Source organism: Rossellomorea aquimaris, assembly GCF_003315075.1.
Lineage (GTDB): Bacteria > Bacillota > Bacilli > Bacillales > Bacillaceae_B > Rossellomorea > Rossellomorea aquimaris_C.
On sequence record NZ_QNRJ01000007.1, the window covers coordinates 1 to 57,671 of the forward strand.

Genomic DNA, 57,671 nt, shown 5'->3' on the forward strand with positions numbered 1-57,671 from the left:
CCAACGTTGCATAATCAGCCAGTTCATTCGTTTTTTTAAGAAATTACCTATTTTGGGCCCGTCCATGATTTTTTAAAAGTACGCATTATGAAATTAATTCAATTAGTAATAAAATGTTTTTGTAAGAGCACGATCATCAACTGTTCTCGAGCCAGAAAAAGTGACGTTAACTCCTTTAAAATCAAGTCCAATCGATCCGAATGAGTCAATCACATGAGCATAATATGCATGAACTTGAGAGCTACCACCACTAGGTAAACTTACACCGTCTTTAGTTTCTAAGATTAAACTACCAAAGCCAGAGTTCGCAGTTGCCAAAGTTGCGTGTCCTTTTAAGTCTGCGTTCCAACCTAGTCCACCGTCCCCACTATATGGATAAATTTCAGAGGTTTCAGTATACCAGTCATTACATGTTTGCAAAGAGCCGCCATAACAATAGTCTATTTTATTGAATGAACTATTGTCTTGATATCTGAATTTAGAATCATCCCATTTTACACCAAATGGATCTTGTAGTTTCCACACAGGTTCCTGTAACCAAGTATAGCCAACTACTACCATGTACATATCTCTTCCATCAGATGTATAACCATTACTAAATACATCTACTCTAAATTCCATATCATCCGCAGGAATTAAACCCATAGTTGAAATACCCCCATCCTGTTGGGACTCTCCACTAGTAGATAAAATTCCTTTTTCGCCACCAAGATATTTTTTAGGATTAGAATTAACAATATGTTCCTTTTTTGAAAAAGACATATCGTTTATCAATTCTTCAGGAACGCCTAACTCCTCTAATTTTAAATCGTATGTACCCTCAATGGTCGGCGCAGCTGACGCCTCTTTATCTGTAAGCATAACCATTGATACTGAGAGTAATAAAGCTGCAATTACAAACTTTACGTTTCTCAAATTAACCACCCTTTCCAATATTTATTAAAAACAACAAAAAGTAGATTATCATATTAATAATGGAAATTTGACATTTTCTCTATTTTTGATTATTTAATCACCGTTAATCCCCAAATTTAGTATGGATAAAGGTGAATATTTTACTGGTGTTTTTTAACTATCTTTACACAATTTAAGAAACGAGATAATATTCTAATATATTTAAATAGGAGCTGATTTTTTTTGCGAATCTTAATTCCCTTACTTGGGTTCATTTTATCAGGTGTTTTATCAGTATTTACTTATCCTCATTCAATTTCTGCATTATTAGGAGCAATCTTGTTTTTCATTATACTCAACTCCTTTTATACCACCGATAAAACCTCAAAAGATGTATTTCTAAAAAAAGACAATAACTCAAATCGCTGAACATAAGCGTAAACACATGAATTAATACGAAATTAAATTACCTTGAAGTATTTTATTGTTATTGTTTTTAAAGATTAGAAAAGAGGAGCATTGAAATAATGCTCCTCTCAGACTGTAGACAAATCCCACCTTCACTTTAACCGAAGGTGGGGTTTTCTGATATTTTAAAAGATTTTTCTCCTGTTTCTAGGCTGGACATGGCCCTCGCCATGTCCAGTTTGCCAACTTCTTAAGATTCATGGCAGCGAATGTAAGCATCGCCTGCATTGAAACTTTTTTAAGACCTCTTAAGGTCGTCCAACGCATGCCATGCTTTTCTTTTGCGTCCGCAAAGACCCGTTCGATCGTTTCTTTGCGTTTCGCATATAGAGTTTTATTAAGTTCTGTATGTCTCAAATGATCTACTTCATCTATGTAATCCTGCCACACATGTCGATGAATCATCTTGGTGTGATTCTTACTTTGTGTACAACGTTCTAACAGAGGACAGTCTTTACATTCCAAAGGATTTGAAGCGTATTGTTTGTACCCGTCTCTTGTGGTAGTACGGTAAGGTAAAATTTGTCCTTCGGGACAAAGATAGGAGTCAAAATATTCATCGTAAACGTATTCGTATTTCCTAAGATATCCGTCTTTCGTTCTCGGCCGTGTATAAGGCATAACGGGTCTGATTTCTTGGTCCATGAGGAATTTAGCGATGTGGGGTGTTTTATATCCTGCATCAACAGCGACAGAACTGGGTTAAATGGGGACGGATCCCATTCGACTTTTCTTCATTAATCTGGAAAATCCCACTTTCAACCTAATGACCTTATCAATTTTCCGGTCAGACCCCCAGCTCATTAATGCTTTACCGTACCGAGTGTCTGGCCCCAAGACCCTAAAGGGTATCCCTTTGTGGCGATCCATTATAAAGAACAAGCCAACATGGGGAAAATATTAAAAGACAAATTACTAATTACTATTTCCTAATAGACTCCTCCCCGTTACACATGCGTAACGGAGAGGAGTCTATTTATTCCTATTAATTAATTTAGAATAATATCATTATTATCTGATTGTTAAAGCGGTTAGTTGGAAGAAGACTCTATCCTCTTCGCAATCAATACTAATTGCCATTTTGCGACAGGGGATGGACCTTAAACTTATAAATTAGGCAAGTTTATATAAAACCCGTACATTAATAAACGAATGATATTTAACCCAAATGATCTGATCTTAAATTAGGTTAACAAGTTTGCTATAGTTTCCATTTATATTGTGGAAAAGAAATTAAAATTCCGTTAATTCATATAACGTTAATTACAGCAATAAGCCATCTACATATATCACACTCAAAATTGACACCCTATTTTCTCTTATTCTTTATTCAACAGGTCTTTATTTAAAAAGGGGATTTATTATCTCTAGATGATTGTCAACCAAACCATTATTTCGACAATCACGGGAATCTCATCTATTAGCTCGTTTAATTGAAGATCGCGCTGGATATCAATTAGCTGATCTTCCGTTATTGCTCCCGTCAATGGGATAAAATTCACTCAATATACTCAATTATCTTTGCTGGAACTTTTTCAAATATATAAAGTTCAGGGTTATTAAAAGGTTTATTTTTCAAAAACTCATCAACAGTTCTCATACTTCCCCAAAATTGTTTGATGAGATCCTCTTTTGAAGGTAATCCCTGAACAAAGCGTCCCTTGCCACCATCATATCTATCTTCGACATAAGCGAATAAATCACTTGCTATATCCAGGTTAAAGACCAAAATCTTATCACTAAAGATATGAAATCGATAGTATGGCTTTTCATACGCTTCCAATTCTGCTTTAAAAGCAACCTTTAAATCAATCCATTTTGGTAAATTTGCTGGTCTGAATCGTTCTGTTAGTTCCGGAAAAAAATCACCGCTATTTGAATACCATTTGGTTGCTGTCTTATGATCTAACCCTTCATTTAAAACCCTTTGAGGACTTATATTTTCTCCATCATTATTATGAACGACCATATGATATAGATACAATTGAGTGCCTCCTTAACCGAAAAATCTGCTCATATAATTTTCAATCCAATACCGGAATAATAAACAGTTATCCATAAACCTCAATGGCGATAACTCGATTATCATTTTCATTTACCATCAGAATTATTTGCTTTGCAAAGGTACTAAGCGATTGTAAAGTCACTGACTCTCTCAAGGAATCTTCTAGGAACCAGCCTGAAGGCATAAGGAAGAGTGATCCATTACTTTCAAAGAATGAAGACCTAAGGAATTCACTAATTTCATCCGTTCCATCAAGTGCTTTTTGATTAATCTTTTCTTTATTCACTATATAATACTTTAACTTTCTAGGGTATGGTGAAATATCATATTCCATACTTCTATATAAATCGGGTACAATGGGGTGAATATTAGATGAAACTGAATTGGTTAACAATTTTCGAGATTCTTCTTTCAAAAATCTCACATTAATCTCAATCAATTTCCCATCAATGAAGACCTGCCTAACTTCAGAGTAATGAGGCACTATCTCATTATGAATTATGTTTAAAGCTTTACTATTTGGAGTAGGAAATGATGATAAGAAATCTTGATTGAAAATAACGTTTACTGAAGCAAATAGTTGAAATATTGGGCTCATTTTATCTAAAGACGTATTCGATTGAAAACTTTGTATTCGTAACTCCCCGGATTCTTCCTTATAAGGATGGATGGGCTCTTCTATTTCTCTAATCCATTCATACACAGCAATTCACCTCATTGGTCCATTTCTCTCAATACCAATTATTTCAAATCACTATAATTTTCACAAGACCTTGTTCTATTAAATGGCCCTTTAATGGAAGAATGCCATATAAGATTATGCAAGGTAATAAAATGCCCGTTACTAATAAAAGAGCTCGCTACTTCTATCACTAAACGAAAATCCGAACTAATTTTACTCCCTTAGGATAAATTAGTTCGGATTTCAATTAGAAAACTATCGAATGCTCTTTTAATGGTGTGGAACCATTACTCACTCATATCTTCTTCCATATCCTTCTCGTTCAGATGATCCTCGACTTCCTGCATGGTTTTGAAGCTTGAAACGTCTGTGACTTCAAGTCCATCGGTTTCAACTGCGACAAATCCGTCTGACGATTGAAGGATTTGTGCTTTAATTTCTTCATTCCCGGTTAAGTTGTATTTCTTCACAAGGGTCGTTTCTCCTTTTTCCTCCATCGCTGTTAGTTCAGCAGAATAGGAATCGAGATCCATTCCCTTTTGGATTCGTTCCTGCAGCTTTTCACTGTCGAGGAGTTCGGCTGCCGGCTCGTCCATTTCCTTCGAATCCTGTTGGTCACTCATTTCTGCCGTATCGCCTGTTGTATTTTCTTCGGGTTCGGCGTCTTCAGAACCGCATGCTCCCAGTATCGAGAGTGCGAAAAAAAGGTTTCCTGCTATCAGTAGTTTTTTCATGTCGTTCTCCTTTCGTTGGTTACTACGATACAATCACTCATTTATTCATTATCCTTTTCGTGTTTCTGTTAAACATTGGAACGCTCTCATACAAAAAAAGACAGCCCTGATTTGGCTGTCTCCTCGTTTTTATTTACTTGAACCGAACTCTTTCCATATTTCTTCTAAAAGCCCCTTATCCGTCAGCAGTTCATACCCCGTCAGCGCAAGTGCCTTTACCCCGATCACAAGGGCACGGTCACCCTCCGTGGATTTAGCCGCTTCCTTGAATTCATTCGTGTGGACGACGAGGGATTCGGGGCCGATTTTTATATAGGGATGGATGGTCGGGACCACCCGGCTGACGTTTCCCGCGTCGGAGGATCCGAGTCCCTTTCGTTCCGTATCGTCGAAATATTCCCCCAGTGACTCGATGGAGCGCTGGAATACTTGATCGAAACGGCGGTTGAGCTGAAAGTGATCGACTTCATTTTGGATTTTGATGATATTCAGTTTCGTCCCGGTCGCAATTGCCACCCCTTCAGCGATCGCTTTCACTTTGTTCGTGACTTCATTGCACGCTTCCCTCGTAGCAGCCCGTATATAGAAGCGGGCTTTTGCATAGTCAGGGACGATGTTTGGCGCGTCCCCGCCGTGGGTAATGATGCCGTGGATCCGTACGTCATCGGTCACGTGCTGGCGAAGGGCGTTAATGCCGTTGAACAGCTGGATCACACCGTCGAGGGCATTGATTCCATCTTCAGGGGAAGCTGCCGCATGGGCAGACCTTCCTTTAAATTCGAAATCAAGAGGGTCCACCGCAAGGGTTTTCCCTGTCTGCGTTGTACGGTTGAACGGATGGACCATCATGCAGGCATCCACTCCTTCGAACAAGCCTGCCTTTACGAAACTGCCCTTCGCACTTCCGTTCGGACCGCCTTCCTCGGCAGGAGTCCCGAACACGACCACTTCCCCTCCTGTTTCATCGAGTACGGACGACAGGGCGATGGCTGCCCCGCAGCTTGCCGTCCCGATGATATTGTGACCGCAGGCGTGACCGAGTCCAGGCAGGGCGTCATATTCAGCCAGGTAGCCGATGACCGGCCCTTCTTTCCCGGAATGTTTGCGTGCGACAAAGGAAGTCTCATGGCCCGCCACTCCCCTTTCAATGGAGAACCCATTAGCTGCAAGGAGGGTGGTCAAGGTCTCTGAAGCAAAGAACTCTTCGTTTCCGATTTCAGGTTTGTCGTGGATCTGATGGCTGGTCGATACGAGTTTCACAGCCAATTGATCCACTGCTGAGAGGATGTTGTTTTTACGATCGGCAATCGCTGCTGGTTGACTCATCTCTTTTCCCTCCTAATGCAATTCACTGACCGGCACGAATGTCGGGATCAGGGAATCTTTGTATGTTTTCTTGATATGTTCCGCTACGTCATCTTCCTGATAGAGCTCAACGATCTTTTTATAGGTCTTATTGTCTTTCTCTTTTTCCTGGGCTGCGATGATATTGATGAACGGCTTGGATTCCGCCCCTTCGATATAGATACTGTCATCAACCGGAATGAACCCTGCTTCAACCGCCACACCATTATTGATGATCGATGCTGCAACATCCGGCAGTACCCTCGGTGTCTGGGCAGCGACGACCGGTGTGAATTCAAGGTTTTTCGGGTTTTCTTTTATGGCTTCTAGACCTTGTGACTGATCAAATCCTTCTTTTAGTTGTATCAAGCCTGCTTCCTCGAGTAGGAGAAGGGCACGGCCAAGGTTCGTCGCCTCTTGAGGAACGGCTACTTTACTGCCTTTCGGTAAATCTTCTACCGATTGATATTTTTCCGAATAGATTCCCATCGGCGCGATGATCGTCGAGCCGATCGGTACAAGATCCAGATTATGTTCTTCCACGAAAGAATCAAAATACGAAATCGTCTGGAAGGCGTTCAGGTCGATATCCCCATCGGCCAGTGCCTGGTTCGGTCTCACGTAATCGGCAAACTCCACAATCTCGATTTCAATCCCTTCCTTCGCTGCTTTCTCCTTCATATACTCCCAAATCGGCACACCGGATCCATTCACTCCGACTTTCACGACTTCTTTTTCACCTGAGCCGGATGCACTGTCTCCTGAGCAACCGCTCAGTATAAGGGTGAATAATAGAATGGCGATACTTGCCAAGCTGATTGATTTTTTCATTTTCCTCTCTCCTAACGTCTTCTGATGATTTTTGATAATCTATTACCAGCTGTCTGCAGTCCCTGAACCATCACGATTAAAATGATGACGGTCACGATCATGACGGATGTTTCAAATCGCTGATATCCGTAAGCGATGGCCAGATCTCCGAGGCCACCGCCTCCGACTGCCCCGGCCATGGCCGATGCACCTACAAGGCCGATGGTCGCAATTGTGATATTCAGGACCAGCGTACTCAATGCTTCCGGAATGAGGATCCCGAAGATGATCTGCCACGGCCCGGCCCCCATTGACTCCGCCGCTTCAATGACACCCGGTTCCACTTCAAGGAGGGCACTCTCTATCAGTCTTGCAATATACGGTGCCGCAAATACGACAAGCGGCACGACCGCTGCCGCCGTTCCGATCGATGTACCCACTACCAATCTTGTAAAAGGGATGATGGCCACCATCAAGATGATGAACGGGACCGAGCGGAACACGTTGATGATGCTGCTCAATATGGAAAAGACGACTTTATTTTCAAGTAAGTGCCCCTTCCGCGTGACCACGACGATGATGCCGAGGGGAAGCCCGATCAACGTGGCAAACAGGAGGGAGAATGACACCATCGCCACGGTATCCCATGTCGCTTCTATAATTCTTGGCCAGAATAATTCCCAGTTAACTTGCACGCTTCTCCACCTCGCTTACGAATAATCTGTTCTTCCAATAATCCAGGATCTCTTCCGTTTCTTTCTTGCTGCCGATGATCTGTACGATGAGATTCCCGAACGGCTTGCCCTGGAGTTCCGTGATCTGGCCGAATAACACATTGATGTGGGCATCGAATTTCTTTGCCGTTTCGGAAAGGATCGGCGTGCCCGTCGAATCCCCCTTGAAAATGAGGCGGCAGATGCGCCCTTCTTTGCTGTCATTCAATTTGTCAAGAACCGATGCCGGCAGCTGATCATTCATGACACTCTTCACAAAGTTTTTCGTCGTCGGGGTCTGCGGGTTGGAGAAGATATCGAAGACGCTTCCCTCTTCAACGATTTCTCCATTTTCCATGACAGCGACCTTATCACAGATTTCCCGGATGACCCCCATTTCGTGGGTGATCATCACAATCGTAATGCCATACTCCGCGTTGATTCTCTTTAATAAGTTCAGAATCGATTCCGTCGTCTGAGGATCAAGTGCAGATGTTGCTTCATCGCAGAGTAGAATCGAAGGCGACGTCGCCAGGGCTCTTGCTATCCCCACCCTTTGCTTCTGCCCTCCTGACAGTTGATCCGGGTAATGCTTCGCTTTATCTTCAAGTCCGACAAACGCGAGCAATTCCTGTACTCTTTCGTTGATTTTATCTTTCGGCCATTTTGCCAGTTTCAGAGGATAGGCGATATTGCCTGCCACCGTCCGGGATTGAAACAGATTGAAGTGCTGAAAAATCATCCCGATGCGGTGCCGCTCTTTCCTCAGATCGATTGCTGACTGATCCTTCAAACTGCGCCCCTCTATGAAAATATCACCCGATGATGGTTTCTCTAAAAAATTGAGACAGCGGACAAGCGTGCTCTTTCCCGCTCCGCTGAATCCGATCACGCCATAAATCTCTCCCTTCTTTACTTCGAAGGAAACATTCTTCAAAGCGGTGAATGGGCCATCCTTCGTCTCGAATACTTTCGTAACATTCTGAACTCTAATCATACAGGACTTGCTCCTTTCGCTATGTATTCTTCTTGTTGACGATCATGGCTCAAATAAAAAAGTGCCTCCCTTCATAAGAAGAGAGGCACAAAAATATGTATATGTCCCGCTCTTCTCATCTTTCAAGTCACATGACTTGATGGAATTGGCACGGTATTCATAAGAACCCGTTGCCGAGGTATCGCAGGGCCAGTCCCTCCACCTCTCTGGATAAGAAGATATCGCTTTATTAAGTTAAAGTTATAATGCGTTTTAGCATTAGGGTAATGGTAAAGGATTTCTGTTGGGTTGTCAATCCTGATTTTAGATAATTTTCAATATATATCAAACTGGATAATTCACCCAATATTAAACTGAAAAGCATGCAAACCGGGGACGTTTTCTACTCTACTTTTTGACTTTAACAGAGATTGAGATTAGTCGAAAGGAGAAGGTATAAACGGAATCGTTCCCACTCTACGCAATTATTTGTTACCTAAAGTGAGGGACGGACCTCTACTTTTTCAAACAGAAGGTCCGTCCCTGATGAGAGCTGGGGCAGGTCCCAGTCTATTAGGCTGAAAGAACATAAGCGGAGATTTTCCGGTTATATTCAGGATGGAACTAGTTTTGAAGAGAAATAGGCGGAGGATTTCCGATTATGCAGAGAAAAATCGCCCATTATCGTATCTCTGGAGGCAATAGGCGGAATCTTTCCCCTTATTTCAGCCTTTTTTAATGGTAGTGACCATTTAAGCGGAATCTTTCCGTCTATTGATTAGCTCTGATACTTAACCTGCCCTTCCCAATTTAAGCGCGTTTCCTCTTAAACAAAGACTGTCAGAAGCGTCAAATCCCCTTCAAAGCATCCTTATACCGCTGATAATAAGCTTCCACATTATTCAACAACAACAACTCCGTATACAAATACACCTTCATATTAAAATCATTAAAATCAATCGCAGTCAGTTCCTGAATCTTCTTGATTCGATAATTCAACGTATTCGGATGGATGAACAGTTCGTTCGCCGTCTGTTTACCCTTCCCATCATTCGCCAAGTACACTTCAAGTGTCTTAAGGAGATCTGTTTGTTTCTTCACATCATTCTTAATCAATACCAGCAGATCATCACTGTAATAATCCTTTGAAGTGTTTTTCTCATAGAGCGTAGGCAAGTACCGGTAAATGCCCAGATGAGCAAATTCCCGGGGCATCGATTCAGGACGCGGGCTGATGAAGTTAGCCGTTTCAATGACCTCTGACGCTTCCAAGAAGCTCTTTCTCATTTGGTATAACGTCGTGTATTCCTTCCCGATCCCGATGAGGAAGTTGTAGAATTCTTCTTCGCCTGTTTGTTCTTTTACCTTTTCTACGAGGTCTCTCGCTAGTTCGAGGGAAGAAGACGGTGTGTCTGCTTTACCGTAGAGAACGAGGATCACCTGGTATTCCGTCCGTAGTGAATAAACCTTTGTGTTGAAGCTGGATTCCTGGACGAGCTTCTCCAATTGGTCGAGCATAGGCTTATAGTCCGACGAAGCGATTGAGTACACCGCCACCGTGAATCGTTCCGGCAGGGTCAGCTTGACGAGGGATGCATCATGGCGGAGCTGGCTTTCACTTCCGTACTCATGCTGCAGGAGATGCCACAGTACTTCTTCTTTTCTGTCCTTTTTGATATTGACCTTTGCGTACATATCATTGATCAGGTTTCCAAGGTGTGAGGAGATTTCTTCAAGAAAAGCGAGCTCTTCATTTTCGAGAAGACGGTTGGATTCCTGAACCCAGATGTATCCCATCGTGTTTCCAAGATATTTTGCGGAAATGACGACGCGCTGGTGAAATCCTAACTCTTCCATCGCCTGCACCCGGATCGGATCGGAATGTTTTTCTAGCTGGTGTACGATTCCTTCTTTCTTCAATCGATCGATGATGAAGACCGGACATTTTTTCGTGAGGATCGTCTTGAGCTGTGTTTGATCGAATTTATTAGAAGAGGAACTGTATGAAATCAGTTCGAAATTTTTATTTTCAATGATGACGGGATTGCCTAATTTTGAGCTGATCAATTCCGTCGCTTTATGAATGTCTTCTGTTTGGAGGATGATATCAATGGCTTCCATAGGAATCTTACCTTTCCACGAATATTTGTGATTCCTATTATAGCGTTAAATCCCCCAATAAAAAATGAAAAGCTCCCCCGTGTCGGGAGAGCTTGTCGTGTTCGATTTATTCCTCGTCCATAAATGGATAGGAAATGTCTGTCGTTGGCGCAAAGTTTTCTTTGATGATACGAGGACTGGTCCAGCGAATCATGTTGAAAATAGAGCCGGCTTTATCGTTTGTACCTGATCCGCGTGAACCGCCGAATGGTTGTTGGTTGATCACGGCACCGGTTGGTTTATCGTTGATGTAGAAGTTACCCGCTGCACCGGATAGACGTCGTTCCAAGTGCATGATCGCTTCACGGTCCTGTGCAAAGATCGCACCCGTTAAGGCATACATGGAAGCTGTATCCACTGAAGTCAGTGTTTCTTCTAATTGTTCATTTTCATATACATAAATCGTTAAGACCGGTCCGAAAATTTCTTCGGTCATCGTTTTGAAGTTTGGATTTGTTGTCACGATGACGGTCGGTTGAACGAAGTATCCAACAGAATCATCATACGTACCGCCGGCAATGATTTCAGCTTCTTCAGAATCAGCCGCATAGTCGATGTAGCTTGTGATGGATTCAAAGGCAGCTTTGTCGATGACCGCACCCATGAAGTTCCTGAAGTCTCTGACATCCCCTACTTTAAGCTTCGCCGTTTCTTCCACAACACCATTTTTCACTTCTTCCCACATGCTTGCTGGGATGTAGGCACGGGAAGCTGCTGAACATTTTTGACCTTGGTATTCGAATGCACCACGAACTAGTGCAGCGACTACTTTGTCTGCTTGTGCTGTTTCATGAGCGAAGACAAAGTCCTTACCGCCTGTTTCCCCAACTAAACGAGGATACGATTTGTAGTTTGTGATGTTTTCCCCTACTGTCTTCCAGATCGTCTGGAACACGCTTGTAGATCCAGTGAAGTGGAATCCTGACATGCGTGGATCTGTTAATACCACTTCTGATACTTGTGAACCGCGTGAAGGAACAAAGTTGATAACGCCTTTAGGCAGTCCAGCTTCTTCCAGGATACGCATGAAATAATAGTTTGATAGGATAGCCGTTGTTGCCGGTTTCCACACCACTACGTTCCCCATGATCGCAGGAGCTGATGGCAGGTTACCACCGATTGCTGTGAAGTTGAATGGTGAGATCGCTAGTACGAAACCGTCTAATGCACGGTATTCTAAACGATTCCAGATGTTTTTCATGCTGTCCGGCTGCATTTGATAGATTTGGTTTGCATAATCAACGCCAAAGCGTAAGAAATCAGCTAATTCTTGTGCTGCATCGATTTCCGTTTGGTATGCTGTTTTAGATTGGCCCAACATTGTAGCCGCATTGATGACGTCACGGTATGGACCTGAGATTAAGTCAGCCGCTTTCAGGAAGATGGATGCTCTGTGCTGCCATGGCATATTGGACCAAGAATCCTTCGCAGCCATTGCCGCTTCTACTGCATCGCGAAGTTCTTTTTCTCCTGCTTGTGAATAGGTAGCCAACACATGTTTGTGATCGTGTGGCATCACCACTTGCTTCACTGTATCTGTCTTGATTTCCTCACCATTGATGATGACCGGGATCTCAACCTCTAGACCAGCTTGGCGCTCTAATTCAGCTTTTAGCGTTTCTCTTTCTTTCGTACCTGGGGCATATGTATTACCAGGCTCATTAGTAGGTGTTGGGATGTTGTAAATTCCGTTACTCATTCTCTTCACATTCCTTTCTGATTACATACTGTCTGGATGTTTTTATAAAAAGTTTACTTGCTGAAAATTCCCTTCAATGCAAATGCGATGTTCGCCGGCCGTTCCGCCAGACGTCGCATGAAATACCCGAACCAGTCCTCGCCATAAGGCAGATAAATACGGACGGTATATCCTTTTTTCAATAAGTCGGACTGCAGCTGGTTCCGCATGCCGTAAAGCATTTGAAACTCGAATCTGTCATTCGGGATATTGTGTTCATTCACTAATCCGATCGTGTAATCGATGATTGCATCATCATGGCTTGCGACCGCGGTATAATGGCCGTTCAAGAGCTGCTTCTTGATAAGATGCTTGAGATTCTCATCCACCTTTTTCTTCTCCTGGAACGCCACTTTACCCGATTCATTATATGCACCCTTCACAAGCCTCAAATAAGGGGAGAACTGATTGAGATCATCCACATCCTTGTCTGATACATAAAGATAGGATTGGATCACCGTCCCCACATTGTCGTACTTTTCACGGAGCTTCTTGTAAACGTCAAGGATGGCATGACACCTCGAGGAATCCTCCATATCGAGAGTGACCGTGATTCCGCTTTCATTTGCCTTCGAGAGAATCAACTCCATGCTTTCCATGACAAGATCTTGACTGATATCCAATCCCAGGGAAGTCAGTTTAACAGAGATTTCAGTGTCCAGCCCATGATACGCGATGGCACTGATACTCTGAATACATCCTTGGACATTCTCCCGCACCACATCTGTGGAATCGACGAACTCACCAAGATGATCAACCGTTACCTGGAATCCCTCCTCGTTCAATTGAGTAATCAATGGAATCGCTTGTGCAAAGGTTTCTCCCCCTACAAGCTTGTTAGCGCCAAATATAGATCCCCACCGTTTAGCCATTCGATCCAACGCCTTATTGTGGGAAAGATACAGGAAAAATCGCTTACTTATCGCTTCCAAGATTACAACACCTCCTTATACTTCTTATAGTGACTCTTACCTCAAGCACGGGGTGATTAAACGAAGAAATGTAAATCTTAAGAAAATTATAACGGGAATAGTGGCTTTGAAACAACGTGCTCGGGACACAAATATTTGTGGGTTGAGTTATGGTGGAAGCACAAAAGGGGGTGTGAATAGGTAATAACATGAAGAGGCTGGGACAAAACTAAAAAAACATAAAATAAAGACAAACATATTTGCCTACTAGAAAGCAGATTTGTTCGGGTGAAGAAGAAAAAGAAAGGAAAAGATTGAAGAAGAAAGCTCGTAAACTAGAAGATTCCTTCGATTCGGATGAAACGTTGGCCTTCATTGCAGGCTATACAGATGGTGGCTTTCCTTTTGGAATTACCCATGAAGAGATGGAAGACATTGAGAAAGAGGGAAAAATGGAGACAAAATAGGGAGAGTACGTTCGAAAATCCGGGTAAGACCCCCAATAAGTACCGTCCCCATCAATTAGAAAATTGAGCTTTCGTTCCAACCTTCATTTATCATCTTTTTCCTCGTTTTTCTTCTGCAGCTTTGGCAAGCTCACGGACTTAATCTCCCGTTCTTCAAAAAAGTTTCCGATCCTCGACATGATGAAAGTGACGAAGGTGGCGAAGATGACAATGGAATAAAACCCTGCTCCAATGCCGATTCCAATACCCCCTACGTAGAAGATCATTGCAGCGGAAGTGAGCCCTTTCACCCGCAGTCCATCTTTCAGGATCACTCCTGCACCTAAGAACCCCAGCCCTGATACAATCTGGGCAGCGAGACGAAGAGGATCCATCATTTTTCCGCTATCCGGTTCACTTAGCATATCGGCGCCTTCGATGGAGACGATCGTGATCAACGTACATGCCACCGATACGTATGTATATGTTTTTAAACCGGCTGGCTTATTCTTTGCTGACCGGTCCCATCCGATGATGAATCCTAATATCGCACTCACCACTATTCGGAAATAGATGTCATGTTGCCAGAAGAAGTCTGTAAATTCATTTATGTAGTGCGTCATGTTGGCATCCCCCTTAAACAAAAAGAAACCCCTGCTAAAACGAATCTGCCTATTATGAAAAAATCATACCGTTCGTTTTGTGGGTGTCCCTTTTATACTTTCCATTATAATTCGTTCGTTAAAATTTCTTTTTATGGTACACTAATTATTTTATGATCGCAATGGGGTATTTAGTGGGGATGATGTTCGTGGAACCTTTCACTCCCGTCTTGCCTCAAACCCAAATATATTTAAAGTAGAAACAGCCGTAGTAAATTGGCCGAGCTTATTAGCGGAGATTTTCCGGTTATAAGCAGCTCGGAACTTGTTTTTGGGATAAATAGGCGGAGGATTTCCGCTTATGCACAGAAAAATCCAACTATTTTTGTATTTTTAGGTGAATAGGCGGAATTATTCCGTCTATTTCGGCCGTTTTTAATAGTAATAACTAATTAAGCGGAATTATTCCGTCTATTTTTCTCTGGTGCTTAGCCTGATCTCTAAATCGACAATTGATATATCAAAGTTAATAGAAACCTTAATATATAAAGAACATATGCCCATCACACGTCAATAATTTGAAACAACTATTGATTTGTTATCTCCACAAACGACTTCCCATTCCCCAATAAAAATTCAATCGTATACTCATCATCACGAATTTGCTCTTTCGTTTCAGGTAATGCCAAATAGTCTTGTATTGCTTTTTTGATTTCTTCAATCTGCTCCTGGGGAAGTGGTTTATCCAGATCTGTTTTGATCCACACATAAGAGTGTCCATCCTTCACTTGATACGAAAGTCCGGCCAATTGATACGTCGATTTCCCTGCCATGCCATCATAGATATCAGAAGAGATCATGGACCAACGATTATCCTGCTGACGATGCTTTAAGTTGAAAGAATCCACCTGGACATCTTTCACATCTAGGTTCTGTCGTTCTATTTCTTTTTCAATGTCTGCAATGATTTCCTTTGATTCATCAATATGGTCCGGCATATCGATGGTGACGATTGTTGAATCGCCGGTCCCCTTCAACCCTGCTAACTCATATTCAGCTTCTTCGGCATATCCATAGAAGGCGAATACTCCCTTCACAACCTCTCGTACTTGATCATATTTCTTGTTTAAGTCATCGCTTCCCTCATGACTCGGGACTTCAGGAGCCTTGATAATCTTTAATTCGTAATCGTCATACCCATTTTCATATAAATAATTGGTGATCTTGGATTCAAGATCTTCCTTGGCTTGCTTTAATGTGGAATCCCCCAAATGAAGTGACACTTGAATTGTGAAGGGAGACGGTGTTGTCCCTACTGAACTAACTCTGTATCCTTCCTTTTTGACTAGTTTAAAAAGGTCAGAAGTCAAATTAGGGTTGGGTTCTCCGTCTGAAATTTGTGGAGTGATTGTGATTGGTAATACTTTCGCCACAATACTCGCCATCGTGGTTGAATAGAACGGAGATATGACAAGAAAGAGTATACATGCTATGGCAATCCAGACATATTTTTTGAAATAGATTTTCTTCTTTTCATTTGTGCTCTTCATAATTTTACTTCGAAGCTGCTCTGTTGATCCGTCTGTTACCTTTAGCTGTTCTTCCAATTCTTTAAATGGATCTGTTGATTTCATTGATTACGCCTCCCCTCGTCAAAACCTTTTCCAGTTCAACCAACGCCCTTCTTAACGTCATTTTCACTTTACTTTCTGACCAGTTCAACACATGGGCTGTTTCGGTTGTTGAGAATTCTTTCAATTTCCTTAGGATGATGACATGTTTGTATGTTGGCTTTAATTGTTGGATCGCTTTGTATAACTCTTCCGATTCCTCATTCATCTCGACGATTTGTTCAGGTAACGGCATGCCGTCTTCCTCCTCCATCGTCAAACCAAGATAGTGTTTCAGCGGATGCTTCTTTCTGAAGTGGTCGATCGTCACATTATGAGCAATGGAAAATAGCCATGTTTTCACAGAGGATCTCTCTTTAAATTGTTGTTTACTTCTGTAGGCTTTTAGAAAGGTCTCCTGTGTTAATCCCGTACCATTAATAGTATGTATGTGAGGATTGATTCTCCGTATTGTGTAAACCATTTATTTAATTCTTGTTGGTCCAAAACTGTTCCCCCTTTCCATATACACTTAGACGTAAATGGAAGGAAATCGGTCACGTATAAAGTGAATTTTTCAAAATAAAAAGCACGAGACGGTTCCTACTCTACCATTCTCACAAAAAGTAGGGTATTAACCGGCCCGAGTCTTTGCAAAAAAGAGAGGTCACCTCGGATGATAACTCACCGGTAGGCAACCTCTCTCCTTCTATTATTTCCCTTTCACCAGCCTAAGAGCATTCAAAATCACAATAATCGCTGCTCCCGTGTCGCTTAGGACTGCCAGCCAGAGCGTCAGGATCCCAGGAAAAATCAGGACCAGTGCTGCAAACTTCACAATCAACGAGAACCAGATGTTCTGTTTGATGATCGCCAGTGCTCTTCGGCTTAACTTGATGGTGTGCGGCAACTGATCCAGATTATCGGCCATCAACACAATATCAGCCGTTTCCATGGCCGTATCGGTCCCTGCCCCTCCCATTGCAATTCCGAGATCCGCAGTGGCTAAGGCCGGCGCATCGTTGATCCCGTCACCGACCATGGCTACTTTATGTCCTTCACTCTGTAAGGTCTTCACCACGTTCACTTTATCTTCTGGTAAAAGTTCGGCAAAATAGCGATTCACATTGGCTTCCTTCGCAATCATCTCTGCCGTTCCTTCATTATCACCTGTCAGCATGACCACATCCCGAACCCCTGCAGCCTTTAACCCCTCAAGGGAGCGGACAGTCGTCTTCCGGATCGAGTCTGCGACGGAGATGACTCCCATGGCACCCTGGTCCGAGCCGATGATCACGACGGTTTTCCCTTTTGTTTGAAGCCCCTTGACCAGCTGTCCGGCAACTTCACCCAGGGATATACCCTTTTCTTCAAACAGTTTGGTGTTTCCTGCATAATGGGTGACTCCATTAATCGTTGCCTGAACACCTTTCCCCACAATGTTCTTGAACGATTCACCACTTCTTGCTTGTATTCCTTTTTCGCGTGCAAACAGCACAATGGTCTGTGCGATAGGGTGAGTGGAATACTCTTCTAGCGTAAGAGCAGTGGATAACAGTTCTTCCTTTGTTGAGTGGAAGGTCCTAATATCCGCCACACGCGGTTTCCCTTCCGTCAGGGTGCCCGTTTTATCAAACGCAACGGCGGTGATGCTTCCCGCTTTTTCAAGGAAGGTGCCGCCTTTAATCAAGATCCCGTTCTTTGCCGCATTTCCAATCGCCGAAACGATCGCGACCGGAGTGGAGATGACGAGTGCACACGGACAGGCAACCACTAACAGTTCAAGACCTTTGTAGAACCATTCTCCCCAGGTGCCGAATCCAACAAGTGGAGGAAGTACCATCATCACGAGGGCCAATACAAAGACAATCGGTGTATAAATCGCCGCAAAGCGATCAATGAACGCCTGGGTCGGGGCTTTCTGTTCCTGTGCTTCTTCCACAAGGTGAATGATCTTGGAAATCGTCGTATCATCAACAAGCTTTGTCACCCGTACTTCAAGAGATCCATTTTCATTGATGGTCCCTGCGTACACCGCATCGCCCGGTTCCTTATCAACAGGGATGGATTCACCTGTGATCGGTGCCTGATTGATACTTGATTCACCCGATAGTATTTCCCCGTCCAACGGGATTCTGTCTCCCGGTTTAACCACGAGGACTTCACCAACCGCCACTTCTTCCACCGGCTTTTTCATTAATTGAGTCCCGGCTTTAATCCACGCCTCCGATGGTGCGAGATTCATCAGGTTCCGGATGGAGCTTCTCGTTTTCTCGATGGACATCGTCTGAAGCGTCGTTCCGAGGGCAAACAACCAGACAACCGTAGCCCCTTCCAGCCATTCCCCGATCAATGCCGCCCCGATGGCTGCCGCTGACATCAGTACATTCATGTCGAGGGAACGGCTTTTAACGGAGTAAAACGCGCTTATCACCGGCTTGTAGCCGCTTATGATCATGGCAGCTGCGTACAGAAGCGTGACCACTAAAGGGGAAATGCCCATAAATGAGCCTGAGAATCCCAGTGCGATCAAGACTCCTGAGGTGATGATGCTCCCATATCCTTCTTTGTTAGAGGAAACGTCTTGGTCACCTTTAGCTGGCAGCGATGCACGAAATCCGATCTTGGACACTTCTGAGATAATCTCTTCCACACTATTCTCATGATCCACTTTCATTTTTCCCGTTGAAAAATGGACATTTACCTGCCGGACGCCTGGAATGGTGTGGAGGTGGTTTTCAATGCTCTTTGCGCAGCTGCTGCAATCCATCCCTTCGACCACATAGGTTCTGATGTCTTTATTTTCGTTGAGCGGTTCGATTTTAAATCCAAGCTTCTGTACTTCCGTTTCTACCCGATCAAGTGAGCTCCCGGTTACGTGAAGCTTCGCTGTGTTATAGTTGACTTTTGCCTCGCCGACCCCCTCTAACTTGACGAGAGATTTCTCGATGGAGAGTGCACAGGAAGGGCAATCCATGCCATAGATCCGGTACTGAGCTTTTTCAGATGCGAGGGCATCTCCGGAACAGCATGCTCCTTTATCCATCTCGTCAGCTTCGCTGGTGCAACATGAGTTCGTCTTCAGACCCTGTTCAGCAGAAGGTTCATCGGCGCTACAGCAGCTTTTGGTGTTCTCCGTTTTATGTTGAGCACTTCCGTATTCGTTGTCTTTCGAGTTGCAACATGACTCTCCCATTTCCTTCACCCTTTATCCAATATGATGTCTACAGCACGCCACATCGTTATCTACTTCATCCAGTACCACATCGAACATCGTCAGTAAATCACGCACATGCTGGTTGCTAAGGCTATAGTACGTATACTTTCCTTCCTGTCGGCCAACAATCAGTCCGCATCCCCTCAAGCAGGCCAGATGCTGGGATACACTCGACTGACTCCCGTCCAGTTCCCTGACAATCTGAGAAACTGTCTTCTCTTCCGTCTTGATACTTTCCAATATCTGAATCCTGATCCTGTGCGCAAATCCCTGCAGGAACTTCACTTTTGTCTCTAAATCAATTTTCTTATCCATTTAAAGTGCCACCCTTCATATTAGATTTTTCTAATATGTATCTCCATCATATTAGCAATCTCTAATATGTGTGTCAATAAATTTTTAAAATTTAATGGCAGTCTACTGAAGTATGGGAAACTGGCATTGTGTGTGGTAAGTAAGATAAGCGGAGATTTTCCCGTTAATATCAACTCGGACCTTGTTTCTGGGATAAATAGGCGGAGGATTTCCGCTTATGCAAAGAAAAATCCAACCATCTTTGAATTTTCAGGTGAATAGGCGGAATCTTTCCGTGTATTTCAGCCTTTTTTAATAGAAATAAGTAATTAAGCGGAATCTTTCCGTCTATTTATCAGCTCTGATGCTTAACCAGATCTCCAACCTACATCCACAAAAAGAAGCAGTCTCATTCAGCTAAGAATAGGACTGCCAATCGGTGAGTTTATCCATATTTTTCACATCAAAACGGGACACCTTTATTTAAAAGTTCTCTTCACATACAACACCCTATACCCACCATCATCATCTTCCTCCAGGGAAATGCCGCGCCAACCTTCCTCCAATAAAGCCTGCTGGCCTTCGACATCCCCCATCGGAACTCTGGCAATCTCGGAAATTTCTTCCCCTCTTCCCTCTCCATCAAGGCGCTTAATAAAGATATAGCGCAATTGATCGACGTACTTGATCTTAAGGGCAGCAATCTCCATCCCCTGCTTAAACTTATCTTTTAAACTGGGAATATTAAAGGGAGCGACGGTGCACGCCACATAGGTGAACCTTTGATCCAGCAGCTTTCCCTGTTCTTCCATGATCAAATGAGCCAATGTTTGCTGAAGCCGGTTGCCTCTATAATCCGGGTGTACATTCGAAATTTCCTGATAGATGACCCGTGGCAGTTCCTCTGCCTCGAGTCCAACATCCAACCCCAGATGCTCTTCATCAATCGGGGGGATCAATAAGGCGCGGAAGGCGATTAATCCCTTCTCTGTAAAGGCTCCAATCATCAGTCCGTTTCCGGTTAATATATAGTCCAATTCCTCATACGTCAGGGGCTGTAAATTCTTTTTTTCCGTCAATGTATCAACCACAAGCTCCTGCAGCTGCTGTAATTGGCTCATATGCTCTTTATTTAACAAACGGACATTGTATGATTCATTGTTTTTGTCAAGAAATCCTTCAAATAGATGATCCATGATCCCATGCTCCTTACTCTACGATACTCTTAAACTCAGTCAACTCTTCCAATATATCTTTATTTACGTTAACACCAAGGCCCGCTTTGTCCGACAGTCGGATAAATGGGACGTCATAATGCAAGTCTCCGATGTCCTGTGAAAATTTAATCGGGCCCGTCAATTCTACACTAGTGATGACCTTTTTGGAAAAAGCCACATGGAATCCGGCTGCTGACGCAATGGATGACTCGACCATCGAACCGACCTGGCATTCCATCCCGGCCATCTCAGCCATGTGGGCAAGTTTCACTGCCGGGTATATCCCTCCGCTTTTCATCAATTTGATATTCACTTTATCCGCTGCCTGCTTCTGGATGATCTCACGCATGTCACGTAAGCCTTTCAACCCTTCATCAATCATGAGGGGGATATCCGTCCTCGCTTTGATCCGGACCATCCCATCTATATCATCTGCCAAGACGGGCTGCTCCAGCCAATCGATGTTCAACTCTTGAAGATGACGCAGTGCCTTCAGTGTCTGACTGCTGTTCTTCCAGCCCTGATTCACGTCCACCCGGATCGGCACGTCCCACCCGACACGTTCCCTGACCTTCCGTATTCGTTCAATGTCCTGGTCGATATTGGTTCCCACCTTCATTTTAAAGGATTGAAATCCTTTCTCGATCATACTGGCCGCTTCGTCTGCCATCGTGTCCGGTTCTGTTATGCTGAGGACATGGGTAAGCTGGAATTCTTCATGATACCGGCCGCCAAGCAGCTGATAGACAGGCTGATTCACTTTTTTCCCAATGGCATCATAGCAAGCGATATCGATGGCCGCCTTTGCTGTCGGGGCATTGTAAATGGTTTTATCCATCAGCTCATGAATTCGTTCAATATGAAAAGGATTCTCCCCGATCAGCTTCGGGGCGAGGGTGTGCTGAAGCACCTGAAATGTGCTTTCCCACGTTTCGCCTGTTACATGTTCATCCGCCACTGCTTCACCATATCCAATGATTCCCACGTCCGTCTCCATTTCCAAAATGATAGAAGGCATATCCTCATAGGTATGGTAACTTATGATAAAAGGCTGTTTCAGTGGTAATCGAATGGCATACAGATTTATTTTTTTTATGATCATAAGATAAACACTCCTTAAACTAACAAATTTTATTTCCTCTTGGTATAATGTCGTTATATAGTCGTTAATTCAGAAAGGAGATTGTCATGAAAACAAAAATCGCCCTGATCGGGTCGAGAGAATTCATCGAACACGTCCAGACGTCCATTGCACTGGATTTGAACACTATCGAACTGATCCCCTATATTTACGGTGAGCCCCAGGAAGCAAGCTTACATATTAAAAACCTGACACCCTGTGATGCCGTTTTGTTTTCCGGAGCACTGCCTTACTTTTTTTCAAAGGAAGAATGCCGCACATTGTCTGTCCCGGTCCTTTACCTGGAACAGGATGAAACGGCCCTTGTGACATCACTGCTTTATATCCTGCACCATCGTTGGATCGAACCAGACCGTGTTTCCATCGATTTGATGGAACGTTCTCTCATCGATCACGCCCAGTCAGACTTACACCTCAAGAACCCGCCCCTATATGTAAAGGATTATAAAGAGAGCCTGCCCCACAACTTTAACATCAACGACTATACAGAATTCCACCAGCAGTTATTTCAGGAAGGTCAAACAGATATGGCCTTAACGAGCATCCATGCGGTTTATGACCGCCTTGTCGAGTTGCACATCCCTTGCATGAGAATGATTGACCCTGCCAAGTCCCTCATTCGTGCCATTGATGAAGCTCATTCCCAATCCCTTCTTTCTAAACGAAAAGCTGCCACGATTGCCGCAGCCCGTCTTTCACTTCAAGAATGGGATGGAGAACATGAACATCTTCATGAGCTTGCCCGCTTGATGAAGGGGACCCTTCAAAAAAATGAGGACAATGCTTCTTACACGATTTACAGCAATAGGGGCAGTATCGAACATTTCCTGGACAGCACCGACTTCCATGAACGCCCCGTGCTTGCAGGGTTCGGATACGGTCATACGGCAGCGGAGGCAGAGGCAAACGCAGAGACCGCGTTGTCATTTGCCAGAAAGGTTGATCCTGATGGCTGCGCCTTTATTCTTAATGAGGAAAAGGAAATGTCAGGACCTTACCCTGATAAAAGCAAGAAACAGCATCTGAAAAATGATCATCCAGAAATGCTGTCTCTTGCCAAACAATTAAAATTAAGTCCATCGAATTTATCCAAAATCATTCAATTCTACAAATCCCGCTCGTCCCGTGATTTCACTGCGGCAGAGCTATCTGATTATTTGCAAATCACACGGCGCTCCACGGAACGGATTTTGAAGAAGCTGGTCGACAATGGTTCGGCCAAGATCATCGGAGAAGAAATGACCTATGCAAAAGGAAGGCCGCGGGCCATTTATGAACTGACCTTCCCCATTTATTGACCGGTTCAGGAGGAAAGTGTGGCATCCTCCTGCTCCATTGCCTTCATTTCGGTTTCTGTCAGTTTGGTAATGCTGAAGCCCGTGAAGGCATAGATGATGGAAATAATCGGCACGACAAAATTCAACACCGCATATGGAGCATAGTCAAATGCATGGACCCCGAGCGTTCCTAAAATAAAGACCCCGCATGTATTCCATGGGATGAAGACAGATGTCAACGTCCCCCCGTCCTCAAGGGCACGTGACAGATTCTTTGAATGAAGCCCTTTTTCCTTATAGGCATTCGCATACATCCTTGAAGGCACCACGACAGAAATATACTGTTCAGAGCATGATGCATTCGTGGCAAAACAAGAAACCACAGTGGAAGCCACCAGGCCTTTCGCTGTCTTTGTCACCTTAAGGATCTGGTTGACGATGGCACGAAGCATACCTGTGTGTTCCAAGATCCCCCCGAAGGTCATCGCGACAATCGTCATCGAGACCGTGTACATCATGGAATCGAGACCTCCGCGTGAAAACAGATCATCGACCATCGTATTTCCCGTCTCGATGACGTATCCGCTTTGAAGAGCCGAAACAGCATCCGCAAACGAATCATGCTGAATGAAGACCTGTGCTCCAAATCCAAGAATGATCCCCACGATCAGAGCCGGGATGGCCGGAACCTTTCGTGCGACGAGCACAATGACAAGCAGTGGTACAATCAATAAAAATGGTGAAACAACAAAGCTGTCCTGCAGAACCCCGATCGTTTTTTCAATGTCCTCGGTATTGACGCCGCTTTTTCCAAAGTTCCTTCCTAAATAAGCATATACAGCCAGGGCAATCACAAAGCCCGGTATAGTTGTGTAAAGCATATGGCGGATATGTACAAAAAGATCCGTGTTGGTCAGTCCCGAAGCCAGGTTCGTTGTATCTGACAGCGGCGACATCTTATCACCGAAATAAGCACCGGAGATAATGGCACCTGCAATCATCGGAGCCGGAATCCCCATACTGATGCCGATTCCCATGCCCGCAACACCGATGGTCCCCATTGTTGACCAGGAACTTCCGATCGCAAGCGACACAACGGCGCAGATGACCGCAATCGATAATAGGAAAAGCGAAGGTGTGATCATCTTCAAACCATAATAGATCATCGTCGCCACGACTCCGCCGCCGATCCACGCACCGATCGTCAATCCCACAAGCATGATGATGACGACGGCAGGTAAAGCAAGACGAATCCCCTTATACATCGCTTCCTCTATATCCTTCCACTTGAACCCTGAAAGCCAGGCGACAAGTGCAGCCGTGACTGTCCCGATGATCAGAGGAATGTGCGGCCCCTGCTCCAAAACTACGATTGTAATGGCCATTACGGTGATCATGACGAGCAATGGTATGATTGCCAGCCAAAAAGACATTTCTTTCTTCATCCAAATTCCCCCTTGTAAGCACTTTGTTTTTTGACTATTCCTAATTGTCGTTAAATAGTCGTTATATGAGTATCATAAGGGGAGAAGCTGAAGTCGTCAATCCGTTTTTGGTACCGTTTACAATCTGAATGATGCTTTTTTTAACGTCTCAGCTATTATTTTTGCCGCTTGATTCAACGCTGAAGTATTGAACGTCATTTCCGGATGATGCAGTCCGGGAGTCAAATCCGCCCCGACCCCGATCATCGCCGCTTTCACTTCAGGATGCTTGATCGTGTAAAAATGAAAATCATCACTGCCCGATGTAATGACCGGCTGAGCCAATGCTTCTTCACCCGCGATGGATCGAATCGCTTCCCTCGTGATGCTCTCAGCATCAGCAGACACTTCCGCCCCCGGTGTATAGTCTGTCCATTCGTACTCAATCGTGACTCCGTACAGCTTGGCAATCGCATCGACCCCATCCTCGAGACGGCGCTGTATTTCTTCCAGCACCTCATTCTTCTGGGCACGTACATCGATTGCAAACTCCGCATTTCCAGGAATGATGTTTAGATTCTCCCCTCCGGCAGCGAGCTTTGTCAGTTTGGCAGAATACGATTCAAATGGAGACAAATAAATCGTTTTTAAAAAGGAATGAATGGCCGCCAACACATCGATGCTATTCTTCCCCTGATGGGGTCTCGCACCATGGGCATCAACACCTCTTATTTTCCCTTCCATGTAAATGCCTGCCCCATGGTGAACCGAAGGCGAAAAGGACCGATGATCCAATTCTTCTTTCGGTCTCAGATGAACCCCGAATAAATAACCGACATCCTCAAGCGCCCCTTTCTCAATCATGGTCAGCGATCCATTCCCCTTCTCCTCTGCAGGTTGAAAAATGAAGCGGATCCGCTTATCCTTTGGAGGATCCTGAAGACAATAAAGAAGCGCTCCGAGAACCATCGATATATTGGCGTCATGACCACAGGAATGATTCGCCTGCATCACCCCGTCCACCTCTTGCCACAGGGCATCGATATCCGCGCGTACAGCCGTCACTTCATCCCCTTCACCTATTTCAGCGATCAAACCTGTCACATCAGAAAATCTCCTGTAGCTCACATTCAGTTCATCGAGGATCCCTGCAATCTTATTCGTCGTTTCATATTCCTTCCAGCTCACTTCCGGGTGAGTGTGGAAATGAGTGAACCAATCTAAAATCTGTTTTTCAATATTCATTCTCATTCTCCTTTCATTCCTTTTCACTATGTATTCTGAGATGGGAAGAGAATATCCTGCTTCTGTTCAAGACCCGCTACAAAACGCAATCAATTGATTGAGTTCTCCTGTCTTAGGGCAGACCATTATTACACTCTTTTGAGGATTGCTGGTCTGTCACCAATATTCATCATAAAAAAGAGGCACTTTCCATTAACGAAAAGTACCCGCTTGCGTAAGACATTCACCTTTTGAAAAAAAGAAATAAAATGAGGAAAATGAGGAGTCCGATAAATAAAAGATAACCCATCCCCATGCTGTATACGAAATAAACTTTTACGTGCAGGATGATCCGGATGATGTGAAAGACAAGGATGCAAACGAGCAATAAAATGACGATATTCACAAGTCTATCTCTATTTTGATACATAGAATCAGCCCCAATCCAGAGCTTAGTACAAAAAGGAACTTGTACCACCAGTCTTTCTATATACCTATTTTACTTTTGCCCTTATTATTCATGGAACCTCATCTATCACTTACTTTGTTCGTTAGCCTTCTCATTATTTCCTACAATCCATGCCAATGAAAGAACGGCACCTGTTATGATTATTGGTGTCAATAGGGTCATCTTGTCTCCTCCTTATTAATCATTCAATCCCTTACCATCAAGAATATGCTCCATATATTTTTCAATCCTGGACTCGCGTGTTTTGGATTGTTTGGCTTTAGAGAAATAAAGAATGTAGGCTCGTTGCCTTCCTGGCGTCAATTCTTCAAAAGCCGTCTTCAAGGCAGGGACTTCGTCGAATTTAGTTTGAAGCTCTTCAGGGATGGTGTATTCTTCCGTCTTTTTTAATTCCACTTGCAAACCGGCTTTTTCCACTTCAATGGCTTCCTGGATATACGCTTTCAAGATTGGCTTCATTTCTATGATTTCTTGAACATTCGTGAACCGGATCTGGCGCGCTGCCTGCACATTCTCCGTTTGTTGGACGAGAATCCCGTCGGGGTCCTTCAATAAGGCACCTTTGTGAAACAGAAGCGCACAATAGTCTTTGAATCCATGCATTAATACAATGTTTTTCCCCTCTAGCGTGTAACAAGGATGCATCCACTTGATTTCTTCGTCCAGCTCCTCAAAGCCAAGAAGGATGCTTCTCAACCTCTCAAACTCTTCCTTCCAGGTCTTGGTTTTTTTTATAAATCCATCAACTTTGCGATTCGGCTTTATCATCCTGGAACACTCCTTCTTATATGAACTCTAAGTATTATCTACTTCCGCCAAAAGTCCGTGTATTCTGCTTTATCCTGAATATTATATGTAATCATATCCTCAAGCAATTTGTAATCCACTGGGTCTTTCCATTTAATTCGAAACAAGCCCTTGGTGGCACTGTAGCCGGATTGTTCAATCCTATCGGCAAAATGCGTCATGGTTACTTCCTCGGGTGCAACGCTTACATGTTGCTTCGCGGTAGAGATACCTATGATAAATGTCCCGTGATCAGTAAACATAGGGGTATTCCATTTCATCACTGGTTCCATTTGCGGGAATTTCTCCATAATCCAGTTCAAGATTTCCTCCATTCGAATACGGTGGTCTTGATTATCAATCGCCGATAAATAGGGTGTAAAAACGTCCATCTTGTTCCCTCCTACCTTTGTGGTGTCTCTCCTATTTTAAACTATATATTTTACAACCGGGATAGTCAAAAACGTCCTATCCTCTCCTATTACTTCGTAAAACCGTGATAAAGCCGTCCAGGATGTCATGAGAAATCGAGAACCCTTTCCGCTGATAGAATTCCAACGCCTCTTGATTCCCATTCGATGTGAACACAAAATAATCCTCGACATCCTCGTAGGTTTTCAACCAATCCATAGAAAGTGTAAAAAGTCTGGATCCCACTCCGAATTGCCGATATCCTTCTTTTATATAAAACTGGGATAGGCAGCCTACGTTCTCTTTCTTAACTGTTGAAAGATCGAAAAACGTGGCAAAATCATTTGAATACGATTCTTTCGGTGAAAAATTGGTATATACATAGGCTACGATATCGTCGTTCATATCATGATCTTTCACCACCACAATATAATTGTGTCGTGCACTTTTAATCGATGTCAGCATCCTTGTGTCAAAATTCATGCTGTCAAACCGTTCAGGTGTAATGGATGCCTTTGACTGTTGAAAGTCCATCAGTTCATTGCACAGGTCCCGGCAGTATTCTGCCTTTTCTTCTGGAATCACTTCATATTTAAGATTCATCATTACGTCCCCCATTTAATCAATGAATGTCCCGCTGACTCTAGTCTGGAAACAATTAATACTACTCTATTACATTTTAGCTTGAACTTAGATTGTAAGGAAAGCTATTAAAATAAAAACAAATTGACACACAAAAAATGACACAAAAGTAAGATTGGTTACTAAAACCAACCACCTTTGTGTCATTCATCCTTTCAAGTTACCTAAACAAATCCATCAGCAACTCCCAAAATCCTTTTTCTTTCTTCGGTTCTGCTTTCTTCGTTTCTTGTTCTTCTTTTTCGATGCTTTCTGTCTTGATCACAAATTGCACGGAAGATACTTTTTCATTCTTGGAGGAAACGAAGGATACCGGCTTGAAGTCCGATTTATCGTATTCAGCCATCATCTTATTGATTTCCTCTTGCATTTTGTCAGGAAGGTTTTTCGTTTCCTGATGCAATTCGCTTGTTCCATTGTGAAGCTCCGAAACTCCACCTTGTAATTCACTTGTTCCGTCAGCCAGTTCAGCAATGCCGGAATGAAGCTTCCCGTATGAAGTGGATAGCTGACCCACGCCTTCTGTATAGCGGACCAGTCCGGAGTGGAACTCGCCGTAGTTGGCGGACAGTTCACCCAGTCCTTTTTGCAGCTGAGCAAACCCGCTCATATCCGTTTCTTTCAATGATGCAGACAGATTATTCGAGATGGAAGTCAGCTGTCCGCTCATCTCGTTGACGGAACCACTCACCTGATTCAAGGTTGGTTCCACGGCAGCGAAGGCTTCCTTGACGCTTGCATAGGTCCCCTTCACTTTTTGCGCGGCTTGATGGGACTCTACCAGTTTATCCACTACCTGTGGATCCGCTCCGCTTTCGTATAATGCGGCAATCTCCCCTTCCGAAAGCTCGGAAGCAGGGATTTCCGCCATCGCAACGTCCAATGCAGAGTAGGCTGAAGAATAGTTCTTCTGCAGGTTCGATAACCCATTCGCAGCTTGCGTAAGGCCATCCGCCAGCTGCGTGAGACCACCCGGCAACTCATTCAGTGCGGACAAATCCATCTCAGCAGGATTCGCAGCCAGGGACTGATCGATGGTTCGCAGTGCCTCCCCGATAGAATTCGACGCTCCCACAATTTGAGACGAAGAACCGTTCAATTCACTGATGCCATTTTTATATTGAGCTGAACCATCGCGCAGGCCCGCAGCCCCGTCGTTCAATTGGGAGACACCACTTTTCAGGTCGGCCACCCCGGTATTTAGTTTTCCGATGGCACCTGATAGCTCTGACATGTCTTCGGTCATATTATCCGTTCCCGTTGAATCGATCGGGAGTGTAGACGGGACAGCGCCGATTTGGACACCTTTAAATTCAAAGTCCTTAACATCCGCTTCCACGCTTAGCTTTTTCTCTTTTCCGGGCATGACCGTGAAGGTGATCTGTTTATCCTTCCCTGCACTTGCCACCATGCCGTCTGCCGCTTCGATGTTCTCATACGTATTCGGCAGGTTCAATGAAACCTGCAATAAATAATTCTCATAGAATACAGTACCTGCATTCTTATTTTCAGCAGTATAGATGTTAATTTCGAGATGCCCGCTTTTTCCTGCAAGCTCGGATGGATCAATTTTCTTCCCATCCAAGCTATATGATACCCTCACATCCCACGGTAATTCTGTATCTTCTTTCATGTTTCCTTGATACGTGAACTTTCCTTCTGGGGCATCCATTTCAATCTTCTGCCTCTCAACCTCAAGCTTCTTCAAATCCGTCAGATTCTTGACGCTGCTGAATTCCCCGTAATCGAGGATCTTTCCGGCACGGGCTACGTCGAAGGTATTCACGACATAGATATGATCCAGGTCACCAGCTGCATTCAATGTCGCGTACACGACTTCATCCTTAGAAGTCACCTTTCCTTCCGTTGCCGCTTGGGCCGGGACACTAAGAAATGAAGGCAAGAACAGCATCAATGCGAGTGCAGAATAACGTAAATGTTTTTTTCTCATCATCATTTCTCCTCATAATAATTTGCTTTATAGGTTGTTTTCTTAATAACTTTATCGAATACCAACAGCATCGCCGGCAGGACAAAGAGGACCATGATAAAGGCTAGCAGAGCCCCCCTGCCCATCAATAGACCGATGGATCCCACAATCGGATTGGACGAGGTGATCCACAAAATAAACCCGACACTCGAAAGGATCGCTGCCGAAATCGAAATCGAGAAAGTCTTCTCATCCAGGGTTCTTACGATTGCTTCTTTAGCAGGCATTTCCTTGCGATAGTGGGTATAGGCTTCTGTGAATAAAATCCCATAATCCACCGTCGCGGCAAGTTGTACCGTGCTGATGATCAAATATCCGACAAACACGAGGGGCGTATTTGTGAAGTACGGAATCGATAAATTGATCCAGACTGCCGCTTCAATCGTGATGAGCAGCACCACCGGAATCGTAATCGATTTAAAGCTGAACAGAAGCACAAGGGCAATCGTCACGACCGTCAGCACATTCACGACCACATTATCCTTGTTGACGGTATTCTTGATATCATAAAGCGTCACGCTTTCCCCAAGCGCCAAAGCTTCATCTCCGTAATAATCCGCCGCCGCTTTTTCCACCTTCTCTACAATCGAAAAAGGAACTTCCCCTTCCGTACCCTGACTTGTGTTAATGACGATTCGACTGTAGTTTTCAGAGTAGAATTCATCCGTGATCGATTTGTCCAGATAGTCAGGAGGGATCTCGGCACCAATCTGGTTCACATACGCCATGACCCCTGTTACATAATCGAGTGCCTCGATATCCTCGACGAGCTCCTCTTCTTTTGCCACATCTCCTTTAGGTACTAACAGAACGATCGGCGTCGTTTCACCAAATGCCTCTTCCACCTTCTTGAAGTCACTTCCGACACGGGTGTTTTCCGGCTGTTCTCCTGTCCCGTAAATGAATGACGTATTCGTTTGCCCCAGGAAAGCAGGAACCAGAATGGCAAATACAAAGATCAAACTCGGAACCTTAAGTTTCAATACCTTGTTCCCGATACCCGTGAAGCTTGGTACAAAGCTCTTATGCTTCGTCTTATCCATCCATTTATAGAAAACAAGGGTCAGTGCAGGGAGGAACACCATCACACTGATAAAGCTCAGGACGATCCCCTTCACCAGGTTCAACCCGAGATCCGAGCCGATCTGAAACTCCATGAACGTAAGGGCGATAAACCCGAAGAACGTTGTTGCCGCACTTGCCGTGATCGCAGGGAACGACTTCTTCATCGCAAGCCTCATCGCTTCTTCCGGATCATCCGTCACTTTCCGGTAATCGGAAAAGCTATGTAGCAGGAATACCGCATAATCCAGCGACACCGCCAGCTGCAGGATCGGCGCAACCGACTGGGTAACGAATGAAACCTCCCCAAGGAAAATATTCGTTCCCAGGTTGATCAGAACCGAGACCCCGATCGCCGTCAGGAAAAACAGAGGTTCGATCCACGAAGTCGTTGAGACGACGAGAATCAAAATAATGAGGGGAACCAGTAACATCCCTGCATACATCGATTCACTTCCGGCCATTTTCTGAGAACTTGCCGTATTGGCTGCATCACCGGCAATCGCACCGTCACTACCAATCAGCTCATAAATTTCATCAGTGATCCGGACCTCATCCCCGGTGCGGACGCTGATGGAAAACAGCGCGTTCTCATCTTTATAGTAATTCTCGACCGTATCCTTATCCGCCACTTCCAAAGGCGTCTTCAGGTCGACCATATCATCCAGCCACATCACATCCGATACCCCGTCTATGGCTTCCAGCTTTTCTTTATAGGTGAGTGCCTCTTGTATCGTCACACCCGTCACCATGACCCGCGTATCGGGAACGTCACCCGTGAACTCTTTTTCCATGATGTCCATGGCTTGAGTCGACTGGGCATCATCGGGCAAATAATCGACCATATTATAATTGACCTTCACAAAAAACTGCGCAGCCGTTGACAGCACCGTCACCAGGATAAACGCAACCAGAACAGCTTTCTTATGCTTTATGATCCAAGATGCAATATTTATCATCTTTCATCCTCTCTTGTCTCTTTCACATTTTCACATTATCATTATAATAAACACCGTGTTGGATATTCAACGGACAGTTGCATAAGGAATGTTCAATACTCAACACATCTTACGCGTATGTTGGATAACTCAGAAAAAGCAGGAAAGGAACGTTGATCTTTGAACTCAAAAATGGACCGACGGAAAAAATATACACGCATGGTTTTAAAAGAAAGCCTCTTGAAACTACTGCAGACTAAATCAATCTCAAGCATCACCATCAAAGAAATCTGCGAAACGGCAGACATCAACCGATCGACATATTACTCCCACTACTCAAACCAATACGAACTGCTCGAAGCAATCGAAGAAGAATTCATCAAGGACCTGACCATCACTCTGGGTCAATATAACTTCTCAAAAGAAGAAGAAGCCCTCCAAATGACCGAAAAACTATTCGAATACATCGCCGAAAAAAGCGACATCTGTGAGGCTCTTCTCAGCGAGAACACCGATATGTACTTTCTAAAAAAAGGCATGATCATCACCCACGAATTCATCTTCAAAAACTGGATCACCGAAAGCCGTGTCGATCAAGAAACCTATGAATACATCAATATGTTTATGGTGAGCGGGAGTATACATGTCATCAAAAATTGGGTGGAAAATGGCATGGATAAGACGCCTGAAGAAATGGCAGGGATATTGCACCGGTTTATTAATCGGGGGTTGTCGGGGGTGCGGTAGGGATATTGCTTACAAAAAAAGAGCCTACCTGAAAACGTTTTTAGTTAACGTCTTCGGGTAGGCTCTTTAATTATTCATTTACTTTGGTACCAAGCCTGCTGTTCATGCATGATCTTAAAATAGAGATAGTGAGTCTATCAGTACCCACTACGCACCACCGTTATTGCTTGGAAGAACTCGCCACGCTTCTTCAAGCACAAGTTCTTCTCCCTCAATTTCCTGCACATCGGTTTCAATCTTTGTTGCAGCAACCAAAACTGGAAAATGCTTTTCCACATACTCTTGATGGAATCTCTCATTTTTCCAGCAAGAAAACACTAGAAAATCTCTCATTCTCTTTTTCGAACTAGCAAATGATCTCCTAAGCAACCCTTCAGCTACGCTCATTCCTGGATTCCAAATCGTCTCTTGCATTTCAATAAAATGATCACTATGATCAGGTTTCACTTGTACCCTGGCCATTCGAACATATTTCCCCTTCTTTAACGCATGAATGATTCTCTTTTCCGAGCCAGGGATCGTAATATTTTCCTCATATAAAGATACATCGATAGACTTATAGGTACTTGATTGATTTGAACGAAAAAAGATTTCGTCATGTGCGTCATCCATAAAATGTTTATAAGCCTCTTGATTTTCCCAAAAAGCAAAAATACAGGCTGTTAATGGTTCCTTTTTACTCCACCCTCCAACCTGGCCCAAAAATCCGTTCAGTGGACTCAGCGCTTTCCATATTTTCTGCTCTTCGAAAAAATCTTCCTTACATTCCTCGCTCACTTTACACGTAATCGCTTTAATAATCATAGTACGGACTCCCTACTAAGAAATTTCAAGGGCAACGGTGTTCTCTTAATCTGAGAAATCGTTCTCAGAAAAGATTTATACCTTAATCAACACTTTCCCCTCATAATCACGACTCTCTATCAATTCATGTGCTTTTGCCGCATCTCTCAAATCAAAGATCTGTGCGACGGGCAGGATGACTTTCTTGGAGGCAAATAACTTTATAACCTGATCAGCAACAGGAGCTAAAAGTTCCGGTCGATGTTTCCTGGTCGTCCCTAAGCTGAAGCCTTTTACATTCCTGCAGGAACTATGAACATCGCTTGTTTTAAAGGTACCTGCTTTTCCACTGCTGTTGCCGAATTGAACAAGGGTTCCATATAGACCCAAACACTCCAGACTCTTGGAAGTGACTTCACCTGCTACTGAGTCGAAAATAACATTTGCTCCTTGATCATATGTGTTATTTAGAACTTCCTCTGCAAACGAATCGTATGTACAAACGAGATCTGCACCTAAGTTCTTCACATAGTTTTCTTTCCGGATGTTCCCCACAGTTGCAATGATCGTCTTTACCCCAGCCAGTTTTGCTAGTTGTACAAGCATTGAACCAACTCCACCAGCAGCACTATGGATGATGATCGTATCGCTCTTTTTCACTTGACCGACTTCATGTAAGAGAAGGTAAGACAAGATTGATACGGTCGGCATGGCAGCAGCCTGTTCAAGAGGAAGACTGTCCGGGATCTTAAATACCAATTGTTTATTTGCCTTCACATATTCTGAGTATGAGCCACCTATGGGAAAGGCGATGACACGGTCTCCAATGGAAAATGCAGACGATTTACCCACTTTCACAATGGTTCCCGAAACATCCAGCCCAAGGGTCAAGGGGAAGTTACCCTTCACTTTAGTACCTTTCCGTGACTTGATATCTGCATAGTTCACACTAGAAAATGCGGTTTTTATCAACACTTCATCTTCAGTTATTTCCGGGCATTTCACATCCGTGAATACAAGTACATCTGAATGTCCGAACTCATTTTGAATAACTGCTTTCATTAATTGTAGCTCCCTTATACAACAAAGTAGAATCTTCTGTATAACATATTTTCCCATCACTTACTCTTCATTCTACTGTAAAAAGGGGCATTCGAATAATATTAAAATTGAAAGGACAATCATAACCTTCTCTTATTGAAGACATCCAATAAAAAGCAAGCAGAAAAGATCCTGCTTGCTCTCGACTGCCTTTATTCAGCTTCAAATATTTTACCCTAAGCATGAAAGCTTGTAGAAAATAGGTATCTTTACTACCTACTTCTCATTCTCTCCATTCTCATACGTGCCATACTGACCATTCTCCGTATCAATGACTCCGCTCGTATAAGAATCCATGATCTGCTGGCTCACCTGTTCATTTGCCTGCTCATCATACGAAAACTGCTCTTTCGGATCCCTCTTCTTCATGTCGCTTCCCCCTTATACTAAGTAATCTATTCCCTAATATTGTTCGGAAAATCGTTACAGATATGCGTGGAAAAATATAGTATGATAAAGATAAGGAGGGGATAACAATGAGTTTAAAATATCAGAACATATTAGTAGCTGTCGATGGATCCAAAGAAGCCGAATGGGCATTCAAAAAAGGGATTGCCATCGCCAAACGGAATGATGCGATTCTTTCATTGATACACGTGATCGATACCCGTTCCTTCGCGGCAATCGAATCCTATGATCGTACAGTAGGAGAAAGAGCTATCAAGTATGCTGAAGAATTGTTAGAAGAGTACAAAGCAGAAGCTGCAGAAGCAGGGTTAACAAAAGTGAAAACCTATGTCGAGTACGGCTCCCCGAAAGTGATCATCCCAAGAGAAGCAACAAAGAACGTAGGAGCAGACCTTGTCATATGCGGCGCAACCGGACTCAACGCCGTCGAACGATTCCTCATCGGAAGTGTGTCAGAGCATATCACACGTGCTGCCCATTGTGATGTTCTTGTTGTTCGGACGGAAGAAGTGGAAGAGTAATTTCATATTAATCAAAAGAGCCGTTGAATGTAGATTGACTCTACGTTCAACGGCTCTTTTTATCTAGACTGATTGAGCAGTGAAGGTTTTCAAATGAGATTTCCCCTTCTCAATCTGAACCTTCACTTGTTCAAACCCGGTACCACCATACGATTTTCTTCTTTCAACTGCAGAATACGGAGTCAAAATCGAATATATATCTTCTTCAATCAATGAAGAAAACTCACCGTACTCCTTAAGCGAAACATCCTTCAGATAGCAGCCTTTTTCAATACAATAGAGAACCAGCTTCCCGACGATTTCATGGGCTTGTCTGAACGGAATCCCTTTCGTCGCCAAGTAATCGGCAAGTTCCGTCGCATTGGAGAAATCGTTGCCTACCGCTTCCTCCATTTGTTTCGTGTTCACCTTCATCGTAGAGATCATTCCCGTGAAAATCTTCAGGGATCCCACCACCGTTTTAACAGTATCAAACATACCTTCCTTGTCTTCCTGCATATCCTTGTTGTACGCAAGAGGCAAGCCTTTTAATACAGTAAGGAGAGAAATGAGATTCCCATTCACTCTTCCTGTCTTCCCTCTGACAAGCTCTGCCATATCAGGGTTTTTCTTTTGAGGCATGATACTGCTTCCTGTCGTAAAGCTGTCATCAAGCTCGATGAATCGAAATTCTTCCGTCGACCACAGAATCATTTCTTCCGCCAAACGGGAAAGATGCGTCATCATAATCGAACTGTTGCTCAGGAATTCCAGTATGAAATCACGATCACTTACGGCATCGAGACTGTTTTCATAGCATGAATCGAAGCCGAGCAGCTCTGCTGAATATTCCCGATCGATCGGGAATGTCGTACCAGCCAGTGCCCCTGCACCCAAGGGGGATATGTCGATTCGCTTTAGAGAGTCAACAAGTCGCTCCTTATCCCGATTGATCATCCAGAAGTAACACATCAGATGATGAGCGAAAGAGATCGGCTGGGCACGCTGAAGATGTGTATATCCAGGTATGATGGTTTCTACATTTTCTTCCGCCTGAAGGATGATCGCCTCCTGAAGATCCTCAACGAGCTTTACGATTTCCTCCACTCGTCTCTTTAGAAACAGATGCATGTCGGTCGCGATCTGGTCATTTCGACTTCTGCCTGTATGAAGTTTACCGCCTACCTCACCGATTAAATCTATCAGCTGCTTCTCCAAATTCAAGTGAATATCTTCATACTCGACAGAAAACTGAAGCTCATTCTTTTCGGCCTTACCGTATAGAACATGAAGTCCTTCAAGGATCTGATCGGCTTCACTTACTGTCAGGATCCCGCATTTTTTTAACATCTTTACATGGGCTATACTGCCTTCAATATCTTCTAGAACGAGCTCTTGATCGAAGGAGATGGATGCGTTGAATTCATCCACCCATTCTTCCGGCTTCTTTGTGAAACGTCCTCCCCAGAGCTTGCTCATAGAGTCACTTTCTCCTTCTTTTCAGCGTTGACCATTGCTGAAACCTTTGTCGGCAGACCCCATAATTGAATGAATCCAACGGCAGCATCATGATCGAATTCATCGGCTTTTGTGTAAGTTGCGAGTTTCTCATCATATAAAGAATTAGGCGATTTTCTTCCTTCCACAATCGCATGCCCCTTGAATAATTTCACACGTACAACGCCATTCACATACACCTGCGTTTGATCAAGGAATGCTTTCAGCGCTTGATTCAGTGGGGAAAACCATAATCCTTCATAAATCAATTCCGTCATTTTCTTCTCGATCACAGGTTTAAAATGAGCAAGCTCTTTCACAAGCGTGAGATCTTCCAGTTCTTTATGCGCCTTTAACAGCGTGACGGCAGCCGGACACTCATATACTTCACGGGACTTGATCCCGACCAGGCGATTCTCCACATGATCGATACGTCCGACCCCATGCTTGCCAGCGATGACATTAAGCTTTGAAATGATTTCATGCAGTGGATATGCAACGTGATCCAATTCAACAGGTACACCATGTGAGAATGTAATCTCGACCATATCCGCTTCGTTCGGTGACTCTTCAATACTGGACGTTAAATCGTATGCATCTTCTGGAGGAGCAGCCCATGGATCTTCAAGAACCCCGCACTCATTGCTTCTTCCCCATAAGTTCTGGTCTATGCTATAAGGAGAATCAAGATTGATCGGAATAGGAATACCCTTGTCCTTCGCATATTCAATTTCTTCTTCACGAGACCATTTCCATTCGCGAACCGGCGCAATCACTTCTAGGGAAGGATTGAGAGCCGCGATGGATACTTCAAATCTCACCTGGTCATTCCCTTTTCCGGTACATCCATGTGCGACCGCCGTAGCATTTTCCTGCTCAGCGATTTCCACAAGTTTTTTGGCGATCAAAGGTCTTGATAGAGCAGATACCAGTGGATATTTCCCTTCGTACAGGGCGTGACTTTGTAAGGCAAGAAGGGCATATTCATTCGCAAATTCTTCTTTCGCATCGATTACAAAGCTTTTTGTAGCTCCGACCTTCAACGCCTTTGCTTGAACGAAATCCAGATCCTTTCCTTCTCCCACATCCAAACAACATGCAATCACTTCATATCCTTTTTCCTTTAACCATTGCACCGCAACCGACGTATCTAAACCACCTGAGTAGGCTAATACCACTTTTTTATTCATCCGTATCTCCTCCTGTTGATTTTATATATAGTGAATATTTATTCTTTAAGATGAATTTATATTAGCAGTTAATGAGAGATACATCAATACTTATTCATAAATTTGTATAAATATTTTATCGGCGGATTGTGAGATTGCCTTCCTGCTGGGATTGTCGGTTCATTTATTGTAGGATGAAAGAAGAATGAAAAGTAAGGAGCATCCATATAGATGAAGAGCGAATTTTTTTCATATAATTCAAGGCTAGGAATTCAACTTCCCCGGTTGTCGAAGGATTGGACTACTTATTCTTCTCAAGAACAAGAAATGGTCCTTCTTGAATGGGAGCGCGTGCGGGGAATGATTCCTGACCGGATCCAGGAAATTGAAGTGGAAATTGAGAGACTGCAGACGGAATTGGCTCAGGCAGACCATTTCGACAGATCCTGCATGATCAATGGAGAGATTTCCGAGAGAGCTTCAGAGATCAATGATTTATGGATTTGGTACCGGACCACTCCGGATAAAACACAAAGGGGAATGATGTGAGCTCATCATTCCCCTTTGTTTATTGGTCATTTTTCTTATCACGTAAATAGCGGTACTGATAATATTTTTCCGCAAAATCGGTAATTTTTCTGGAAAGCTGATAATTCGAACCCGCTCCGATGGCGATGCTGACAAGGGGCAAACCTGACCACTTCTTCCCTTTGAACATGGTGATGGCCATGGCTTTAAGCGCCTGCTTCATGGATCCTTCCAGCCACGTGTAATCCGTCAGCTGCTCCGATCCATCATAGAAGTAATTGGAATCCTTCTTATTTAAATCCTCCATCAAATCTTCCCACGCAAGGGCACGGAGCCTTGCCGGAAGGGTCGCTGCATGAAACACTTTCAGTGACGTCATCATTTCAAATGGGGTCTGCACATCAAATCCATAGGTGATGGCAATGAGCTGCACCGAACGAAGATTGATGACGAGCATGGCAGGCAGATCCGAACCGATCGCCACCAGGCCGCCGGTACCGGTCACCCCTCCTTGTAACAGAGAGTAGATGCGATGTCGTCCCGCATGCTGTTCCGCTATGTAATGAAGCTGGTCAATCGTTAAATAATGAAGATCTTCGACCGTCTGAATGTCTTGATTAAAGGCTCGTGCCGTCACAAGGATGCGCTCACGGGCGTCATTTTGCATCTGTGAACCTTGAATCAGAGAGTGCATGTGAAACAACCAGCCATCCAGGCGCTGGAAAAATTGAGCCTGAACATCTTCAGGGATGGATTCAAATGCGTAATCCAACCATTTCACATATGTATGCTCCAAATCATTCGCTTCGTATTCAAATAATTCTCCTCGCCACGCTTTAATCGACTGCCATACCTGATTATCTCGTTCTGACCAATTCACTTCTCCCACTCCTTTTACATTCCTTAAATTACGTATAGTATACCATATCTAGGGAACACAATTCTTTCTTACCAAGAAAGCATTTTGAATACTCTGTTATTTTTTACCCACAAAAAAATACAGGATCACCATTAATGGTGATCCCGATCATTTATTAGATATTCCCTTTTTCCACTACATCACGTGCAATCATGACTTCTTCGTTTGTTGGAATGATCATGACTTTTACAGGTGAATGCGGGTAGTTGACGAATGCTTCTTTCCCACGGACCTGATTACGTGCCGGATCCCAGTATACGCCCATGAATTCCAAGCCTTGAAGGACTCTTTCACGGATAAGCGTACTGTTTTCACCGATACCTGCTGTGAAGACAATTGCGTCTACACCGTACATGCGGGATGCATAAGAACCGATGTATTTATGGATACGGTTGGCGAACACTTCAAGAGCCAGTTCCGCACGCTCGTTACCTTCTGAAGCCTGTTGCTCGATGTCACGAAGGTCACTTGAGAACCCGGATACACCAAGCATACCGGATTTCTTGTTCAGGATGTTCAATACTTCATCAGCCGTTGATCCTGTTTTCTCCATGATGAACGGGATAAGGGCCGGGTCGATATTACCTGAACGAGTACCCATGGCAACCCCTGCTAAAGGAGTGAAGCCCATTGACGTATCGATGGATTTACCGCCTTCGATCGCTGCGATACTTGCACCATTCCCAAGGTGACAAGAAATCAGGCGAACTTGCTCTTGCGGACGACCAAGCATTTCCGCAGCACGCTCAGACACATACTTATGGGAAGTACCGTGGAAACCATACTTACGGATTCCGTAATCTTCATAGTACTCATAAGGAAGGCTGTATAAGAATGAGCTTTCCGGCATGGATTGGTGGAAAGCTGTATCAAAAACAGCAACCGCTGGTACATTAGGCAATACATTATGGAATGCCTTGATACCCGTCAGGTTTGCCGGGTTGTGAAGTGGAGCCAAATCAGAAAGTTCTTCAATCTTAGACACTACTTCGTCCGTAATCAGAACGGATTCATTAAAGACCTCGCCACCATGTACGACACGATGTCCGATCCCGTCGATTTCATCAAGTGAATCGATGATGCCAAAGCCTGTCAGCTTTTCAAGCAGCATCTTGACCGCTACTTCATGGTTAGGGATATCTGTCACTTCTTCACGTTTCTCATCATTCACCGTTATATTAAATACCGCATCATTCAGTCCGATACGTTCAATAAGACCCTTGGTAATAACCGTTTCTTCAGGCATATCAAAAAGCTGAAACTTTAAAGAAGAGCTTCCAGCATTAATTGCAATCACTTTTTTTGCCACGTTGTATCGCTCCTTTTGTTTTCGATCTATTGACTCTTATTTATTCTGTTCATTGAATCATTTTTTATCTCTCAATTCCCCATTAAATCACTGACTCCCCTCCATTTCAAGAAAAAGCTTGAAATGACATCGTTTTCATGTTAAATTAAATATTTTCGCAAAAATTAGAATTCGTGGTGATATAGAGATAGTAGCGTGGAAGTTGGAGCTTGGAGGTCGACGCGGATTTTGTCGAACCGTACAGAACGGTTGATATATGGAAAATACGGTTTATATATTTTTCAAACGGTCGATATATCTGGATAAAGGTCGATAAATCCGATTAACGGTTGATAAATCCAAAAAACAGTCGTTAAATCGAATGCCTCGTTTCCTTCATACCCGAAACAGAAGGGCAATAAAACAAAAAAACAAGACCGCCATAGGGCAGTCCTGTCAAATGCTATTGTTTATTCTGTGCAAGCCACTGATCGATCTTGGACATGATGTCCTGCAGTGCTCGTTGATTCGATAGGCTTGGCAGCTGTGCAAGCAATACTTCTTTAGGTGGCTTCTGGCCATCTTTTTTCTTTTGAAGGACCAGGATGCTTTTCGCTGAGTTTTTGTTTTTGAATAGGGAAAGTGGCAGTTGTAAGAAGCCTTGGATGTCTGCCTTTTCTTTCAAATACGTTTGCAGCTGTGCACTGTATGGAGATTCGAAAAGTCCATTTGGCACGATGAAGAAAAGGTATCCTCCGTCTTTCGTGTGCTTCAGGCTTTGTTCTATAAACAGATGATGGGCATATGAATGGCCTTCTTCTGCTTTCAACTCATAATCCTGTGCTCGTAAATCGTTCGGGTAATAACCGATTGGCAGATCACACAACACAAGGTCTACGGGATCGATGAACAGCGGTTCGATTGAATCCTGATTGAAGAGCTGTAATGGATGTTTTTGAAGGTCGGCACCAACATACGCAAGTTTGATTAATATTTCATCAATTTCGACCCCGATGGATTGTGTTTCTTTTCCTGGCATTTGATTTAATACCGTCGTCAGGAGGTTTCCCGTTCCGATCGCCGGGTCCAGGATGGTTAGTTTGTCCGTGCCCCGAGTGAATTTATTGACTAAGTAGCTGATAAATAAACCAAGAGAGTCCGGTGTCATTTGATGGTTGGGCTGTACGTTTTCTTTCATCCCTTTTAATATCGCGAACTGAAAGGCTTTACGGATATTTTCATTCTCCAGCTGAGAAAGACTCACCTCATCGTACTTTTTGTTCAGGCGTTTCTTCGTCAGTTCACTTATTTCCTCTTGCAGGACGTCACCCTGAAAAAGGTTTTCCCCTGTTTCGGCAACGGCTTCTAAATAACTGCACGCTAATTCCTCTTGCAGCAGTGTAGCCGTTTCATCGATTATTCCAAATAATGATTCGACTGGTGAATTAATCATCGGCACTCATTCCTTTATCACAATTTCATTCATCTATTTTACCTCTGTCCACTACGTTTGTAAAAAAAACAATGCTGACCTTGGGTAAATCAGGTCAGCATGTCTAAGCATTGTTCAGTTGGGACGGGATTATTTAGCGTTCTTCACTGCTTCAACGGCAGCGTCATAATCCGGGTGATTCGTTGCTTCGCTCACATATTCCACATAGGTCACTTCATCGTTGCTGTTTAACACGAACACAGCACGTGCAAGCAGACGAAGCTCTTGAATGTGTACGCCGAATGCTTCACCGAAGGAAAGGTCGCGGTGGTCGGATAGAGTTTGAACATTCTCGATTCCGTTTGCCCCGCACCAGCGCTTTTGAGCAAATGGAAGATCCACGGAAATCGTCAATACTTCTACATTATCAAACTTTGTTGCTTCTTCATTGAATTTTCTTGTTTGTGCATCACAAACACCTGTATCGATGGAAGGAACGACACTGATCAAACGCACCTTGCCTTTGGAATCATTCAGTGTGACTTCCGATAAATCATTAGCTAATACTGTGAAGTTAGGAGCTTTGTCCCCTACTTTTACCTCATTACCTAATAGAGTGACAGGGTTATTCTTAAACGTAATGTTTGCCATTATTTGTTCCTCCTCCATAATGATATGTACATGTTAATAGTACAGAAAAACGATACGGTAAAGCAAATAATAGGGGTTCTTTTCAAAAAAAAAGATGAGCTCACTCATTCTAGAGTAAGCTCTCTATCTTTTACAGATCAAGTTTTTGATTGTGATTACCCTGACTGTTATTGTCCTGCTTGTTATCGTCCTTTTTCATCATACCCTGGATCTTTTCGATGGCACCGGGAGCTAAGTCCAGCAGGCGATCGATCAGATGAGTGCTTTCATCCAAGTGAAGCATCTTGATTCCTTTTGAACTGACGATCAGGAAAGCGATCGGCGTGATGGAGACACCGCCCCCGCTACCTCCACCGAATGGCTGCTGTTTAGGGGATGACTTGTCACTTCCTCCGTCTCCGCCTTTTCCGCCACCGTCATCTTTTCCTTTGCCGCCATCAATGATGAACTCACTTCCGCCTGCAGCAAATCCAAAGCCAACCTTTGATACAGTCAGGATGACACTTCCATCGGGTGTTTCAACGGGATCACCGATAATCGTATTCACATCGATCATTTCTTTTAAATTCTCCATTGCCGTGGTCATTAGACCTTCAATAGGATGTTCTGACATGTAAAGACCTCCTTATTAAACTGAATGTTTTTCTCCAGAAAGTGTGGAAAGGGGTTTTGTCTTGAACTTAGCCATACCGCCTCTCCAATACCGAAGTATCTTGAAACCTACTAGGATAGCATTCCCTATGCGAAACTGGATAATACATGAAAATTGAGTTTGGATCACAGCGTGCTGGAAAGTCGGTGTCACCTCTATGACGGGCATGGATTGAAGCCGCATATACCCACTCAGAATGCCGATGATACTCCCTTTCATTCCCCAGATTGTTCCTGTTAAGGTACCTGTTGAAGCTGCATCACCAGTGCCGAATAACGTTTTCCATTGCACATGATCCAATTTGACCTTCTTGAGAAACGACCTGATGATTCTGTGAAGTGATTGGACATGTATGATGATCTCCTTCGTATCATTCAAACTATCTATAAAATCATTTGGAGTGATTTTCTTTTTAGAAACTTTTTTATTTGATGGATTGCTTTCATTCCCTTTTTTCTTCTCTTCCTCGAACACGACATTCGGACCATCGTCATCGAGTTTGACTAACGGAATATCGATTGTATATTTGAGCAAGCCAAACCATGCCCTCAGCTTCACCTTGAAATGGTCATTATCATTTCCATGGTACAGCGAGAGAGTAACGGTCAGCTTCGTAATAATAAGAAGAAATAAGATTAACAAGATAAGTGCCATAATGATTAATAACGCCCAAATCCACCAGCTCATATTTTCACACCCTTCAACCTCTTATTATGGCCTTTGCCTGGGAAAATAAACTAAGGAGGAGAGATTTTGTGCGGGGTCGGGCTTGTTTTATGGAAAAATTTGAAGAAATCATTTGCGACCTTGTATTTTTTCCGGCCACGGGATGATTCCAGGTTAACGAGGTGGCCATCCAGACGACACCTTTCTAATAATTGCGTCGTTCTCCTTAGGAATTGCGTCTTTTTTTCATTTATTGCGTCTTTTCTAACCTTAATTGCGTCTTTTTACGATTAATTGCGTCGCTTAAAAAATATATGCGTATTTTTACATTTAATGGAAAACGAAAGGCTTTCACCTCAAAAAAAAACCAAACCCATATAAACAGGTTTGGTTTCTATTCATAGTGCCGGATTAAACTCCAGCTTCTTCTTTTCCTGAACCACCGTCGTATCAGCAAACAAATCGTGTATCCCTTGTTTTTTATTCGTAAAGGCTACGACCACGTAGAGAATAAAGATCGTAGTAGAGATAAATCGGCCGATCAGCTCTCGAAATATTATCGTTCCCCACGAAGGCTTTCTTCCTTTTAAATCGATGACCTTAATGCCGAAGACCATTTTACCGATTGTTTGGCTGAAGTATTTGGTCATCAGAATGAAGTAGCCATAGAAGACGATACTTGTTAATATCGAAATCGGTGCAAACATGGAGCCTTCTGAAAGGGAAATATCCAATAGTTTAAAGACGGGATTCACGACTAACCGGGTAATGCTGCCAATCACGATAAGGTCCAGTAAGTACGCCCAGAACCTTATCCAAAATCCTGCCAGGTAATATCCATCGTGATTCATGAGCCTTGATGGATCAGGAGAAGGGGAATCGATTTCGATTCGCTCCCGCTCTTCATCATGTCGTACAGAACGATCTTGTGTGTCACTCACTTCCTTCACCTTCCTTATTCAGAGTATAGATACATTAATCGCGGAGAATTCGGCTTGGATAGCAGCTTCATTAATGCGGCTGCTTCCATGTCCTGCCCTATCATTTTCTTTGCACCCATACTGAAGAATTCGGAGAAAGGATCGCCTGCCGTATATTCAAATACTTGAGCACCTTTTAACTTATAATCTTTTTTCATGGCTTCGATGGTATCCTCTACATAGCCGAATTCGTCAATCAAATTGACTTCTTTCGCCTGGATCCCGTCATATACTCTTCCGTCAGCGATTTTCTTGACCTCTGCTTCTGACATATCGCGGCCACTTGCAATGACATCGACGAATCCTTCATAGGAGTTATCGATCATCGACTGTAGTATTTTTCTTTCTTCTTCCGTCATTTTACGGGTCGGGCTCATGATGTCTTTATACGGTCCGCTCTTGATGGTCACGAAATCGACTCCATATTTCTCTGCGAGCTCCGAGTAGTTGATGCTTTGCATGATCACACCCAGTGAACCGGTCAGTGTTTCTTTGCTGGCGAATATTTTCGTAGCCGGGGCAGATATGTAGTAACCTCCGGAAGCTGCCGTGCCCCCCATTGATACATAAATCGGCTTTTTCGCTTTATCCATGATTTCGACAAGCTTCGAATGAATCTGAGCACTCTCCACTACGCCGCCGCCAGGGGAGTTCACTTTTAAAATAATTCCTTTGACAGATTTATCTTTTTGAACCGCATCCAGCTTATCCATAAAGAGTTCGTGGTTGTATCCCGGGCTTTCAAATAGAGAATTAGCGCCTCCCGTATCCTGAATGACACCCTCTACTTCTAAAACAGCGATCCGTTTCTGAGCATTCCCCTCATCGATCACTTCTTCTGAAAAAGGGTTGTCTGTTGCGCCAAGCATGTCTTCAAAGGCTTTATTAAAATCACCGGTCGCAGCAGATGTAGCGAAATTGACTACGACAGAAACAAAGAATAACACTACAGCAATCCCTAATGCCGTCCATCTTTTTGCATTCATCTTGTATATTCCTCCCTTGTTTACCCTATCTTATGTAAGGATATGAATATCATTCTCATATGAAAACATGATAGAATATTCACTAAGTTAGATTCTAGCAAAATTTCATGGAAATGGGAAAAATTATCTTATTTTTTTATTTCAGGGAGGGTACATACGATGAATAACCGACGAAATATTTATTTCTATGCCTTAAAAGAAAAAGGGATGCAGGCAAAGCTGGACCGATTATACGAGCTTGCCAACCGTTATGATTTCAATATTGTCGATTCTCCAAAGACAGCGAATATCATTGTCAGTATCGGAGGGGATGGAACGTTTCTTCAAGCCGTCCGCCAAACCGGCTTCAGACAGGATTGCCTGTATGCAGGTGTTTCTACAGGTGGAACTCTGAGTATGTATTGTGACTTCCATATTGATGACACATCCAAAATGATCGAAGCGATGACAACCGAGCAAATCGAGGTACGCAAATATCCGACCATTGAAATCACCGTCGATAACCAAACCTCCTTCCATTGCCTGAATGAATTCAGCATCCGCTCCGGCATCATCAAAACCTTCGTCATGGACGTATTCATCGATGATAATCATTTTGAAACGTTCCGTGGAGACGGGATGATCATCGCGACACCGACGGGAAGTACCGCTTATAATAAATCGGTCAGCGGCGCAGTGGTGGATCCGATGCTGCCTTGTATTCAAGTGAGTGAGATGGCGTCCTTGAATAATAACCGCTACCGTACGCTTGGGTCTTCCTTCATTCTAAGCGATAAGCGCCGCCTGGTTCTTAAGATCGTTCAGGACGGTAATGACTATCCTGCAATGGGGATGGACAATGAGGCTCTCAGTATTCAACACGTGGAAAAAGTCGAAGCGAAGTTAAGCGATAAAATCATTAAAACGGTCAAATTAAAGGATAATTCGTTCTGGGAGAAAGTGAAGCGTTCGTTCTTGTAAAATAATGGGGGTCAGAACCTCTCTGTTGCGCCAAATTGTGAACAAAACCAAGGTCCGTCCCTATACAAAACGCTCCAGCACATACTGGAGCGTTTTGTACTTCATCAAGCGGATAATCTCGCTTCCCGTCTTCGCTTTCGGGCGTATTGCACTCTTGAAGCTGTAAAGATCGTTAAGGCGAGCCATATGAACGTAAACGAAATGAGATGGGTGAATGAGAATGTTTCGTTATAGACCCATATGCCGAGTATCAGAGTGAGGGTCGGTGCAATGTATTGCAGGAATCCGACCATATAAAGCGGAATTAGTTGAGCACCCTTAGAAAAGAACAATAAAGGGATGGCGGTTACCGCACCGGCCCCGATCAGTAAGAGGTCCGTCCCTGACGATACATGGAAAAGGGACAGGGATCCTTCATTATACATGTAGCCTAAGTAGAGTAGTGACACTGGTGCAATGGTCAGGGTTTCCAGGGTCAGGCCGATGGAGGATTCGACTTGGATGAGTTTTTTGGCTAATCCGTATAGTCCGAAAGAGAATGCTAGACCGACCGCGATCCATGGAAAGTCCCCGTAGGATATCGTTAAAATCAGAACTCCGATCGCTGCCAATCCAAATGAGACCATTTGTGCCTTTGACAAGCTTTCCTTCAGGATGAACACCCCTAACAATACGCTCACAAGGGGATTAATATAATAGCCCAGACTCGCTTCCACCATTTGATTGGTATTCACGGCCCATATATAAATGAACCAGTTCGTACTGATCAATAATGAAGCAAGGAGTAAGGCAAACAGCTGCTTCTTTTTCGTAAGAGATGTTTTTAAATATACGGTAAAGTCCTTCCAGCGTTTACTTAGGAATAAGAATAAGAGCATAAACCAGAAGGACCAAAAAATGCGGTTAGCGAGAATCTCATAGGCGGAAACATGATTTAACCATTTCCAATAGATCGGGAGAATTCCCCATAAAAAATATGAAAAAGCTGTGTAAATGATTCCAGCTTGATCTTGCCTCATAAAAACACCCCCAAAACTATTTCCGTTTCCGAAATATCTCCATTATATCGGTGAAAAGTTTTGGGGGCAATGATTATTTATTTTTTTTATAAACGATGGTCTCGTCTACAATCGTCATATCTACTATTTTGTTCAGCAATTGATCGGCATCCACCTTGAACGGATCGATGGCTAAAACAGTAAAGTCCGCCGTATATCCTTCGCGAATCTGCCCTCTGTCACTTTCATGGTGACAGGCATAGGCACTTCCTTTAGTAAATAGGGAGAGTGCTTCATACATCGTAAGCTTTTCTTCAGGACGATACTCTGTTTTGTCAGGGTCCAATGGATTCGTTCTTGTAACCGCCGCATGAATCCCCCAAAGAGGATTAATCGGCTCGATTGGCGCATCAGATCCACCCGCACATGGAATGCCTTCCTCAAGAAGTGTTTTCCATGCATAGTTATACTTCATGTTTTCCTCTCCAAGTCTCTCGACCACCCAAGGAAAATCAGACGCTACAAACCTTGGTTGAATATCAAGAATTAACGGAAGATCCTTTATCTTCTCGATCAGCTCTTTACGCAGGATTTGGGCATGAATGAGTCGATCCCGTCTTCCGAAGTGAGATGGCTCTTTCATGATGCTATTCACTACATTTTCAAAAGCCTGATCACCAATCGTATGAACGGCAATCGGAAGATCATATTTTCTTGCCTTCTTCACAAGTTCAAGAAGTTTTTCGTTTGTATGGATGCTGACTCCGGTCGTACTTGGATCATCGGCATATGGATAGCTTAATAGAGCAGTCCTGCCGCCCAAAGCCCCATCAGCAAAGATCTTCATGGCGCCGAATTCAATAAATTGAGTGCCGCTCTGGAAGTGATGGCCGTCTTCCTTCCAATCTTCAATCACTTCATGATGAACCAATAGATGAGCCCTGAACTTTTTCTTGCCTTCGGTGATGGTTTGTACAAATGCATCATACGTTTTCTTAAAGTTTCCATAGTAGCTTAAATCTTCTGTATGACCACCAACCAGTCCGTGCTCCCAGCAGCTTTCGATTCCTTTTGTCAGTGCACCCACAAGATAATCGGAGGAGATGGCCGGTAAGGCATCGATCATCAGATCCTGAGCCTTATCCTTTAACAAACCGTTCAATGCTCCATCCTCATCCCTCTCAATCAAACCTCCGGAAGGATCGGGAGTCCCTTCATCGATACCTGCATTTTTTAAAGCGAGTGAATTCACCACCATCGCATGACGGCAAATGCGTTTCAGGAGTACTGGATGATGGGGTACGACTTCATCAATTTCCCGCTTGGTTAAAACCGCCGCATCACTCCAGAGATTTTCATTCCAGCCTTCGCCAATGACCCATTCACCTTTCTCAAGGCCCTTTGCTTTTAACTTTATCGCTTCCAACACTTCCTGCTTACTATTTATACTGGAAAGATCCAGTCTCATTAACGTTTCGCCATGGCCGATCAGATGCATGTGACTATCGACAAACCCGGGAAACATCACTTTTTGCCCAAGATCTACTTCGGACTCAATCGTGAATTGTTCATTCTTTAGCAGGTCATCTGATGAGCCCAGGCCTTTGATGACCCCATCTTCCGTGTAGACCGCTTCAACATGATGTCCTTCCTCTTGCATTGTGTAAATGATTCCGTTTTTCCATAAAGTGCCCATGATGTATACCCCTTCTTTATAAAAAAATTCTGTTTTTCAAATGTACCATATTATAGGAAGAATCTGAAAGAGAAAGCTTTTTTCATAAACTTTGTTGCTTTTAAAAAAGCGAGCAGTGGTTGATTTCCACTCCAGGTGCTCGCTTTCCGCGGGGCGTGAGTTGAGCCTCCTCGGGCTTTGCCCTGCGGGGTCTCAACTTTCCCGCTATTCCCGCAGGAGTCGAGCACCTTCCGTTCCAATCAACTTTCTAAGTGTGGGTTTCTTACTAATTTCATACTCACTTAAATTGCTACCTGGCAGATTATATTTAAGAAACAACAAACTTTACAAAAATAGCCTTCAAAAAAATAGAGAGCCTTATAGGCTCCCTATCCCTGATTAGTTTTTAATTGAACTCATTTCTTTTTGTCTCAGCTCAATTCTTCTAATCTTGCCTGAAGTTGTTTTCGGCAATTCTTTCACGAATTCAATTTTACGCGGGTATTTGTACGGTGCGGTTAAGTCTTTGACATGCTGCTGAAGGGCAGGAATCAGCTCGGGATCCTCTTGGTTTACATCATTTCGCAATACGACAAAGGCTTTCACAATCAGTCCTCTTACTTCATCGGGACTTCCTACAACGGCACATTCCTGAACCGATGGGTGCTTGACTAAGGCATCTTCCACTTCGAATGGTCCAATGGTATATCCGGAGCTGATGATGATATCGTCTCCTCTTCCTTCGAACCAGAAGTATCCATCTTCATCCTTCTTCGCTTTATCGCCTGTAATGTAGTAATCCCCTCTGAATTGCATCGCCGTCCGCTCGGGATCTTTATAATAATTTTTGAATAGAGCCGGTGTTTCTACATGAACCGCGATATCACCAACTTCTCCGACTTCACATGGATACCCTTCCTCATTGATGATTTCGACTCTGTTTCCTGGTGTTGGTTTCCCCATTGAGCCCGGCTTCAGCTCCATGCCTTTCATGATACCGACGAGGAGCGTGTTTTCGGTTTGGCCATAGCCGTCACGGACTTCAATATTAAAATGTCTCTTAAAGGCGTCGATGACTTCCCTGTTTAATGGCTCTCCCGCCGATACTGCACTATGTAATTGATTTAGTTTATAGGATCCGAGATCATCCACTTTGGCCATCAGGCGATACTCTGTTGGTGTACAGCACAGAACATTGACTTCATTGTCCTGAAGCAATTGGAGATATTTATTAGGGTCGAATTTCCCTTGATACACAAGTCCAGTGGCTCCGGATCCCAGTACAGAAAGGAACGGACTCCAAATCCACTTCTGCCACCCCGGACCTGCGGTAGCCCAAACTGTGTCTCCCTCATTGATCGATAACCATTCACGGGCTGCCGTCTTCAAGTGAGCGTATGCCCAGCCATGAGTATGGACAACCCCTTTAGGGTTTCCAGTCGTACCTGACGTATAAGATAGGAACGCCATATCATCACGCTTTGTATCAGCGAAGGATAATTCTTCAGAAGCTGTTTTCATTTCATCCTCTAATGCAATCCATCCTTCTTGTTTGTCTCCCACAACGAACTTTTGGAGATTTTCCATTCCTCTTACGTTTTCAAACTGCTCAACAAATGGAGAGTAAGCTACAATTCCTTTTACGTCACCGTGGCCGATTCTGTATTCAAGATCCTTCGTCCTAAGCATTTCTGAACTTGGGATCACCACGAGTCCGGATTTAAGAGCAGCAAGGTACACAGCGTAAGCTTCAATTAAACGGGGAACCATCACAAGAATGACATCGCCTTTTGCCAGGTTCGAATCCGAGAAAACGTTTCCAATTTTATTTACATTTTTCAATAATTCCCGGTAGGTGATTTCGGCTTTCGTTCCCTCTTCGTCTTCCCATTTAATTGCAAGCTTCTGTTGATCACCTGCGTACTTCTCTACTTCCTCTACTAAATTGTACTTTTCTGGTGCAATAAGTTCTTCCCTCTTCATTCTGACTCCCCCTTGTTTGTCGATTCTTCTCTATTATACAAAATAATTCAAATTTTTTAAATTATTCATTTATATTTTCCCTATATACAAATTATGAGGATTTTCGACAAAGGATCATAAATCAGGGATTATTTTCAAAAATCCAATCAAAAAAATAACATTTACTTGCAAAGAAAAAGGCTCTTTTCTTAAAGTTTTTGCTATCTTAAAGAAGTAAGTAATAGATGATTTCCGCTACAGGATGCTCGTTTCTTCAGTGCTGGCGATGAGCCTCCGGGGTCTCAATCACTGGCTTTTAAAACTTGATGTATCTTTTGATTGAGTTGTAACCTTGGACCGTTCCTTTCCGCTCCAGACACTTGCTTTCCGCGGGGAGGAAGTCGAGCCTCCTCGGGCTTTGCCCTGTGGGGTCTCGACCTTTCCTCTATCTCCCGCAGGAGTCAAGTGCCTTCCGCTACAATCCACTCTGTGCTTCTATTTTCTGGCTACCTAATGACGTATTGAATACACAAAAAAGCTCCTATTGTAGATATGTTGAGAGTTTGTTCCAAAAAACAAACTTAACGGCGTGGCAACGAAATATCTTCATAATTATCTTGCTTGGTCCAAGTGCTGGAGAATTTCCATATTTAAGGAAGTCACGATTAATAAACACGAACAAATCGGTCAAATATTTATTAATATATTTTCTCTACTTCTATTGTTCGTCTTTATATCGTGGTTTTTTAGTTTTGTCCCATCCTCTTTCAGCATAGTTAAAAACAACAGTAAACTTTAACAGAGCCAAAAAGAAAAAAATAAAAAGGAGCGAGAGAATCTCGCTCCTTGTAGCCATTGTATTTAATTATTTTGCGTATCCGCCACCGATTTGTTGTTCAGCCATTTGAACTAAACGTTTAGTGATTTCACCACCTACAGAACCGTTAGCGCGTGCTGTTGCATCTGGACCAAGTTGAACTCCGAATTCTGAAGCGATTTCGTATTTCATTTGGTCGATTGCTTGTTGAGCTCCTGGAGCTACTAATTGATTTGAACTTCTGTTTGCCATGTGTTTTCACCTCCTTGTGAGTATAGATTGTGTAAAAACACATGGCTTCATGCAAGGAAAATTGTTGGTAAATAATCCTAAATTTTTAGAGAAGTTCGTCAAAGGTTTTTTCTACATTTGAACCTGTCGACCCATCGATCGTGAGGGTTTCGGTTCCATCGACGGCTTCTTTAATAAGAGTTTCAAAATCAACAAAGCTTTCATAATACGTCACTTTATCTTTTTTAGGTCTTGTTTTTGGTGCAGGTGGCGTGAAGATGGTACAGCAGTCTTCATATGGAAGAATTGAAATATCATGTGTATCGATCTTTTGAGCGATATCAATGATTTCAAGCTTGTCCATGGCGATGAGCGGTCTGAGTACCGGTGTATTCGTCACATCGTTAATGGCCTGCATGCTTTCTAACGTCTGACTCGCTACCTGTCCAAGACTTTCCCCGGTCACCAGGGCCAAACCTTCATTCTTTTCACGAATCTCATCTGCAATCCGGAGCATCATCCGTCTCGTTGAAGTCATCGTGTAATTTTCAGGAACCTGATCATGAATGGTTTGCTGAACTTTCGTGAACGGTACGATATGCAATTTCACCTTTCCACTGAATGCAGACAGTTTCTTGGTAAGATCGATCACCTTTTGCTTTGCCCGCTCACTTGTAAAAGGTGGGCTGTGGAAATGAACCGCCTCTACCTCGACGCCTCTTTTCATCGTTAAATAACCGGCTACCGGGCTATCGATTCCTCCTGATAGCATGAGCATAGCTTTTCCGCTTGCACCAACCGGCATACCCGTTGATCCCTGATAGATTTCGGAAGAGAGATAGACGCCCTCTTTTCTTACTTCTACATTCAGGTTAATATCGGGCTTCTTCACATCCACTTTTAATCCGTCCATGTTTCGGAGGATGTAGGATCCCACTTCGTAATTCAACTCGTTTGTATCCATGGAGAACTTTTTATCCGCTCTGCGGGCAGATACCTTAAAGGTTTTCCCCGGTGCGAAACTCTTTTGTACGAGAGCCAATCCTGCTCTGTTTATTTCTTCGATATCCTGAGCCACTTTTACCACCGGACTGAAGGATTGGATTCCAAAGATTTTCTCCAATCTTGGAATGATCTCTTCCCCGTTCTCGTCTCCTAACTGGATATGAAGTCGATCCCGGCTTGCTGAAACTGAAATCGTCGGGAAATCCTTCAATGCCTGCAAAATATTTTCCCGCAGCTTTGCCGTGAACATCTTTCGATTTCTGCCTTTTGTTGAAATTTCACCGTATCTTACTAGTATGCGATTATAATTCATCGTGATCTCCTCATTGTCTTTTGTAATAGTTCTATTTCTTTCTTTAGTAACTGTATGAACTGCCGGCACTCTTCCATCGTATTGTGAAAAGACAGACTGACCCGGATGGAGCTGTTCGCCTGGCTTTTTGATACACCCATCGATAGAAGCGTTCGACTTGGCTTACTTTGCTTTGATGAACATGCACTGGTTGTGGACACGAACACCTCATGCAGGTCCAATGCGTGGACGACGACCTCACCTTTGAAACCTTCTATAGAAAAATTAAGGATGTGAGGAGCATGATGCTCCTCTGGTGTATGAACAGTCACACCTTCCATTTCTTCCAGTTCTTTTCTTACATATCGCTGGTTTTCCTCCATGATAGGAAGCAGTTGTTTACTTTCTTCCAGGTGCATCCTTAATGCCTTTGCAAAGGAGACGATCCCACCTGTATTTTCCGTGCCGCTTCTGAGATTCCCTTCCTGCTCTCCCCCTGAAATGATCGGAGAAAGCTCAAGTCCGTCCCTCACGAATAGCATTCCCGTTCCTTTAATGCCATGAATTTTATGTGCGGAAATGCTGCATAAATCAATAAGCTTTTCGCGGAGAATAAGGGGGACCTTCCCGCACGCCTGAACAGCATCAACGTGAAAAAGGATCTTTGGAAAGTCCGAAAGCAGCATCCCTATTTCCCGGATGGGCTGAACACTTCCGATCTCGTTGTTTACTTGCATGACAGATACGAGAATCGTGTCTTCCTGAATGGCGGCTTTTACTTGTTCAGGTTGAATCCTTCCTTGCGCATCGACATCGAGGTATGTCACTGAATACCCGAATATCTCTAACTGTTTAACGGCATTGTGAACGGAAGGGTGTTCAATATTCGTCGTAATAATATGCTTCCCTCTGTGCCCGTATTGTAAAGCCGTCCCCTTTATCGCCAGATTATTCGATTCAGTTCCGCCAGAGGTAAAAAAGACTTCTTTCTTTTTTATATCTAATAAAGATGCCACCTGTTCCCTGGACTGCTGAATTAATTTCTCAATTCGCCCACCAAAAGAATGAATGGATGAAGGATTGGCATAGTAACTTTCGTTTACTTTCATAAATGTATCCAGTACTTCCTTATATGGCTTGGTTGTTGCACTATTGTCTAAATAAATCAAGATTTCACCTTCTTTTACTTGTGGTGACCTGCAGGTTTCACAGTAATATATTCAATCATTAATCTTACCATAAATCATCCCGAACCCAAATCTTATTCAACATGCAGGGCAAGATATTATTGTAGCAATACTAATTTTCTAAGATTTTTTGATAATTTTTTGCAATTTCCAAAAATAATCATTGAAAAAAGACAGAATTTTTGCGAGAATCATAAAGGAAATAATCGCAAAAGTTATTTAAATATACTAAATTGTAAGACTATTTAGTTTTTCGACATTTTTCTACAATCTTATGATAAGATAATTTTGCTTATGATAACGATTACAAAACGGAGGGGTATATATGAGAGAGAAAGCGCTGTCATTCAGCCAGATCTTTACGATAGGATTAATGCTCTTTGCTCTTTTCCTCGGAGCAGGTAATATGATTTTCCCGCCATTCTTAGGCCAGCAGGCCGGGGAACATGTTTGGACGGGTATTATCGGTTTTCTCATTACTGGAGTAGGACTTCCTTTATTGGGCGTGATCGCCATCGCCAAATCTGGAGGAGATCTTCAGACACTTGCAAACCGTGTTCATCCTTTATATGGGCTCATCTTCACGATTGTGATGTACTTGGCCATTGGACCATTTTTCGGGATTCCAAGGACCGGTACGGTTGCTTATGAAATCGGAGTGATCCCATTTTTACCTGAAGATGTTGCAAAATACGGAACACCTTTATTCATTTATACGATCATCTTTTTTGGATTAACCGCATGGCTAGCGATGAATCCTTCAAAGCTCGTAGACAGAATCGGAAAGATATTGACACCTTCCCTGATCGTGATCCTTACGATCTTAGTGGTTAAGAGTATTGTGACTCCAATGGGAGATTTCGGAGTACCGAACCCCGCTTATCAGGATGGAGCGCTATTCAAGGGATTCATCGAGGGTTATTTAACGATGGATACCATCGCCGCTTTAGTATTCGGGATTGTAGTCATTAATTCCATCAAAGATCGTGGTGTAACGAGTAAAGCAAACCTGACGCGCATTACGATCATTGCAGGGGTCATCGCAGCCATCGGTTTAGCACTTGTTTATTTATCCTTAAGTTACATTGGAGCTACAAGTACAGATTCCATCGGTACTCAAGCTAATGGTGGTGCCATACTATCTGCGGCAGCGAGTCATTTATTCGGCTCATCAGGAACCATCATCCTGGGACTGGCGATTACGTTTGCCTGTATCACTACGTCAGTCGGACTCGTTTCTGCATGTTCGCAGTATTTCGCAAAGATTATCCCTGTATCTTATCCGAAGCTAGTGATCATCATGTCTCTGTTTAGTATGATTATTGCCAATATTGGGTTGACTCAGCTGATTGCTGTATCATTACCGGTGCTCATCTTCATCTATCCATTGGCCATCGTATTGATCTTATTGTCGTTCATGCACAATGCATTTAACGGCTATTCTCTCGTATACGTGGGAGCTTTAATTCCAACAGGATTGATCAGTTTAATTGATGGGATTAAAACTGCCGGAATCGACGTGACAGCCATCAGTCAATCACTTGAATTCCTTCCTTTCTATACACAAGGGATCGGCTGGTTAGTGCCTGCCATGATCGGCGCAATCATTGGATTCGTTATTGCCGCACTTGCGGGACAGACAAAGCGGACGATTGAAGCCAGTTAAGACCATAAACTAAAATGGGCCAGGAGCTGTCGTTTCTGGCCCTTGAACTTGGCAGCATATTGAAAAAGGACTGATTTAGATTAAATCTTCTAAATCAGTCCTTTTTATTTATGATGAATATTATTTTTCCTCAAGATCCATCATTTTCTCGATTTTCTTAAGAGCACCCGGCTCTACTTTTTCAATCGTTGTTGCGGCTTCTTCCAATGCTTTGCGGTAATCATAGTGACGGAAGGATTCTTCAGCAGACTGAAGACCTTCCCTGACAGAACTATACTTACTGCGATAGCGATTTCCATACTGGATGATTTTCTCGGATAGAAGGACGTTTTCGATCAGGTCTCCCGTCTTCGTGTAAAAATGATCGACGGTGTCTTCTGCTCCCA

Annotated in this window: 53 protein-coding genes, 1 pseudogene and 1 riboswitch (1 of these 55 running past the window's edge); of the genes and pseudogenes, 7 read left to right on the top strand and 47 right to left on the bottom strand. The window is 43.5% G+C overall.

The annotated features are described in order from the left end of the window. Positions 1-102: 102 nt before the first annotated feature. The 13 genes and pseudogenes from DET59_RS10900 to DET59_RS10960 form a co-directional block, all read right to left on the bottom strand. Entirely contained in the window at positions 103-915 is an 813-nt protein-coding gene (locus tag DET59_RS10900; RefSeq protein ID WP_113969715.1) for a hypothetical protein, read from the bottom strand. Positions 916-1,509: 594 nt separating this feature from the next. Then, a pseudogene (locus DET59_RS10910) lies at positions 1,510-2,064 on the bottom strand (transposase); the annotation flags it as partial. 665 nt (positions 2,065-2,729) lie between these two features. Further along, entirely contained in the window at positions 2,730-2,864 is a 135-nt protein-coding gene (locus DET59_RS22075) for a hypothetical protein (RefSeq protein WP_258549646.1), read from the bottom strand. Beyond that, positions 2,861-3,346: a hypothetical protein gene (locus tag DET59_RS10915; protein ID WP_113969717.1), complete on the bottom strand. Its 486-nt coding sequence runs from the start codon at positions 3,344-3,346 to the stop codon at positions 2,861-2,863. The genes DET59_RS22075 and DET59_RS10915 overlap by 4 nt, the downstream gene beginning before the upstream one ends. Before the next feature lie 67 nt (positions 3,347-3,413). Then, positions 3,414-4,070 (bottom strand): hypothetical protein, encoded by a 657-nt coding sequence (locus DET59_RS10920; RefSeq protein WP_113969718.1) that lies wholly within the window; start codon positions 4,068-4,070, stop codon positions 3,414-3,416. Positions 4,071-4,336: 266 nt separating this feature from the next. Then, positions 4,337-4,783 (bottom strand): hypothetical protein, encoded by a 447-nt coding sequence (locus DET59_RS10925; protein WP_113969719.1) that lies wholly within the window; start codon positions 4,781-4,783, stop codon positions 4,337-4,339. Positions 4,784-4,912: 129 nt separating this feature from the next. Further along, a complete protein-coding gene (locus DET59_RS10930; RefSeq protein ID WP_113969720.1) occupies positions 4,913-6,109 on the bottom strand; it encodes a M20 family metallopeptidase in 1,197 nt (398 codons plus the stop codon). A 12-nt stretch (positions 6,110-6,121) separates the two neighbouring features. After that, complete coding sequence (locus DET59_RS10935; protein WP_113969721.1) at positions 6,122-6,958, bottom strand: MetQ/NlpA family ABC transporter substrate-binding protein; 837 nt, start codon at positions 6,956-6,958, stop codon at positions 6,122-6,124. Positions 6,959-6,969: 11 nt separating this feature from the next. Next, on the bottom strand, positions 6,970-7,632 hold the full coding sequence (locus DET59_RS10940; protein WP_113969722.1) for a methionine ABC transporter permease: 663 nt from the start codon (positions 7,630-7,632) through the stop codon (positions 6,970-6,972). Beyond that, a complete protein-coding gene (locus tag DET59_RS10945; protein WP_113969723.1) occupies positions 7,622-8,647 on the bottom strand; it encodes a methionine ABC transporter ATP-binding protein in 1,026 nt (341 codons plus the stop codon). Before DET59_RS10945 ends, DET59_RS10940 begins: the two co-directional genes overlap by 11 nt. A gap of 112 nt (positions 8,648-8,759) precedes the next feature. Then, positions 8,760-8,864: riboswitch (SAM riboswitch) on the bottom strand. 611 nt (positions 8,865-9,475) lie between these two features. Beyond that, entirely contained in the window at positions 9,476-10,747 is a 1,272-nt protein-coding gene (locus tag DET59_RS10950) for a PucR family transcriptional regulator (RefSeq protein WP_113969724.1), read from the bottom strand. Positions 10,748-10,853: 106 nt separating this feature from the next. Continuing rightward, the gene (gene pruA, locus DET59_RS10955) at positions 10,854-12,485 is read right to left on the bottom strand and encodes an L-glutamate gamma-semialdehyde dehydrogenase (RefSeq protein ID WP_113969725.1); all 1,632 of its coding nucleotides are present in this window, start codon (positions 12,483-12,485) and stop codon (positions 10,854-10,856) included. A 53-nt stretch (positions 12,486-12,538) separates the two neighbouring features. Beyond that, positions 12,539-13,456: a proline dehydrogenase family protein gene (locus tag DET59_RS10960; protein ID WP_113969726.1), complete on the bottom strand. Its 918-nt coding sequence runs from the start codon at positions 13,454-13,456 to the stop codon at positions 12,539-12,541. Between the two features lie 293 nt (positions 13,457-13,749). Between DET59_RS10960 and DET59_RS10965 the strand changes: the two genes are divergently transcribed. Beyond that, positions 13,750-13,902, top strand: a complete 153-nt coding sequence (locus DET59_RS10965; protein WP_181778126.1) for a hypothetical protein — start codon at positions 13,750-13,752, stop codon at positions 13,900-13,902. 83 nt (positions 13,903-13,985) lie between these two features. Here the strand turns inward: DET59_RS10965 and DET59_RS10970 are convergent, their stop codons facing one another. The 7 genes from DET59_RS10970 to DET59_RS11000 form a co-directional block, all read right to left on the bottom strand. Then, a complete protein-coding gene (locus tag DET59_RS10970; protein ID WP_113969728.1) occupies positions 13,986-14,504 on the bottom strand; it encodes an MgtC/SapB family protein in 519 nt (172 codons plus the stop codon). A 566-nt stretch (positions 14,505-15,070) separates the two neighbouring features. Further along, positions 15,071-16,117 carry a DUF4030 domain-containing protein gene (locus DET59_RS10975; RefSeq protein WP_113969729.1) on the bottom strand — a complete coding sequence of 349 codons (1,047 nt, stop codon included), beginning with the start codon at positions 16,115-16,117 and terminating at the stop codon, positions 15,071-15,073. After that, positions 16,095-16,577 carry an RNA polymerase sigma factor gene (locus tag DET59_RS10980; RefSeq protein WP_258549647.1) on the bottom strand — a complete coding sequence of 161 codons (483 nt, stop codon included), beginning with the start codon at positions 16,575-16,577 and terminating at the stop codon, positions 16,095-16,097. The genes DET59_RS10975 and DET59_RS10980 overlap by 23 nt, the downstream gene beginning before the upstream one ends. A gap of 228 nt (positions 16,578-16,805) precedes the next feature. After that, positions 16,806-19,289, bottom strand: a complete 2,484-nt coding sequence (locus DET59_RS10985) for a heavy metal translocating P-type ATPase (RefSeq protein ID WP_113969730.1) — start codon at positions 19,287-19,289, stop codon at positions 16,806-16,808. 12 nt (positions 19,290-19,301) lie between these two features. Then, the gene (locus DET59_RS10990; protein WP_113969731.1) at positions 19,302-19,625 is read right to left on the bottom strand and encodes an ArsR/SmtB family transcription factor; all 324 of its coding nucleotides are present in this window, start codon (positions 19,623-19,625) and stop codon (positions 19,302-19,304) included. A gap of 458 nt (positions 19,626-20,083) precedes the next feature. Further along, positions 20,084-20,800 carry a GNAT family N-acetyltransferase gene (locus tag DET59_RS10995; RefSeq protein ID WP_113969732.1) on the bottom strand — a complete coding sequence of 239 codons (717 nt, stop codon included), beginning with the start codon at positions 20,798-20,800 and terminating at the stop codon, positions 20,084-20,086. Between the two features lie 13 nt (positions 20,801-20,813). After that, complete coding sequence (locus DET59_RS11000; RefSeq protein WP_113969733.1) at positions 20,814-21,923, bottom strand: mandelate racemase/muconate lactonizing enzyme family protein; 1,110 nt, start codon at positions 21,921-21,923, stop codon at positions 20,814-20,816. A gap of 86 nt (positions 21,924-22,009) precedes the next feature. Between DET59_RS11000 and DET59_RS11005 the strand changes: the two genes are divergently transcribed. Then, positions 22,010-23,260, top strand: coding sequence for a transcriptional regulator (locus tag DET59_RS11005; protein ID WP_113969734.1), 1,251 nt, complete (start codon positions 22,010-22,012; stop codon positions 23,258-23,260). A gap of 5 nt (positions 23,261-23,265) precedes the next feature. Here the strand turns inward: DET59_RS11005 and nhaC are convergent, their stop codons facing one another. The 7 genes from nhaC to DET59_RS11045 form a co-directional block, all read right to left on the bottom strand. After that, a complete protein-coding gene (gene nhaC, locus DET59_RS11010) occupies positions 23,266-24,684 on the bottom strand; it encodes a Na+/H+ antiporter NhaC (protein WP_113969735.1) in 1,419 nt (472 codons plus the stop codon). Positions 24,685-24,801: 117 nt separating this feature from the next. After that, on the bottom strand, positions 24,802-25,908 hold the full coding sequence (locus DET59_RS11015) for an amidohydrolase (RefSeq protein WP_113969736.1): 1,107 nt from the start codon (positions 25,906-25,908) through the stop codon (positions 24,802-24,804). Positions 25,909-26,533: 625 nt separating this feature from the next. Continuing rightward, complete coding sequence (locus DET59_RS11025; RefSeq protein ID WP_113969738.1) at positions 26,534-27,124, bottom strand: YdeI/OmpD-associated family protein; 591 nt, start codon at positions 27,122-27,124, stop codon at positions 26,534-26,536. Between the two features lie 38 nt (positions 27,125-27,162). After that, positions 27,163-27,534, bottom strand: a complete 372-nt coding sequence (locus DET59_RS11030; protein WP_113969739.1) for an iron chaperone — start codon at positions 27,532-27,534, stop codon at positions 27,163-27,165. 76 nt (positions 27,535-27,610) lie between these two features. Then, positions 27,611-28,156, bottom strand: coding sequence for a GNAT family N-acetyltransferase (locus DET59_RS11035; RefSeq protein ID WP_113969740.1), 546 nt, complete (start codon positions 28,154-28,156; stop codon positions 27,611-27,613). Between the two features lie 199 nt (positions 28,157-28,355). After that, positions 28,356-30,146 carry a YhgE/Pip domain-containing protein gene (locus tag DET59_RS11040; protein ID WP_258549648.1) on the bottom strand — a complete coding sequence of 597 codons (1,791 nt, stop codon included), beginning with the start codon at positions 30,144-30,146 and terminating at the stop codon, positions 28,356-28,358. A gap of 2 nt (positions 30,147-30,148) precedes the next feature. Beyond that, a complete protein-coding gene (locus DET59_RS11045) occupies positions 30,149-32,206 on the bottom strand; it encodes an efflux RND transporter permease subunit (RefSeq protein ID WP_113969742.1) in 2,058 nt (685 codons plus the stop codon). Between the two features lie 159 nt (positions 32,207-32,365). Between DET59_RS11045 and DET59_RS11050 the strand changes: the two genes are divergently transcribed. Next, positions 32,366-32,932, top strand: coding sequence for a TetR/AcrR family transcriptional regulator (locus DET59_RS11050; RefSeq protein ID WP_113969743.1), 567 nt, complete (start codon positions 32,366-32,368; stop codon positions 32,930-32,932). Positions 32,933-33,079: 147 nt separating this feature from the next. On the opposite strand, the gene DET59_RS11055 is transcribed toward DET59_RS11050, so the two are convergent. The 3 genes from DET59_RS11055 to DET59_RS21650 form a co-directional block, all read right to left on the bottom strand. Then, positions 33,080-33,736 carry a YdbC family protein gene (locus DET59_RS11055; RefSeq protein WP_113969744.1) on the bottom strand — a complete coding sequence of 219 codons (657 nt, stop codon included), beginning with the start codon at positions 33,734-33,736 and terminating at the stop codon, positions 33,080-33,082. Positions 33,737-33,811: 75 nt separating this feature from the next. Then, complete coding sequence (locus DET59_RS11060; RefSeq protein ID WP_113969745.1) at positions 33,812-34,777, bottom strand: quinone oxidoreductase family protein; 966 nt, start codon at positions 34,775-34,777, stop codon at positions 33,812-33,814. A 255-nt stretch (positions 34,778-35,032) separates the two neighbouring features. Next, positions 35,033-35,185, bottom strand: a complete 153-nt coding sequence (locus DET59_RS21650; protein ID WP_181778127.1) for a hypothetical protein — start codon at positions 35,183-35,185, stop codon at positions 35,033-35,035. Positions 35,186-35,292: 107 nt separating this feature from the next. On the opposite strand from DET59_RS21650, the gene DET59_RS11065 reads away from it, so the two are divergent. Continuing rightward, positions 35,293-35,745, top strand: coding sequence for a universal stress protein (locus DET59_RS11065; protein ID WP_113969746.1), 453 nt, complete (start codon positions 35,293-35,295; stop codon positions 35,743-35,745). A 63-nt stretch (positions 35,746-35,808) separates the two neighbouring features. Here the strand turns inward: DET59_RS11065 and argH are convergent, their stop codons facing one another. Next, entirely contained in the window at positions 35,809-37,203 is a 1,395-nt protein-coding gene (gene argH / locus DET59_RS11070) for an argininosuccinate lyase (protein WP_113969747.1), read from the bottom strand. Beyond that, positions 37,200-38,411: an argininosuccinate synthase gene (locus tag DET59_RS11075; protein ID WP_113969748.1), complete on the bottom strand. Its 1,212-nt coding sequence runs from the start codon at positions 38,409-38,411 to the stop codon at positions 37,200-37,202. Before DET59_RS11075 ends, argH begins: the two co-directional genes overlap by 4 nt. A 210-nt stretch (positions 38,412-38,621) precedes the next feature. Between DET59_RS11075 and DET59_RS11080 the strand changes: the two genes are divergently transcribed. After that, positions 38,622-38,939 (top strand): hypothetical protein, encoded by a 318-nt coding sequence (locus DET59_RS11080; RefSeq protein ID WP_113969749.1) that lies wholly within the window; start codon positions 38,622-38,624, stop codon positions 38,937-38,939. A 19-nt stretch (positions 38,940-38,958) separates the two neighbouring features. On the opposite strand, the gene DET59_RS11085 is transcribed toward DET59_RS11080, so the two are convergent. The 8 genes from DET59_RS11085 to sppA form a co-directional block, all read right to left on the bottom strand. Then, complete coding sequence (locus DET59_RS11085) at positions 38,959-39,798, bottom strand: EcsC family protein (RefSeq protein WP_113969750.1); 840 nt, start codon at positions 39,796-39,798, stop codon at positions 38,959-38,961. A gap of 154 nt (positions 39,799-39,952) precedes the next feature. Continuing rightward, positions 39,953-41,146, bottom strand: coding sequence for an acetate kinase (locus DET59_RS11090; protein ID WP_113969751.1), 1,194 nt, complete (start codon positions 41,144-41,146; stop codon positions 39,953-39,955). 442 nt (positions 41,147-41,588) lie between these two features. Further along, positions 41,589-42,575, bottom strand: a complete 987-nt coding sequence (locus DET59_RS11095; RefSeq protein ID WP_113969870.1) for a class I SAM-dependent methyltransferase — start codon at positions 42,573-42,575, stop codon at positions 41,589-41,591. 132 nt (positions 42,576-42,707) lie between these two features. Next, complete coding sequence (gene tpx / locus DET59_RS11100; protein WP_113969752.1) at positions 42,708-43,208, bottom strand: thiol peroxidase; 501 nt, start codon at positions 43,206-43,208, stop codon at positions 42,708-42,710. 130 nt (positions 43,209-43,338) lie between these two features. Further along, positions 43,339-43,821, bottom strand: coding sequence for a GerW family sporulation protein (gene ytfJ, locus DET59_RS11105; RefSeq protein WP_113969753.1), 483 nt, complete (start codon positions 43,819-43,821; stop codon positions 43,339-43,341). A gap of 15 nt (positions 43,822-43,836) precedes the next feature. Then, positions 43,837-44,547, bottom strand: coding sequence for a DUF2953 domain-containing protein (locus tag DET59_RS11110; protein WP_113969754.1), 711 nt, complete (start codon positions 44,545-44,547; stop codon positions 43,837-43,839). Between the two features lie 377 nt (positions 44,548-44,924). Next, positions 44,925-45,377: an RDD family protein gene (locus DET59_RS11115; RefSeq protein WP_113969871.1), complete on the bottom strand. Its 453-nt coding sequence runs from the start codon at positions 45,375-45,377 to the stop codon at positions 44,925-44,927. A gap of 104 nt (positions 45,378-45,481) precedes the next feature. After that, positions 45,482-46,492 (bottom strand): signal peptide peptidase SppA, encoded by a 1,011-nt coding sequence (gene sppA / locus DET59_RS11120; RefSeq protein WP_113969755.1) that lies wholly within the window; start codon positions 46,490-46,492, stop codon positions 45,482-45,484. A 159-nt stretch (positions 46,493-46,651) separates the two neighbouring features. Here sppA and DET59_RS11125 point away from each other — a divergent pair, with 159 nt between their 5' ends. Further along, a complete protein-coding gene (locus tag DET59_RS11125) occupies positions 46,652-47,452 on the top strand; it encodes an NAD kinase (RefSeq protein ID WP_113969756.1) in 801 nt (266 codons plus the stop codon). Positions 47,453-47,556: 104 nt separating this feature from the next. Here the strand turns inward: DET59_RS11125 and rarD are convergent, their stop codons facing one another. The 6 genes from rarD to DET59_RS11155 all read right to left on the bottom strand — a co-directional run bounded on the left by rarD (position 47,557) and on the right by DET59_RS11155 (position 55,601). After that, positions 47,557-48,471, bottom strand: coding sequence for an EamA family transporter RarD (gene rarD / locus DET59_RS11130; protein ID WP_113969757.1), 915 nt, complete (start codon positions 48,469-48,471; stop codon positions 47,557-47,559). 73 nt (positions 48,472-48,544) lie between these two features. Beyond that, positions 48,545-50,146: an amidohydrolase gene (locus DET59_RS11135; RefSeq protein ID WP_113969758.1), complete on the bottom strand. Its 1,602-nt coding sequence runs from the start codon at positions 50,144-50,146 to the stop codon at positions 48,545-48,547. Positions 50,147-50,524: 378 nt separating this feature from the next. Next, a complete protein-coding gene (mbcS, locus tag DET59_RS11140; protein ID WP_113969759.1) occupies positions 50,525-52,108 on the bottom strand; it encodes an acyl-CoA synthetase MbcS in 1,584 nt (527 codons plus the stop codon). An 844-nt stretch (positions 52,109-52,952) separates the two neighbouring features. Then, entirely contained in the window at positions 52,953-53,156 is a 204-nt protein-coding gene (locus DET59_RS11145; RefSeq protein WP_044339433.1) for an alpha/beta-type small acid-soluble spore protein, read from the bottom strand. A gap of 85 nt (positions 53,157-53,241) precedes the next feature. Next, on the bottom strand, positions 53,242-54,453 hold the full coding sequence (thiI, locus tag DET59_RS11150; RefSeq protein WP_113969760.1) for a tRNA uracil 4-sulfurtransferase ThiI: 1,212 nt from the start codon (positions 54,451-54,453) through the stop codon (positions 53,242-53,244). Further along, a complete protein-coding gene (locus DET59_RS11155) occupies positions 54,450-55,601 on the bottom strand; it encodes a cysteine desulfurase family protein (protein ID WP_113969761.1) in 1,152 nt (383 codons plus the stop codon). The genes thiI and DET59_RS11155 overlap by 4 nt, the downstream gene beginning before the upstream one ends. A 343-nt stretch (positions 55,602-55,944) precedes the next feature. Between DET59_RS11155 and brnQ the strand changes: the two genes are divergently transcribed. Next, on the top strand, positions 55,945-57,285 hold the full coding sequence (brnQ, locus tag DET59_RS11160; RefSeq protein ID WP_113969762.1) for a branched-chain amino acid transport system II carrier protein: 1,341 nt from the start codon (positions 55,945-55,947) through the stop codon (positions 57,283-57,285). A gap of 120 nt (positions 57,286-57,405) precedes the next feature. Here the strand turns inward: brnQ and ezrA are convergent, their stop codons facing one another. Next, positions 57,406-57,671, bottom strand: the end of a protein-coding gene (gene ezrA / locus DET59_RS11165; protein ID WP_113969763.1) for a septation ring formation regulator EzrA. Its footprint extends 1,429 nt past the window's final position; only the last 266 of its 1,695 coding nucleotides appear in the window; its start codon lies off the right edge, out of view; the stop codon is at positions 57,406-57,408.

Coding starts and splice junctions, on each gene's coding strand:
- DET59_RS11000 (WP_113969733.1), bottom strand. CDS start 21,923: ATGATCATAAAAAAAATAAATCTGTATGCCATTCGATTACCACTGAAA.
- DET59_RS10995 (WP_113969732.1), bottom strand. CDS start 20,800: ATGGATCATCTATTTGAAGGATTTCTTGACAAAAACAATGAATCATAC.
- DET59_RS11080 (WP_113969749.1), top strand. CDS start 38,622: ATGAAGAGCGAATTTTTTTCATATAATTCAAGGCTAGGAATTCAACTT.
- DET59_RS11125 (WP_113969756.1), top strand. CDS start 46,652: ATGAATAACCGACGAAATATTTATTTCTATGCCTTAAAAGAAAAAGGG.
- DET59_RS21650 (WP_181778127.1), bottom strand. CDS start 35,185: ATGAAGAAGAGGGATCCGAAAGAGCAGTTTTCGTATGATGAGCAGGCA.
- DET59_RS10970 (WP_113969728.1), bottom strand. CDS start 14,504: ATGACGCACTACATAAATGAATTTACAGACTTCTTCTGGCAACATGAC.
- DET59_RS11015 (WP_113969736.1), bottom strand. CDS start 25,908: ATGAATATTGAAAAACAGATTTTAGATTGGTTCACTCATTTCCACACT.
- DET59_RS10985 (WP_113969730.1), bottom strand. CDS start 19,289: ATGGGAGAGTCATGTTGCAACTCGAAAGACAACGAATACGGAAGTGCT.
- DET59_RS11075 (WP_113969748.1), bottom strand. CDS start 38,411: ATGAATAAAAAAGTGGTATTAGCCTACTCAGGTGGTTTAGATACGTCG.
- DET59_RS10930 (WP_113969720.1), bottom strand. CDS start 6,109: ATGAGTCAACCAGCAGCGATTGCCGATCGTAAAAACAACATCCTCTCA.
- DET59_RS11005 (WP_113969734.1), top strand. CDS start 22,010: ATGAAAACAAAAATCGCCCTGATCGGGTCGAGAGAATTCATCGAACAC.
- DET59_RS11035 (WP_113969740.1), bottom strand. CDS start 28,156: ATGAATCTTAAATATGAAGTGATTCCAGAAGAAAAGGCAGAATACTGC.
- DET59_RS11110 (WP_113969754.1), bottom strand. CDS start 44,547: ATGAGCTGGTGGATTTGGGCGTTATTAATCATTATGGCACTTATCTTG.
- DET59_RS11145 (WP_044339433.1), bottom strand. CDS start 53,156: ATGGCAAACAGAAGTTCAAATCAATTAGTAGCTCCAGGAGCTCAACAA.
- DET59_RS10945 (WP_113969723.1), bottom strand. CDS start 8,647: ATGATTAGAGTTCAGAATGTTACGAAAGTATTCGAGACGAAGGATGGC.
- DET59_RS11135 (WP_113969758.1), bottom strand. CDS start 50,146: ATGGGCACTTTATGGAAAAACGGAATCATTTACACAATGCAAGAGGAA.
- DET59_RS10975 (WP_113969729.1), bottom strand. CDS start 16,117: ATGAAATCAACAGATCCATTTAAAGAATTGGAAGAACAGCTAAAGGTA.
- DET59_RS11045 (WP_113969742.1), bottom strand. CDS start 32,206: ATGATAAATATTGCATCTTGGATCATAAAGCATAAGAAAGCTGTTCTG.
- DET59_RS11025 (WP_113969738.1), bottom strand. CDS start 27,124: ATGATAAAGCCGAATCGCAAAGTTGATGGATTTATAAAAAAAACCAAG.
- DET59_RS11055 (WP_113969744.1), bottom strand. CDS start 33,736: ATGATTATTAAAGCGATTACGTGTAAAGTGAGCGAGGAATGTAAGGAA.
- DET59_RS10990 (WP_113969731.1), bottom strand. CDS start 19,625: ATGGATAAGAAAATTGATTTAGAGACAAAAGTGAAGTTCCTGCAGGGA.
- pruA (WP_113969725.1), bottom strand. CDS start 12,485: ATGAGTAACGGAATTTACAACATCCCAACACCTACTAATGAGCCTGGT.
- DET59_RS10950 (WP_113969724.1), bottom strand. CDS start 10,747: ATGGAAGCCATTGATATCATCCTCCAAACAGAAGACATTCATAAAGCG.
- DET59_RS11065 (WP_113969746.1), top strand. CDS start 35,293: ATGAGTTTAAAATATCAGAACATATTAGTAGCTGTCGATGGATCCAAA.
- DET59_RS11030 (WP_113969739.1), bottom strand. CDS start 27,534: ATGGACGTTTTTACACCCTATTTATCGGCGATTGATAATCAAGACCAC.
- thiI (WP_113969760.1), bottom strand. CDS start 54,453: ATGAATTATAATCGCATACTAGTAAGATACGGTGAAATTTCAACAAAA.
- DET59_RS10935 (WP_113969721.1), bottom strand. CDS start 6,958: ATGAAAAAATCAATCAGCTTGGCAAGTATCGCCATTCTATTATTCACC.
- DET59_RS11060 (WP_113969745.1), bottom strand. CDS start 34,777: ATGAAAGCAGTTATTCAAAATGAGTTCGGACATTCAGATGTACTTGTA.
- ytfJ (WP_113969753.1), bottom strand. CDS start 43,821: ATGTCAGAACATCCTATTGAAGGTCTAATGACCACGGCAATGGAGAAT.
- nhaC (WP_113969735.1), bottom strand. CDS start 24,684: ATGAAGAAAGAAATGTCTTTTTGGCTGGCAATCATACCATTGCTCGTC.
- mbcS (WP_113969759.1), bottom strand. CDS start 52,108: ATGAAGAGGGAAGAACTTATTGCACCAGAAAAGTACAATTTAGTAGAG.
- brnQ (WP_113969762.1), top strand. CDS start 55,945: ATGAGAGAGAAAGCGCTGTCATTCAGCCAGATCTTTACGATAGGATTA.
- DET59_RS10980 (WP_258549647.1), bottom strand. CDS start 16,577: ATGGTTTACACAATACGGAGAATCAATCCTCACATACATACTATTAAT.
- argH (WP_113969747.1), bottom strand. CDS start 37,203: ATGAGCAAGCTCTGGGGAGGACGTTTCACAAAGAAGCCGGAAGAATGG.
- sppA (WP_113969755.1), bottom strand. CDS start 46,492: ATGAATGCAAAAAGATGGACGGCATTAGGGATTGCTGTAGTGTTATTC.
- DET59_RS11115 (WP_113969871.1), bottom strand. CDS start 45,377: ATGAATCACGATGGATATTACCTGGCAGGATTTTGGATAAGGTTCTGG.
- rarD (WP_113969757.1), bottom strand. CDS start 48,471: ATGAGGCAAGATCAAGCTGGAATCATTTACACAGCTTTTTCATATTTT.
- DET59_RS11040 (WP_258549648.1), bottom strand. CDS start 30,146: ATGAGAAAAAAACATTTACGTTATTCTGCACTCGCATTGATGCTGTTC.
- tpx (WP_113969752.1), bottom strand. CDS start 43,208: ATGGCAAACATTACGTTTAAGAATAACCCTGTCACTCTATTAGGTAAT.
- DET59_RS10925 (WP_113969719.1), bottom strand. CDS start 4,783: ATGAAAAAACTACTGATAGCAGGAAACCTTTTTTTCGCACTCTCGATA.